Origin of the sequence: Lacinutrix venerupis, from assembly GCF_001971745.1 — a bacterium.
Taxonomy (GTDB): Bacteria; Bacteroidota; Bacteroidia; order Flavobacteriales; family Flavobacteriaceae; genus Lacinutrix; species Lacinutrix venerupis.
In genome coordinates this window covers 3,120,415-3,178,085 of the sequence record NZ_CP019352.1, presented here as the reverse complement: position 1 = coordinate 3,178,085, position 57,671 = coordinate 3,120,415, and the positions used below count along the sequence as shown (strand labels likewise).

Annotated in this window: 49 protein-coding genes and 1 tRNA gene (2 of these 50 only partly in view); 12 read left to right on the top strand and 38 right to left on the bottom strand. The window is 30.6% G+C overall.

All coding sequences use genetic code 11. The features are described from left to right. A protein-coding gene (locus BWR22_RS14230; protein WP_076734313.1) for a leucine--tRNA ligase crosses the window boundary here: on the bottom strand, nucleotides 1-2,271 show its 5' portion. 807 nt of this gene lie to the left of the window's left edge; only the first 2,271 of its 3,078 coding nucleotides appear in the window; the start codon lies at nucleotides 2,269-2,271; its stop codon lies beyond the left edge, outside the window. 127 nt (nucleotides 2,272-2,398) lie between these two features. Here BWR22_RS14230 and BWR22_RS14225 point away from each other — a divergent pair, with 127 nt between their 5' ends. The 7 genes from BWR22_RS14225 (at nucleotide 2,399) to BWR22_RS14200 (ending at nucleotide 6,575) form a co-directional block, all read left to right on the top strand. Continuing rightward, the gene (locus BWR22_RS14225; protein WP_076734312.1) at nucleotides 2,399-3,277 is read left to right on the top strand and encodes a cell division protein FtsX; all 879 of its coding nucleotides are present in this window, start codon (nucleotides 2,399-2,401) and stop codon (nucleotides 3,275-3,277) included. A 161-nt stretch (nucleotides 3,278-3,438) separates the two neighbouring features. Beyond that, nucleotides 3,439-3,582 (top strand): hypothetical protein, encoded by a 144-nt coding sequence (locus tag BWR22_RS14385; RefSeq protein ID WP_156875603.1) that lies wholly within the window; start codon nucleotides 3,439-3,441, stop codon nucleotides 3,580-3,582. A gap of 4 nt (nucleotides 3,583-3,586) precedes the next feature. Next, nucleotides 3,587-3,940 (top strand): hypothetical protein, encoded by a 354-nt coding sequence (locus BWR22_RS14220; protein WP_076734311.1) that lies wholly within the window; start codon nucleotides 3,587-3,589, stop codon nucleotides 3,938-3,940. An 11-nt stretch (nucleotides 3,941-3,951) separates the two neighbouring features. Further along, nucleotides 3,952-4,224, top strand: coding sequence for a DUF3098 domain-containing protein (locus tag BWR22_RS14215; RefSeq protein WP_076734310.1), 273 nt, complete (start codon nucleotides 3,952-3,954; stop codon nucleotides 4,222-4,224). Nucleotides 4,225-4,271: 47 nt separating this feature from the next. Then, the gene (locus BWR22_RS14210) at nucleotides 4,272-5,066 is read left to right on the top strand and encodes an undecaprenyl-diphosphate phosphatase (protein ID WP_076734309.1); all 795 of its coding nucleotides are present in this window, start codon (nucleotides 4,272-4,274) and stop codon (nucleotides 5,064-5,066) included. A gap of 4 nt (nucleotides 5,067-5,070) precedes the next feature. After that, a complete protein-coding gene (gene truB / locus BWR22_RS14205; RefSeq protein WP_076734308.1) occupies nucleotides 5,071-5,769 on the top strand; it encodes a tRNA pseudouridine(55) synthase TruB in 699 nt (232 codons plus the stop codon). Nucleotides 5,770-5,849: 80 nt separating this feature from the next. Next, complete coding sequence (locus tag BWR22_RS14200) at nucleotides 5,850-6,575, top strand: hypothetical protein (protein ID WP_241828212.1); 726 nt, start codon at nucleotides 5,850-5,852, stop codon at nucleotides 6,573-6,575. Here the strand turns inward: BWR22_RS14200 and rpoN are convergent, their stop codons facing one another. From rpoN to BWR22_RS14075, 24 genes are all read right to left on the bottom strand, one after another. Further along, nucleotides 6,576-8,030, bottom strand: coding sequence for an RNA polymerase factor sigma-54 (gene rpoN, locus BWR22_RS14195; protein ID WP_076734306.1), 1,455 nt, complete (start codon nucleotides 8,028-8,030; stop codon nucleotides 6,576-6,578). Nucleotides 8,031-8,126: 96 nt separating this feature from the next. Continuing rightward, nucleotides 8,127-9,557, bottom strand: a complete 1,431-nt coding sequence (asnS, locus tag BWR22_RS14190; protein ID WP_076734305.1) for an asparagine--tRNA ligase — start codon at nucleotides 9,555-9,557, stop codon at nucleotides 8,127-8,129. A 46-nt stretch (nucleotides 9,558-9,603) separates the two neighbouring features. After that, nucleotides 9,604-12,024, bottom strand: a complete 2,421-nt coding sequence (locus BWR22_RS14185) for an efflux RND transporter permease subunit (protein WP_076734304.1) — start codon at nucleotides 12,022-12,024, stop codon at nucleotides 9,604-9,606. Nucleotides 12,025-12,076: 52 nt separating this feature from the next. Next, nucleotides 12,077-13,345, bottom strand: a complete 1,269-nt coding sequence (locus BWR22_RS14180; protein WP_076734303.1) for a DUF5686 family protein — start codon at nucleotides 13,343-13,345, stop codon at nucleotides 12,077-12,079. 3 nt (nucleotides 13,346-13,348) lie between these two features. Beyond that, nucleotides 13,349-14,092 (bottom strand): TlpA family protein disulfide reductase, encoded by a 744-nt coding sequence (locus BWR22_RS14175; RefSeq protein ID WP_076734302.1) that lies wholly within the window; start codon nucleotides 14,090-14,092, stop codon nucleotides 13,349-13,351. 80 nt (nucleotides 14,093-14,172) lie between these two features. After that, nucleotides 14,173-14,730, bottom strand: coding sequence for a ribosome recycling factor (frr, locus tag BWR22_RS14170; RefSeq protein WP_076734301.1), 558 nt, complete (start codon nucleotides 14,728-14,730; stop codon nucleotides 14,173-14,175). 58 nt (nucleotides 14,731-14,788) lie between these two features. Next, nucleotides 14,789-15,496, bottom strand: coding sequence for a UMP kinase (pyrH, locus tag BWR22_RS14165; protein WP_076734300.1), 708 nt, complete (start codon nucleotides 15,494-15,496; stop codon nucleotides 14,789-14,791). Nucleotides 15,497-15,684: 188 nt separating this feature from the next. Continuing rightward, complete coding sequence (locus BWR22_RS14160) at nucleotides 15,685-16,275, bottom strand: DUF6705 family protein (RefSeq protein ID WP_076734299.1); 591 nt, start codon at nucleotides 16,273-16,275, stop codon at nucleotides 15,685-15,687. A gap of 53 nt (nucleotides 16,276-16,328) precedes the next feature. Then, on the bottom strand, nucleotides 16,329-16,955 hold the full coding sequence (locus BWR22_RS14155; RefSeq protein ID WP_076734298.1) for a DUF6705 family protein: 627 nt from the start codon (nucleotides 16,953-16,955) through the stop codon (nucleotides 16,329-16,331). 100 nt (nucleotides 16,956-17,055) lie between these two features. Next, nucleotides 17,056-17,646: a DUF6705 family protein gene (locus BWR22_RS14150; protein ID WP_076734297.1), complete on the bottom strand. Its 591-nt coding sequence runs from the start codon at nucleotides 17,644-17,646 to the stop codon at nucleotides 17,056-17,058. 53 nt (nucleotides 17,647-17,699) lie between these two features. Next, complete coding sequence (locus tag BWR22_RS14145) at nucleotides 17,700-18,323, bottom strand: DUF6705 family protein (RefSeq protein WP_076734296.1); 624 nt, start codon at nucleotides 18,321-18,323, stop codon at nucleotides 17,700-17,702. 13 nt (nucleotides 18,324-18,336) lie between these two features. Then, nucleotides 18,337-19,068: a hypothetical protein gene (locus BWR22_RS14140; RefSeq protein ID WP_076734295.1), complete on the bottom strand. Its 732-nt coding sequence runs from the start codon at nucleotides 19,066-19,068 to the stop codon at nucleotides 18,337-18,339. A 1,284-nt stretch (nucleotides 19,069-20,352) separates the two neighbouring features. After that, nucleotides 20,353-21,312, bottom strand: coding sequence for a translation elongation factor Ts (tsf, locus tag BWR22_RS14130; RefSeq protein ID WP_076734293.1), 960 nt, complete (start codon nucleotides 21,310-21,312; stop codon nucleotides 20,353-20,355). A gap of 84 nt (nucleotides 21,313-21,396) precedes the next feature. Further along, nucleotides 21,397-22,164 carry a 30S ribosomal protein S2 gene (gene rpsB / locus BWR22_RS14125; RefSeq protein ID WP_076734292.1) on the bottom strand — a complete coding sequence of 256 codons (768 nt, stop codon included), beginning with the start codon at nucleotides 22,162-22,164 and terminating at the stop codon, nucleotides 21,397-21,399. A gap of 175 nt (nucleotides 22,165-22,339) precedes the next feature. Then, complete coding sequence (rpsI, locus tag BWR22_RS14120; protein ID WP_076734291.1) at nucleotides 22,340-22,726, bottom strand: 30S ribosomal protein S9; 387 nt, start codon at nucleotides 22,724-22,726, stop codon at nucleotides 22,340-22,342. Then, entirely contained in the window at nucleotides 22,726-23,181 is a 456-nt protein-coding gene (gene rplM, locus BWR22_RS14115; protein ID WP_076734290.1) for a 50S ribosomal protein L13, read from the bottom strand. The genes rpsI and rplM overlap by 1 nt, the downstream gene beginning before the upstream one ends. A gap of 256 nt (nucleotides 23,182-23,437) precedes the next feature. Further along, nucleotides 23,438-24,406: a glycosyltransferase family protein gene (locus BWR22_RS14110; protein WP_076734289.1), complete on the bottom strand. Its 969-nt coding sequence runs from the start codon at nucleotides 24,404-24,406 to the stop codon at nucleotides 23,438-23,440. Nucleotides 24,407-24,410: 4 nt separating this feature from the next. Beyond that, the gene (locus BWR22_RS14105; RefSeq protein WP_076734288.1) at nucleotides 24,411-25,349 is read right to left on the bottom strand and encodes an acyltransferase family protein; all 939 of its coding nucleotides are present in this window, start codon (nucleotides 25,347-25,349) and stop codon (nucleotides 24,411-24,413) included. A 1-nt stretch (nucleotide 25,350) separates the two neighbouring features. Continuing rightward, nucleotides 25,351-26,148, bottom strand: coding sequence for a glycosyltransferase family 2 protein (locus tag BWR22_RS14100; RefSeq protein ID WP_076734287.1), 798 nt, complete (start codon nucleotides 26,146-26,148; stop codon nucleotides 25,351-25,353). Further along, the gene (locus tag BWR22_RS14095) at nucleotides 26,145-27,107 is read right to left on the bottom strand and encodes a hypothetical protein (RefSeq protein ID WP_076734286.1); all 963 of its coding nucleotides are present in this window, start codon (nucleotides 27,105-27,107) and stop codon (nucleotides 26,145-26,147) included. The genes BWR22_RS14100 and BWR22_RS14095 overlap by 4 nt, the downstream gene beginning before the upstream one ends. 2 nt (nucleotides 27,108-27,109) lie before the next feature. After that, the gene (locus BWR22_RS14090) at nucleotides 27,110-28,003 is read right to left on the bottom strand and encodes a glycosyltransferase family 2 protein (RefSeq protein ID WP_076734285.1); all 894 of its coding nucleotides are present in this window, start codon (nucleotides 28,001-28,003) and stop codon (nucleotides 27,110-27,112) included. Beyond that, nucleotides 28,004-29,032 (bottom strand): glycosyltransferase family 2 protein, encoded by a 1,029-nt coding sequence (locus tag BWR22_RS14085; protein WP_076734284.1) that lies wholly within the window; start codon nucleotides 29,030-29,032, stop codon nucleotides 28,004-28,006. It abuts the gene before it with no gap. A gap of 7 nt (nucleotides 29,033-29,039) precedes the next feature. Next, on the bottom strand, nucleotides 29,040-30,113 hold the full coding sequence (locus BWR22_RS14080; RefSeq protein WP_076734283.1) for an alginate O-acetyltransferase AlgX-related protein: 1,074 nt from the start codon (nucleotides 30,111-30,113) through the stop codon (nucleotides 29,040-29,042). A 3-nt stretch (nucleotides 30,114-30,116) separates the two neighbouring features. Beyond that, on the bottom strand, nucleotides 30,117-31,532 hold the full coding sequence (locus BWR22_RS14075) for an MBOAT family O-acyltransferase (RefSeq protein WP_076734282.1): 1,416 nt from the start codon (nucleotides 31,530-31,532) through the stop codon (nucleotides 30,117-30,119). Nucleotides 31,533-31,621: 89 nt separating this feature from the next. Here BWR22_RS14075 and BWR22_RS14070 point away from each other — a divergent pair, with 89 nt between their 5' ends. Together BWR22_RS14070 and BWR22_RS14065 are read left to right on the top strand one after the other, a co-directional pair. Beyond that, on the top strand, nucleotides 31,622-33,577 hold the full coding sequence (locus tag BWR22_RS14070) for a YgiQ family radical SAM protein (RefSeq protein WP_076734281.1): 1,956 nt from the start codon (nucleotides 31,622-31,624) through the stop codon (nucleotides 33,575-33,577). A 60-nt stretch (nucleotides 33,578-33,637) separates the two neighbouring features. Beyond that, entirely contained in the window at nucleotides 33,638-34,444 is an 807-nt protein-coding gene (locus tag BWR22_RS14065) for a hypothetical protein (protein WP_076734280.1), read from the top strand. A gap of 2 nt (nucleotides 34,445-34,446) precedes the next feature. Here the strand turns inward: BWR22_RS14065 and BWR22_RS14380 are convergent, their stop codons facing one another. The 4 genes from BWR22_RS14380 to polA form a co-directional block, all read right to left on the bottom strand. Continuing rightward, the gene (locus BWR22_RS14380; protein WP_156875602.1) at nucleotides 34,447-34,599 is read right to left on the bottom strand and encodes a hypothetical protein; all 153 of its coding nucleotides are present in this window, start codon (nucleotides 34,597-34,599) and stop codon (nucleotides 34,447-34,449) included. Between the two features lie 120 nt (nucleotides 34,600-34,719). Further along, entirely contained in the window at nucleotides 34,720-37,038 is a 2,319-nt protein-coding gene (locus BWR22_RS14060; RefSeq protein ID WP_076734279.1) for a DUF2357 domain-containing protein, read from the bottom strand. A 3-nt stretch (nucleotides 37,039-37,041) separates the two neighbouring features. Beyond that, the gene (locus BWR22_RS14055; protein ID WP_076734278.1) at nucleotides 37,042-38,922 is read right to left on the bottom strand and encodes an MrcB family domain-containing protein; all 1,881 of its coding nucleotides are present in this window, start codon (nucleotides 38,920-38,922) and stop codon (nucleotides 37,042-37,044) included. 112 nt (nucleotides 38,923-39,034) lie between these two features. Next, nucleotides 39,035-41,881, bottom strand: coding sequence for a DNA polymerase I (gene polA, locus BWR22_RS14050; protein WP_076734277.1), 2,847 nt, complete (start codon nucleotides 41,879-41,881; stop codon nucleotides 39,035-39,037). 248 nt (nucleotides 41,882-42,129) lie between these two features. Here polA and BWR22_RS14045 point away from each other — a divergent pair, with 248 nt between their 5' ends. Further along, nucleotides 42,130-42,708, top strand: coding sequence for a PhnA domain-containing protein (locus BWR22_RS14045; protein ID WP_076734276.1), 579 nt, complete (start codon nucleotides 42,130-42,132; stop codon nucleotides 42,706-42,708). A gap of 52 nt (nucleotides 42,709-42,760) precedes the next feature. On the opposite strand, the gene BWR22_RS14040 is transcribed toward BWR22_RS14045, so the two are convergent. The 4 genes from BWR22_RS14040 to BWR22_RS14025 all read right to left on the bottom strand — a co-directional run bounded on the left by BWR22_RS14040 (nucleotide 42,761) and on the right by BWR22_RS14025 (nucleotide 48,424). Further along, nucleotides 42,761-43,861 carry a DUF4407 domain-containing protein gene (locus BWR22_RS14040; RefSeq protein WP_076734275.1) on the bottom strand — a complete coding sequence of 367 codons (1,101 nt, stop codon included), beginning with the start codon at nucleotides 43,859-43,861 and terminating at the stop codon, nucleotides 42,761-42,763. Between the two features lie 139 nt (nucleotides 43,862-44,000). Then, nucleotides 44,001-46,427 (bottom strand): M56 family metallopeptidase, encoded by a 2,427-nt coding sequence (locus BWR22_RS14035; RefSeq protein WP_076734274.1) that lies wholly within the window; start codon nucleotides 46,425-46,427, stop codon nucleotides 44,001-44,003. Between the two features lie 2 nt (nucleotides 46,428-46,429). Beyond that, entirely contained in the window at nucleotides 46,430-46,795 is a 366-nt protein-coding gene (locus BWR22_RS14030; RefSeq protein ID WP_076734273.1) for a BlaI/MecI/CopY family transcriptional regulator, read from the bottom strand. A gap of 240 nt (nucleotides 46,796-47,035) precedes the next feature. After that, on the bottom strand, nucleotides 47,036-48,424 hold the full coding sequence (locus BWR22_RS14025) for a dipeptidase (protein ID WP_076734272.1): 1,389 nt from the start codon (nucleotides 48,422-48,424) through the stop codon (nucleotides 47,036-47,038). 102 nt (nucleotides 48,425-48,526) lie between these two features. Here BWR22_RS14025 and BWR22_RS14020 point away from each other — a divergent pair. Continuing rightward, nucleotides 48,527-48,608: transfer RNA gene (locus BWR22_RS14020), tRNA-Leu, on the top strand. Nucleotides 48,609-48,857: 249 nt separating this feature from the next. Beyond that, on the top strand, nucleotides 48,858-49,064 hold the full coding sequence (locus BWR22_RS14015; RefSeq protein ID WP_076734271.1) for a hypothetical protein: 207 nt from the start codon (nucleotides 48,858-48,860) through the stop codon (nucleotides 49,062-49,064). Between the two features lie 72 nt (nucleotides 49,065-49,136). On the opposite strand, the gene BWR22_RS14010 is transcribed toward BWR22_RS14015, so the two are convergent. From BWR22_RS14010 to BWR22_RS13990, 5 genes are all read right to left on the bottom strand, one after another. Further along, entirely contained in the window at nucleotides 49,137-50,057 is a 921-nt protein-coding gene (locus BWR22_RS14010; protein ID WP_076734270.1) for a T9SS type A sorting domain-containing protein, read from the bottom strand. An 11-nt stretch (nucleotides 50,058-50,068) separates the two neighbouring features. Beyond that, nucleotides 50,069-52,924, bottom strand: coding sequence for an alpha-amylase family glycosyl hydrolase (locus BWR22_RS14005; RefSeq protein WP_076734269.1), 2,856 nt, complete (start codon nucleotides 52,922-52,924; stop codon nucleotides 50,069-50,071). Between the two features lie 116 nt (nucleotides 52,925-53,040). Then, nucleotides 53,041-54,072, bottom strand: coding sequence for a SusE domain-containing protein (locus BWR22_RS14000; protein ID WP_076734268.1), 1,032 nt, complete (start codon nucleotides 54,070-54,072; stop codon nucleotides 53,041-53,043). 11 nt (nucleotides 54,073-54,083) lie between these two features. Then, complete coding sequence (locus tag BWR22_RS13995; RefSeq protein WP_076734454.1) at nucleotides 54,084-55,982, bottom strand: RagB/SusD family nutrient uptake outer membrane protein; 1,899 nt, start codon at nucleotides 55,980-55,982, stop codon at nucleotides 54,084-54,086. A gap of 11 nt (nucleotides 55,983-55,993) precedes the next feature. Continuing rightward, a protein-coding gene (locus BWR22_RS13990) for a SusC/RagA family TonB-linked outer membrane protein (RefSeq protein WP_076734267.1) crosses the window boundary here: on the bottom strand, nucleotides 55,994-57,671 show its 3' portion. It continues 1,232 nt past the right edge of the window; 1,678 of the gene's 2,910 nt are visible here — the last part of the coding sequence; its start codon lies off the right edge, out of view; the stop codon is at nucleotides 55,994-55,996.

The following is a 57,671-nucleotide window of genomic DNA, read 5'->3' as shown; positions in this document are numbered from 1 at the left end:
TTGAACTTTCACGTGAATTGGTACAATTCTCCACAAAACATCAACAATTTCTATATCTGCAATTGAATTATTTTTCAAACAAACTTCTTCTAAGTGATTGTGTTTTAGTTTGTCTAGTAATTTATCAACAATATCTTCGCTTGGTAAAGCATCTTTTTCTATAATATTATTGTATTCATCAACAATATCAATTAAATCATTCTTAGATATAAAATTATCATAATTTTGAAAAATTTTACCATTTTCAAATTTACCAGAATACTTTAGTTCTTTAAGATTATCTGTTTGAATTTCTGATAATAAATCAATAGAATATTCTAATTTCAATCTATAAACAAAAGCACTTGTACCAAGAATCATTCCTTGGTTTATTAACTTTTTAAAAGGCTCTTCAACATTTACAAAGCCTCTATCTTTTAATAATTTTACCCAAAAACGAGAATATAATAAATGTCCTGTTGCGTGTTCTGCACCACCAATATATAAATCTACATTTTCCCAATATTTTAGTGCGTCTTCACTTGCAAAAACATCGCCTCTATTTGCGGCTTCTTCCATATAACGGAAAAAATACCAAGAGCTTCCTGCCCAACCTGGCATGGTGTTTAATTCTAACGGAAAAACGGTTTCATTATCAATATTATCGTTTGCAACTACTTGATTTGTATTTGTATCCCAAGCCCAAACATTGGCACGACCTAAAGGTGGCTCGCCTTCTTCTGTTGGTAAATATTTTTCTACTTCTGGCAGTGTAATTGGTAAATGTGCTTTATCAATCATTTGCGGCATGCCATTAACATAATATACTGGAAACGGTTCTCCCCAATAACGTTGTCTTGAGAAAACGGCATCGCGCAATCTATAATTGGTTTTACCTTCGCCTTGCCCTAATTGTTCTAACTCGTAAATGGCACGTTTACTTGCTTTTTTATAGTTCATGCCGTTTAAAAAGTCGCTATTTGCAATTTTAACGCCATCTTTTCCTGTAAAAGCTTCTTCGCTAATATCTACATTATCAAAAATATTAGGAATCTCTATATTAAAATGTTTAGCAAAGTCGTAATCACGTTGGTCTCCACAAGGAACTGCCATTACAGCACCTGTACCGTAACTTGCTAACACATAATCACCAATCCAAATTGGAATTGGCTCTTTAGAAAATGGATGCTCTGCATAAGCTCCTGTAAATACTCCAGAAATGGTTTTTACATCTGCCATACGATCACGTTCGCTTCGTTTTGCAGTTTTTTCTATATAAGCTTCTACTTCTGCTTTTTGTTCTGGTGTTGTAATCTGTGAAACTAGTTCGTGTTCTGGTGCCAACGTCATGAAACTAACTCCAAAAATAGTATCTGGTCTTGTGGTAAAAACCTCGATTGTTTCTTGGTGATTATTTACATTAAATGTAACACTTGCTCCTACAGATTTTCCTATCCAGTTACGTTGTGTTTCTTTTAAAGAATCTGTCCAGTCTATATCTTCTAAGCCTTGTAATAAACGCTCTGCGTATGCAGAAATACGCATACTCCATTGCGTCATTTTTTTACGTACAACAGGATGCCCACCACGTTCTGAAACGCCGTTTACAATTTCGTCGTTTGCTAAAACGGTTCCTAAAACTGGACACCAGTTTACTTCGGTTTCAGCTAAGTATGTTAATCTATATTTTAATAGTATTTCTTGTTGTTTTATTTCTGAAAAACTATTCCATTCTTCAGCTGTAAATTCTTCTACATCATCATCGCAAGCAACATTAGCATCTTTATTTCCGTTAACTTTAAAAACATAAATTAATTCGTTTATATGCTTTGCTTTATTGTCATTATTGCAATAATACGATTCAAATAATTGAATAAATATCCATTGTGTCCATTTATAATATTCTGGATTAGATGTTCTTACTTCTCTAGACCAATCAAAAGAAAAACCAATTTGATCTAGCTGACGACGATATGTTTTTATATTAGTTTTTGTAGTTACTGCAGGATGTTGCCCAGTTTGTATAGCGTATTGTTCTGCAGGTAAACCAAAACTATCATAACCTTGCGGATGCAATACATTAAAACCTCTATGGCGTTTGTAACGTGCATAAATATCGCTGGCAATATAACCTAACGGATGCCCAACGTGTAAGCCTGCGCCAGATGGGTAAGGAAACATATCGAGTACGTAGTATTTAGGTTTATCGCTAGTATTAGAGGCTTTAAATGTTTGATTTTCTGACCAATATTTTTGCCACTTTTTCTCAATTTTATTAAAATCGTATTGCATTGTCTTATTTTTCCACTATTTAATGCACAAATTTAAACTTTCTATAATACTGTTGAAAGTTTAAGCGTTCTAAAGTTTAGGTAATGAATAACTTTATTATTTTTACATCGTAAACTAAAGTCTTTTTATGAGCTCATCTTTTGATAAATACCAAAAACGTCGTTTAATATCTTCATACTTTTCAGTTGTTTTAAGTATCGGGTTAGTTTTATTTTTACTAGGTTTATTGGGTCTTTTAGTACTTAATGCTAAAAAAGTGGCCGATCATTTTAAAGAACAAGTTACAGTTACCATCTTTTTAAAAGATACTGCTAAAGAAGTTGAAATTAAGCAGCTTGAAAAAAGTTTGGCTATGGCCGACTATGTTAAGTCTACCAATTTTGTGTCTAAAGAACAAGCGGCAGAATTTATGAAAGCCGAAAGTGGTGAAGATTTTATGGATTTTTTAGGTAGTAATCCTTTAAAAAATTCTATTGATGTAAATTTAAAAGCAGACTTTGTAACCTCTGAGAAATTAGAAGCAATATCTGAAGAAGCTTTAATTAAGAATTTTGTAGAAGAAGTAAGTTACGATAATGATTTAGTAAACTTAATGAATGACAATGTAAAGAAAATTAGTTTTTGGATATTGTTACTAAGTGCTTTATTTACTTTAATTGCTGTACTTTTAATTAATAGTTCTATTAGACTGGCTGTTTATTCTAAGCGATTTACTATAAAAACCATGCAAATGGTTGGTGCCACCAAACGTTTTATTAGAAAACCATTTATTTGGCGAAGTGTAAAGCTTGGGATTATAGGTGCCATTTTAGCTTTAATAGGTATGGCTACTGTTTTATATTATATAGATAAAACGTTCCCTGAATTAGCTTTATTAAACAAGCCTATTTTACTTATTGGCTTATTTGGTTTTATATTTTTACTTGGTATTTTTATTACTTGGATTTCTACATTTTTTGCCACGCAGCGTTTTTTAAATTTAAATACAGATAAGCTATATTATTAAAGTATAGTTTTCTTAGCTCTCAATTTATATAATTTTAAGTTTAACATTCTTTAACTTAATCCTTAACAATATTTAATAAAGTTCAAGGTTATATTTACATAATCAAAAAACCAAGATACTGACTATACCAATACTTTTTATTCATCATTAAAACTTAAATTATGAAACGAATAACATTTGTATTTATAGGTATTGTTGCGATAACTGCATTAACTGTGCTGTCGCAAAAAAAAATAGAAAACAAGTCTATTAAAATTGTAAAAGTAGACACGAATAAGCACTATATTAAAGGTATATACGACTAGAATTTTGAATTTAAATGAAAATACAAAAAAGAGAATAGTTGTAATTAGTGCAATTATAATTATTTTTTGGGTTGCTTTTTTGTGTTACCAGCTCTTTTTATCATTTAAATTAAATACTCCAGTTGTAAAAAAAGGTAAACCTAAAACAGGAAAAACTATTAAAGTATTTAATGGTACGGCTTCAAATATTTTTATTAAAAATAGTAATTTTGAGTTTAGCCATAATAATTATGCTCTTAAGCAGAGCTTAAATTTAAGCGCATTAAAGGCTGTAGTTTTAAATAAATCCTTTACTTTGCAAATACCAAATTTATTCGGTAGTGAAATTACTAGCGATTATATTACAGAGTTTAATTAAATCTACATAGAGTGGGAGAGCAAAAACGTAAAGAAGTGGGTTCTGAAAATAAAGGCGAATTTATTTTTGGTAAACGTAATTATAAATTTATGTTTATTGGTTTAGCAATTATAGTATTAGGCTTTATTTTAATGTCTGGCGGTGGTAGCGATGACCCAAATGTTTTTAGTGAAGCAATTTTTAGTTGGAGACGTATTCGTTTGGCTCCAGCTCTTGTTTTAATAGGATTTGGATTCCAAATTTATGCTATTTTAACGCGTAAGGAAGATTCTGACCCTAAATAATATCTTCAAAATACGTATTGGTCATTCAATTTTGATATTTTTGCCGAATGGACATTATAGACTCAATCATTTTAGGCATAATTCAAGGACTTACAGAATTTCTTCCTGTATCTTCTAGTGGGCATTTAGAACTTGGAAAAGCTATTCTTGGTGATAATTCTGTGCCAGAAGAAAGTTTATTATTTACTGTAGTTCTACACTTTGCAACCGCATTAAGTACCATTGTAATTTTTAGAAAAGATATAATTGAAATAATTAAAGGTTTGTTTAAACCGGCAGTTAATAACGACCATCGTTTTGCTATAAAAATTATTATTTCTATGATTCCTGCTGTTATAGTAGGTCTTTTTTTTGAAGAACAACTAGAGCAACTTTTTGGTGGTAATATTATGTTGGTTGGTTTTATGCTTTTGGTTACCGCAGCATTATTATTTTTAGCCGATAAAGCAAAAGACACTAATAAAAAAGTTGGCTTTAAAGATGCTTTTATTATTGGGATTTCTCAAGCTATTGCTATGTTACCAGGAATTTCTAGAAGTGGTGCAACAATATCAACATCGGTTTTATTAGGAAACGATAAAACTAAAGCTGCACGTTTTTCTTTTTTAATGGTTGTGCCATTAATTTTTGGAAAAATTGCTAAAGATATTGTGGGTGGCGAGTTGTCTTTTGAAAGTCATAATATTACAGCATTAGGAGCAGGCTTTTTAGCTGCATTTATTTCAGGTTTATTTGCTTGTACTTGGATGATTGCTTTAGTTAAAAAAAGTAAACTATCTTATTTTGCAATTTACTGCGTTATTGTAGGTTTAATAGCTATTGGTTTTTCACTTTTAAATTAAAAAAATGACGCTTGAAGATTATAAATCCGGACAAGTTTTATTAATAGATAAACCGTTAAACTGGACTTCATTTCAAGTTGTTAATAAACTACGTTGGGAAATACGTCAAGCTTATAATATTAAAAAAATTAAAGTTGGTCATGCAGGAACTTTAGATCCTTTAGCTACAGGATTATTGGTGATTTGTACGGGTAAAATGACCAAACAAATTAATACCTTTCAAGGACAAATTAAAGAATATACCGGTACAATTGTTTTAGGTAGTACAACTCCTTCTTTTGACTTAGAAACCGAAATAAACGAAACATTTTCTACTAAGCATATAACTGAAGATTTAATACACGAAACAACTAAACAGTTTATTGGTGAAATAGACCAATTTCCTCCTGTTTTTTCTGCACTTAAAAAAGATGGAAAGCGGTTGTATGAATATGCTAGAGCAGGAGAGGATGTAGAAGTAAAATCACGTAAAATATTTATAAAAGAATTCGAAATAACTAAAATTGAAGATAATCTGGTTAATTTTAGAGTAGTTTGTAGTAAAGGTACTTATATTCGATCTTTAGCAAACGACTTTGGTAAAGCCCTAAACTCTGGCGGACACCTTTCGGTTTTAAGACGTACAAAAATTGGTGACTTTAATGTAGATAAGGCACTTTCTATAGAAGCTTTTATAAAAGCTTTACCGCCAAAAGCGGAATAATTATTGAGGTTACATCTATAGTTTGTGGTTTAAACGTATATAAATTACAACTACATTAACTTTAATTATTTCGATTTTTTTTGAAATTTAAAAACTCACATAAGGCATTAGCCATAACTCTATTAATAACAGTAAGTCTTGTACTTTCTCTATTTAACTATACTGTTTTTATGGAGCATAAAACTGTGGCCGAAACATTAATAGATATTACTCCTCCAGATTTGTTTGAAGAAAAAAATGAGGATAATATTGAGCAAAAAAATAAGTCTACAAAAACAAATAAGGCTTATAACGAGACAAAAAGATATAAGCATTTTGCACAAGCTTTTAAACCAATTGCGCCACCAAAAGACTATAATAATTCTAAACTTAGAAATTTTTCTAAGCAAGAAATTGAAACTAACGAAGTATCTAATAGTGATGTTGGTTCTTCTTTTAATAACAAAGAGCTAACTTCTTTTGATAATGTTAATAGCATTTTAAATAAACGCTTAAAAGCAACACAACAATCTAATTCTAAAGAATTAGCCAATAAAAATAGCTCCGTATTTTATTCTTTATTAGGTAGAACAGACACTTTTTTACCTATTCCTGTTTATTTGTGTGAGGCTAATGGTAAAATTGTTGTTAATATTACTGTAAACGCTTTAGGAAAAGTAATTAAATCGTCTATTAACGCTTCATCAACTTCTAATAACGCTTGTTTACAAAAACATGCATTAGAGTATGCTGCAGATGCCAGATTTAGTACATCTAATAAAAGTGCTCAAATAGGTACAATTACCTTTGTGTTTCAAGGAAAATAATTATAATTCTTTTCGAAGTCTTGCTACAGAAATATCTAATTGTTCTCGATATTTAGCAACAGTTCTTCTTGCAATAGGATAGCCTTTTTCTTTTAAAATTTTAGCAAGAGCTTCGTCTGTTAAAGGTTTCTTTTTATCTTCTTCCTCAACAACTGTTTCAAGTATTTTTTTAATTTCTCTAGTAGAAACCTCTTCTCCTTGGTCGTTTGTCATGGATTCAGAAAAGAATTCTTTAATTAATTTTGTGCCATATGGTGTGTCTACATATTTACTATTTGCTACACGTGAAACAGTAGAAACATCCATTTCAATTTCATCTGCGATATCTTTTAAAATCATAGGTTTTAAATTACGCTCATCGCCAGTTAAAAAGTATTCTTTTTGATAATGCATAATTGCACTCATGGTAACAAATAACGTTTGTTGGCGTTGTTTAATAGCTTCTATAAACCATTTAGCCGCATCTAGTTTTTGTTTTATAAAAAGTACAGCATCTTTTTGTGCTTTAGACTTGTCTTTAGATTCTTTATAGCCTTTAAGCATGTTATTATACTCTCTCGAAACGTGTAACTCTGGTGCATTTCTACCATTTAAAGTTAATTCTAATTGTCCGTCAACAATTTTTATAGCAAAATCTGGTACGACATGTTCAATCATTCTAGTGTTTCCAGAATAGCTTCCACCAGGTTTTGGATTTAAACGTTCAATTTCATGAATAGCATCTTTTAATTGAATTTCGCTAATGTCGAATTTCGCCATCAATTTTTTGTAATGCTTTTTTGTAAATTGTTCAAAAGCATCGTTTATAATTTTTGAAGCTAGCTCTACATCTGGAGATTGCTCTTTTCTAGCTAATTGAATGCTTAAACACTCTTGTAAGTTTCGTGCACCAACGCCAGCAGGATCTAATTGATGTACTATTTTAAGTACATGTTCAATTTTTTCTTCGGTAGTATATACATTTTGAGTAAATGCCAAATCGTCCATTATATCACTTAATTCACGACGTATATAGCCGCTTTCGTCTACACTACCAACTAAAAATTCTGCAATATCACGCTCTTCGTCACTTAAACGATAGGTGTTTAACTGTGTTTTTAAATGTTGAGTAAATGAGGTTCCAGATGCGTAAGGGATGCTTTTTTCATCATCATCTGCGCTATAATTGTTAGCGCTAGTTCTATAGTCTGGAATTTCATCATCGCTTAAATAATCATCAACATTTATTTCAGTTTCAATTACTTCATTATCATCATATTCATCTGCAGAATTATCCATGTCTTCATACTCATCTACTTTTTCTTCTTTTCCAGTATCTAATGCAGGATTTTCTTCTAATTCTTGCTTTAAACGCTGCTCAAAAGCTTGCGTAGGCAACTGTATCAATTTCATTAATTGAATTTGTTGCGGAGACAATTTTTGAGATAATTTGAACTGTAAATATTGTTTAAGCATGATTTAATTTTGATTATTTATAAATATAAAAAAAAACAATCTACATATTTAGTTTTAGCAGATTGTTTTAATAATTATTTATGTTTTTGCATTTGTTTAAAACTCTGCATTTTGTGGTGTTCTTGGATAAGGTATAACATCGCGAATGTTACTCATTCCTGTAGCAAACATTACTAAACGCTCGAAGCCTAAACCAAAACCAGAGTGTACTGCGGTACCATACTTACGTAAGTCTAGGTACCACCATAATTCTTCTTCTGGGATATCTAGAACAGCCATTTTTTCTTTTAAAACGTCTAAACGTTCTTCACGTTGGCTTCCTCCAACCATTTCTCCAATGCCTGGGAATAGTATATCCATAGCACGTACAGTTTTTCCGTCTTCGTTTAAACGCATGTAAAATGCTTTTATATTTGCTGGGTAATCAAATAAAATTACTGGACATTTAAAGTGTTTTTCTACTAAGAAACGTTCGTGTTCAGACTGCAAGTCGGCTCCCCATTCTTCAATTATATAATTGAATTTTTTCTTTTTGTTAGGCTTAGAGTTTTTAAGTATATCTATTGCTTCGGTATAGCTAACACGTTTAAAGTTGTTTTCGGTTACGAACTTTAATTTTTCAATTAAAGAAAGCTCGCTACGTTCTGCTTGAGGCTTTGTTTTTTCTTCATCGGCTAGACGCTTGTCTAAAAACTCTAAATCTTCTGCATTATTTTCTAAAATATAAGTGATAACAGATTTCATAAAATCTTCAGCTAAATCCATATTTCCGGCAAGGTCCATGAATGCAACTTCTGGCTCAATCATCCAGAATTCTGATAAATGACGAGATGTGTTAGAGTTTTCTGCTCTAAAGGTTGGGCCAAAAGTATATACTTTACCTAAAGACATAGCATAAGTTTCTGCTTCTAATTGGCCAGAAACGGTAAGGTTTGTGTCTTTTCCAAAAAAGTTTTTTGTGTGGTCTATTTCACCATCTTCTGTAAGTGGCGGATTTTTTTGATCTAAAGTACTTACTTTAAACATTTCTCCTGCTCCTTCTGCATCACTTCCTGTAATAATAGGAGTGTGCATGTAATAGAAACCATTATCATTAAAATATTTATGTATAGCAAAAGATAAAGCCGAACGTAAACGCATGACAGCACTAAATGTACTGGTTCTTGTACGTAAATGTGCATTTTCTCTTAAAAACTCGAAAGAGTGTTTTTTAGGTTGAATTGGGTATGTTTCTGGATCGCTATCTCCAAGAATTTCTATTGAAGATACTACTACTTCAACACTTTGTCCTTTACCTTGGCTCTCTACTAATTCACCTTTTATGGCAACAGCAGCTCCTGTAGTAATACGTTTTAAAGTATCTTCTGGTGTGTTTTCGAAATCAACTACACATTGTATATTATTAAGTGTAGAACCATCGTTTAAAGCAATAAATCTTTTGGCTCTAAAGGTGCGTACCCAACCTTTAACTTCTACTTCTTGTAGTTTTGTTTCTTTTAATAATTGTGCAATAGTTAATTTTGTCATTTTAATTTTATTTTAATAGCAAATATAAAATTTTACTTTTTTTAAATTATTTTTTTTCTTCTGATTCCTCTAAAACATCTTCATCATCACTATCTATAGGAATAATATTTATTGTAGGTTTTTTTAGTATTTGTTTGTTTGCAATACTACGTTCTAAAGATAATAGAAGTGAAGGTAATAGTAGTAAATTTGATAACATAGCGAATAGTAATGTTACCGATACCAAAGCACCAAGTGCTACAGTACCACCAAAACTAGAAATGGTAAATACCGAAAAGCCAAAGAATAATACAATAGAAGTATAAAACATACTTACTCCAGTTTCGCGTAATGCGGCGTAAACAGACTTTTTAATTTTCCAGTTATTGGCTTGTAATTCTTGACGATATTTTGCTAAAAAGTGAATAGTATCGTCTACTGAAATTCCAAACGCAATACTAAATACTAATATTGTAGATGGTTTAATAGGTACACCTATGTAGCCCATTAATCCAGCAGTTACAACTAATGGTAATAGATTTGGAATTAAGGATACAATTATCATTCTAAAAGAACGAAACATGTATGCCATAAATAATGAAATTAAGAAAATGGCTAAGGATAACGAAAGTGCTAAATTATTTACTAAATATTTTGTTCCTTTTTGAAAAACTAGTGCTTTACCTGTAATGGAAACATTATATCTTTCTTCTGGAAAAACGTTGTTTATTTTGTTTAGTAAATTCTCCTCTATACGCTCCATTTTATCTGTTCCAATATCTTTCATAAACGTAGTTATTCTAGCGTATTGACCAGTAGAATCTACAAAGTTGTTTAATAGATTGGTTTCTCCAGAAGTCGAGTTTTTGGCATATGGTAAAATAAAAGCTTCTTCTTGTTTTGTTGGCAGTTGGTAGTATTTGGGATTGCCATTATAATAAGCTTGTTTAGAGTATTTAACTAGGCTAACTACAGAGATTGGTCTCGATAATTCTGGTGTTTCTATTATTAAATCTTCAAGCTCATTCATGCGTTTTAAAGTGGTCGATTTCATAACGCCTTTTTTGCGTTTTGTATCAATCATCACTTCCATTGGCATAATCCCATTAAACTCTTCTTCAAAGAAACGAATATCGCTAAAAAATTCGGCCTTTTTAGGCATATCTTCAATAAGGCTTCCAGATACTTTAATTTTATAGATACCTATAATACAAACAATAATTAATCCTAAGGTTGTACTATAAATAGCAATACGTTTTTCTTTAACCATACGTACTGTCCAGTCTACAAAACCGCCAATCCAACGTTTGTTTAAATGCTCTAAATGGCGATCTTTAGGATATGGTAAAAAGGTGTAAATAATAGGAATAATAAGTAGGCATAATATAAAAATAGCCAAAATACTAAGTGAAGCAACAACACCAAACTCTTTTAAAAGTTTACTTTCTGTAATTATAAAAGTGGCAAAACCAGAGGCTGTTGTAACATTCGTCATTAATGTGGCATTACCAACTTTTGTAATAACACGTTGTAAAGATTTTACTTTATTACCATGTAATTTTACCTCGTGTTGATATTTATTAATTAAGAAAATACAATTAGGAATACCAATTACAATAATAAGTGGTGGTATTAAGGCAGTTAATACGGTTATTTCGTATTTTAAAAGACCAAGAATTCCCAAAGTCCACATAACACCAATACAAACCACAATTAACGAAATAAAAGTAGCTCTAAACGATCTAAAAAATAAAAAGAAAATAAGAGATGTTATTGCTAATGCTGCAAGAACAAACATACCAATTTCGTCTACAATATTTTGGGCATTTAACGTTCTAATGTAAGGCATACCAGAAACACGAACGTCTAAATTATAAGTGTCTTCAAACACTTTAACCTTTTTCATTAAAGTTTCTATTACAAAATCTTTTCTGGCAGCAGTATTTACTAGTTCCTTTTTTAGATATATAGCAGTTCTTACTGTTTTTGTTTCTGTGTTAAATAAGAAATTATCGTAAAAAGGATATTGATTAAAAAGTTCGTTTTGGAGTATTGCAATGTCTTTAGAGGTTTTAACAGAATCTTTAATAAATGGCTCTAAATCAAATTTTTGAGCTTCAGTATTTTTTACAAGTTTTTGTAAATCTTTTATAGATACAACACTTTCAACTTCTTTTGATGCTCTAAAACTATCAGAAAGTGAATTCCAGGCATTTAATTTTTCAACAGTAAATAGAGTAGAGTCTTTAACACCTAAAACAATAAGGTTACCTTCTTCACCAAAAATTTTTAAAAAGTTATTATATTCTATATTTACTTCGTGATCATCTGGTAATAAATTTGCTTCAGTATAAGTAAAGCGCATATATTTCCACTGTGTACTTAGTAAAATAGTGATGGTAATTATACCTAAAAGAATACCAATTTTATTACGTAAAATTAGTCTAGCTACAATATCCCAAAATTTAGATTTTTTTTGTTTCGCCATGATGCTTTAAAAGTAGGCGCAAAGGTATGGAAAAGCTAAAGATTTTACGAAATTATAATGTAATATTAAACGTGAACTTTAATGCTAAATTATCTTCTTCTTTTGGTAGATGATAGGCACCATAACGGTAAGTGAAACTTAAACCAAAGCCTAATAAAAGTTTATTAATTTCGAAACCAGATTCTGTATAACCATTTTTTAGAGTTCCAAAATTAACATTTTGGTGTCTGTTTATGTTATTCATGTTTCCTACTGCATAACGAGTTATTAGTACTAGTTGTGGTTTAAAATAACTTGTTATACGAAAAGGTTTTATGTAATGTTTTACTACTAATGTTGCAAACCTGTCTGAAAAAAACTCATCAAAAAACATAGTTTCAAAACTATTTATTCCTGCTACAGAAAAGCGATTTAGTATTGTTTCTTTATTAATATTGTTTGGATATGCGTGATACATATGTGTTAAAGGTGTATCGCCATGTGCCAAACCTGCAGACAATGTTGCAATAGTGTGAGAGTCTTTATTATGATTTATTTTATGGATGGCTCTAAAATCTAACTTCGAAAAATTAAAATCGGCATCAAAAACGTCCTTAAAACTCTTACTGTATTGCAATGTAAATTTTGGATAGCCATCTTTTACAATCTTGTTTTTACCATCAATAGATTCGAATTCTACAAATGGATTCCACTGTAAAGCAACTTTTGCTGTACTGGTACCAAAAGATTGATAAGGTGTATTATCTAGAACATAAGTATAATTGTAAGTTGGGTCTATATTACTAACAGCAACTTCGGTTTCTGTAATTAGTTTTGGGTTAACTTCATGCTCATAAGATATGGCTGAGGTAATATGCTTGTGAAATAAACTAATATTTAATAAACGTGGTTCGAAAAATGAAAATGTACGCCCATCTGTTAAAAAATTAGAACTTCCTGTTTCCATTAAATCGTCTGTGTACGATATGTTTAACCAGCTTTTTGTGTCTTTGTTTAATAACACACCACCTCCAATTTTATATTTAAACCGATGGTCTCTAAAACCGTAAACAACATAAGAGTCTATTCTAAAATCTTCTGAAAAACCTTCGTTTGTTACTCCTCCAAGACCTGTTCTAAAACCTTCATATTGATTGAATTTTATAAGATATCTTAAATCGAAATTCCAAATATTTGTTGGAAAAAAACCGTTTCCAATTTGCTTTAGCAAAGCATCGGAGTTTATAGAATCGGTAGACTTTTTAGTCTCTTTTTCTGGTGTTTGAGCTGCAGCTATAAAGGTGAAGCAAAAGAAAAGTGTATATAGCAAAAGCTTGCGCATAATTTATTTTAATTGGTTTTTAATAGCTTTAGAAAGCACACTTTTTATATTTGTTCTATATCCAATTTCTTTTAATACAGTTTCTCCTTTTTTATTTATAACTATACTAGTTGGAAAACTTTGTACGGCATACATTGTAATTACGTGGTTTGCATTTGCAGCTATTGTGTAATTAAAATCAGTGTCAAATAAAAAATCTTCTACAATATCTTTTTTATTAAAAGTAATGGCTAAAAATACAACATCCTTATTATTATATTCCTTAACAAGCTCATTTAGTTTGGGCATTTCTTGAACACAAGGACCACATTTTGTAAACCAAAAATTTAATACTACAACCTTGCCTTTTAATTCTGAAAGTTTAATTTTATTTCCATTTAGGTCTGTAACAATAAAATCTAAAGCTTTTTCTCCTTTTGTAAATTGGGCTTCTGGATTTTTTTCTACAAAAGCAGGATTATTATTTTTTTTCTGAAAAACAACAGATTTAATTTTGCCTTCGCTATTGGCATAAAACAATGGTTTATAGCCAGGATTAGTCATTAATTCTAATTGAGATGAAGGTAAAACTTTACCTTGTTCGTTAAAAAGAAGAATGTCTGGAGTAATCATGATTTGCATGGTTTTAACCTGCTTATCACTTAAAAGTTTTTGATTTTTTGGAATAAATTTATAGTCTTTCTGCGCGTAAATAAACACAGAAAAAAAAAGCATAAAGCCTACCGCTATAAATTTTACGTAATGCATAGTTTTATAAAAAAAATCAATGTAGTTTTTATTCTATAAAAAAAGCGACAATTAAGTCGCTTTTAACTTTTTTTAAACTTTTAGACGGTCATTATTTCTGCCTCTTTGTTACTAAGAAGCTCGTCTATACGTTTAACAGATTTATCGGTTAAATTTTGAATATCTGCTTCTGCATTTCCTTTTAAATCTTCCGAAATATCATCTACTTTTTTAATATCGTTATTAGCATCTTTTCTAGCATTACGTACACCTACTTTAGCGTCTTCTGCTTCTGCTTTTGCTTGTTTTGCAAGATCGCGTCTACGCTCTTCGGTTAAAGGTGGTACGTTAATAATTAACTGCTCGCCATTATTCATTGGGTTAAAACCTAAGTTTGCAATTTGTATAGCTTTTTCTATGGGTTGAACCATTGCTTTTTCCCAAGGCTGTACTGTTATTGTTCTACCATCTGGTGTGTTTACGTTTGCTACTTGTGCTAATGGTGTTTGTGAACCATAATAATCTACCATAACGCTGCCTAACATAGCAGGACTTGCTTTTCCAGCACGTATATTAGTAAATTGTTTTTTTAAATGCTCGATAGCGTTGTCCATAGACTCTTTTGCGCCATCTATTATAAATTGAATGTCTTCGTTCATTATTGAAAAATTTTATTACTAATTTAGGTAATTCAAGAATTAAGCCAAAATTAATTTTTTATAAACTTACTTGAGTTCCTATATTTTCTCCAGAAACTACTTTCATTAAATTTCCTCTTGTGTTCATATCGAAAACAATTATTGGTAAATCGTTTTCTTGACTTAATGTAAAAGCTGTGGTATCCATTACTTTTAAACCTTTGCGTAAAACATCATCAAAAGTTATATGGTCGAATTTAATAGCTTCTTTATCTTTTTCTGGATCTGCATTATAAATCCCATCTACACGTGTACCTTTTAAAATAACATCGGCTTCAATTTCTATGGCTCTTAAAACGGCCGCAGAATCTGTAGTAAAATATGGGTTTCCTGTTCCTCCACCAAAAATAACAACACGCCCTTTACGTAAGTGACTCATTGCTTTACGTCTAATAAAAGGTTCTGCTACTTCATTAATTTTTATAGCTGTTTGTAGCCTTGTTTTAACTTCTGCATCTTCTAAAGCTTGTTGTAATGCTAAACCGTTAATAACGGTTGCAAGCATTCCCATGTGGTCGCCTTGTACACGATCCATACCATTCATGGCACCTGCAACACCTCTAAAAATGTTTCCGCCGCCAATAACTATGGCAACTTCAATTCCTTTTTCTGTTACGGCTTTAATGTCTTGTGCGTATTCTGCAAGTCGTTCTGGATCAATACCATATTGGCGATTTCCCATTAAGGCTTCACCAGATAATTTTAGGAGGATTCTTTTGTATTTCATGAGTAGTTTCTAAACTTTAAAAGATTCCCACTTTCGTGAGAATAAAGGTTTAGCAAAGCTACATAATTTTTTTATTTCTGAAATTGCTAATATTACTGAAATTCTACTTTTTTTATGCTTTAGTTTTTAAACACAACAAAACCACTAACTCTAAAAATAGAGTAGTGGTTTTGTTGTGTTGTTAACTCTTATTGTTTTATTAAGAAGTAAAATCCTCCTGGTATAATAGGTTCTGGTGACGCTGCCTCTCCTGGTTCTATAGTTACAATGCCACCACGCTTAAATATTTCTATAGCTTCTTGTCCATTTACTGTAGTGACTCTTACATCTAAATCACTTACGCAGCCATTAGGCTCTACCATAACAAGACTCATTCTAAAATTATCTGAGGTATTGTCGAAAGGTGTCTGGTTTGTTTTAAAATAATTTCCATCAATACTGTAATCATATGCATTAGTTATTGATGTGTCTGTAAGGTTAGGCAATGTGTTTGCAAGTTCTACGCTTTTTTCTTTATATTGAAATTCTCCTATTAAAAGGTCTTCATAAAAATTACCTGTATTTACCATAACTTTTTTCTCGAATACAATTTTTAAATATTTTGTACCATCGTTTAATACCCATGTACCAACAAATGGATTAAGAATGTTATTAGTGTCTTTATAATAAGCATTTTCTATTTCGTCAGGTACAGGTTCCTCTAAGCTAATTATAGGAGATTGTGCTTTGCAAGAAAGTAATGTAAAGATTGTTATTATGGAAAAAAGTGTATTTGTCATTTTAAAAAAAATAAAAAACAAGAAGTAAAGTTTTGCTTTACTTCTTGTTAAATTTACTGTTTAATTAGTCTAAAATTGTTAGTAGGTATTCTAGTGGTAGTAGGTTGCCCTTCTGGAACATCAGACCAGCCACCACCAGTAAACACTAATTTAACGTCGTTTATATTTGGGTTTGTAGCATTTGGGACTGTTCTTAAAACAATTCTTATGCTTAGATAGTCTCTTAAAGGATCAATTATTACTAATTTCACTCTTTTTTCGTCCTCTGTGCAATCATTACATACAGGTGCATAATATTTATTAAGGATTGTATTTCCAAATATTTTATAATCTGATAAGCTAGTAAATGCACTATCAATATTACTTAATGTGTTCACCAATTCAACACCATTAGCATCTACATATTTATATTCTCCATAAATTACATCCTCATAGAATGTTTTATTATTATAGGTAAACATAATTTGTGTTTTCTTTTTTAATATAATTGTGAATTCTTCATTACCGTTTGTATGCTTCCAAGTGCCAATAAACTTATTGAAATCGTTATTCGTGTCTTTATAATAAGCATTTTCGGTTTTCCCATATTCGTTGCCTTCGTATAAACCAATTATAGTACTTTGCGCTTTACACGATAAAAATGTAAAAGTTAGTACCATTGTGTATAATATGTTTTTCATAATAATTCTTTTTTTAGATAATCTAAAGTTAAAAATTTAAACACAAAAAAATCACTACTCTATTTTTAGAGTAGTGGTTTTAAATTATTATTACTAACTCTTATTGTTTTATTAAGAAGTAAAATCCTCCTGGTATAATAGGTTCTGGTGACGCTGCCTCTCCTGGTTCTATAGTTACAATTCCACCACGCTTAAATATTTCTATAGCTTCTTGTCCATTTACTGTAGTGACTCTTACATCTAAATCACTTACGCAGCCATTAGGCTCTACCATAACAAGACTCATTCTAAAATTATCTGAGGTATTGTCGAAAGGTGTCTGGTTTGTTTTAAAATAATTTCCATCAATACTGTAATCATATGCATTAGTTATTGATGTGTCTGTAAGCTTAGGTAATGTGTTTGCAAGTTCTATGTTATTTTCTTTATATTGAAATTCTCCTATTAATAAATCTTCATAATAGTTTCCAGTATTTACCATAACTTTTTTCTCGAATACAATTTTTAAATATTTTGTACCATCGTTTAATACCCATGTGCCCACAAATGGGTCAAGAATATTATTAGTGTCTTTATAATAAGCATTTTCTATTTCATCTGGTACAGGTTCCTCTAAGCTAATTATAGGAGATTGTGCTTTGCATGAAAGTAATGTAAAGATTGTTATTATAGTAAAAAGTGTATTTGTCATTTTAAAAAAAATAAAAAACAAGAAGTAAAGTTTTGCTTTACTTCTTGTTGAATTTACTGTTTAATTAGCCTAAAATCGTTAGCAGGAATTCTACTATCTGCGGGTTGTCCAGTAGGAACTATAGAATATCCTTCAGATACAACTAGTGTTATATCATTAATATTACTATTTGATGCATTAGGTACAGTTCTTAAAGTTATTTTTATATCTATATAACTCCTTACTGGATCTGTTAAATTTAATTTTACTCTTCTTTCGTCCTCTGTGCAGTCATCACATACAGGAGCATAATATTTATTAAGGATTCTATTTCCAAATATTTTATAATCTGATAAGCTAGTAAATGCACTACTAATATTACTTAATGTGTTCACCAATTCAACACCATTAGCATCTACATATTTATATTCTCCATATAGGTAATCTGTATAGTATGTAATGTTATTAAGAGTACGAGAGACTAAAGTTTTCTTTTTTAATATAATTGTGAATTCCTCATTACCATTTGTATGCTTCCAAGTGCCAATAAACTTATTGAAATCGTTATTTGTGTCTTTATAATATGCATTTTCCGTACTTGCATATCCTCCACCAAAATATAATGGTACAATTGGTTGTTGTGCTTTGCATGATAAAAATGCAAAAGTTAGTGCTATTGTATATAATATGTTTTTCATAATCTTTGTTTTTTTAGTTACAGTTTTGTTTTAATAATTTACCATCTTCGTCTAAAGTTAATTTTTTCCAGTTATTATTACCATTAGATTGTGCAGCATCGTTTGTAGATGTATATAAAGAAATACCAAAATCGTGTGTTTCGCTTACAAATTTTATAAAAGCTTCTGCTAATTTATTTTGATCCGCATCTCCAGGATTTTGTCTTTTAACTCCATTACTATCAACATTTACATCTTTATAAGCATCTTCTAAAAGAGCAGCAAATTCATTCATTCTTGTTTTATTAATAAAATGTTGCTGAATAGTAGCTAATTTAGTAATATCATCTATTTTAATAGCGTAAGTATTGTCTGTTACTACCACAAATACAGTAATATTAGAGATATCGAAAGTCACCGGGTCTCCAATACCAGTTCCATTTTCGTCTATAGTGTTTGCTAAATTATAATTGAATGTTTGAGATAGACTATATAAAGCGTGTATGTCTCCATGACCAAACATTTCGAAAGTCCCATTGTAGTGATTATGTGTTATAGCAAAATATACTGGTGCTTGTGGATTGCTTAGTCCATTTATACTTGTATTTACTAAAGGATTACTATCTAAAAAAGGAAAACTATTTGTAATTTTTATACCAAATCCAGATTCTGCATTATCATTAAGATTATTTTCTAAAGCTATAGACTCGCTTGCTAAATAAGGAGAATTACCAACACGTTTTAAGTCTTTACATTTTTTATCCACAGTAGGCTCCTCAAAATTAGGGTTAGTTAAAACGGGATTATTACCATGGATATCTTGATCTGTTGGGTCGTAATCGTTTTCTGGGTCTTCTGTTTGGCTTCCTCCACCAGTTGCCTCGCCTGTGCCATTAGAGTTTGTAGTTGTCCCTGAGTCTCCTGTAGATGTGCCTGCATCTCCTCCTCCGTTGTCGTTATTATCTTGATTATAATAATCATCAATATAATCGCAAATTTCTTTTTCTCCAGTTGTATAACCAGGACATTTATTTCCGGCTGGATTTCTACCAGAAGGATGGTTAGGATTATTGTACGAACAATATTCAAAAGTGATATCAATACAATCTATAGATTTTTTACTTAAAAAATTATCTGGTAAACTAATACCATCAATACTAGAGATAGAAATTTTATTTTCAATATCGACAAAGTTATTGTTTACAAAGTCTATTTACTCTTGGGCTGTTAGATTGTAAGTTATTAAAAAACTATCGTAATTTCCTTCTTCATTTAAACTAAAAAGTAGATTTTCTTTTAACCCATTATTTATAGTTCTTATAACTCTAAATGTATAAGAATGATATGTTCCATCTTCTGTTTCTAAGTAGTTTACAGCATCTGTTGAAATTGTAAAATCATATTCCTCTAGATATACATCACGATTTGCATAGTTTGAATCTGATTTTCTATTTAATGTATTTAGTTTTTTTTTAATTTGTTTATTAGAAATAACTTCGGTTTCATTTATAGTTTTAAAAATTAAACCATTATTATCTTCTTTGTTAACAATAATTTGTTTAAAATCGTCATCCTTTTGGAAGGAGATACTAAAAATAGAGACTCCAAATAGAAGGATGCCTAGCCTAACATAATGTCTTAACTTGTTTGTTTGTTTGTTTGTTTGTTTGTTTGTTTGTTTTTCATTTACGAAACGTTTTAAATTAGTTTAGTGGTTTAATATTAAACCTTTTTGGTTGCTATTAAAACTAGTTTTGAGGGAAAGCGTACTTACAGTGAGCGAACGTTACTTTTCAATGTGTGTACTAATAATTTTTGCTATTTGTTAAAAATAATGAATTAGGGTTTTTGTATACCGACTATATGTTAATTTATAGTTAAATTACTGGTTTTTTAAAGATTTGATTACGGTAAAAACCGTAATTGAGTTTTTTCTATAAAGAAGTGATATTGTTTTTAAACACAAAAAAACCACTACTCTAAAAATAGAGTAATGGTTTTATATGTTTTTAAATAAATTGGATGAAATTCCAGCTTTCGCAGGAATTTGTTATCCTAAAGAAACGCGTTTAAAGGCAGTTACTTCAACATTTTTAGATGCCACGTAATCTGCAACGGTTTGCTTTTCGTCCTTAATAAACTTTTGGTCAAGTAAACATTGTTCTTGATCTAAAGTTGTGTTGTCTGATACGAAACGCTCCATTTTACCTGGTAAAATTTTATCCCAGATTTGTTCTGGTTTACCTTCAGCCTTTAACTGCTCTTTTGCATCAGCTTCAGCTTGTGCCATAACTTCTGGAGTTAATTGTGCCATAGAAATGTATTGAGGTACATTTTTAAGTGTTTTACCTAAACGTGCTAACTCTTCGTTATCTTTTTCTATTACTGCAATTCTTGCTTCAGTTTCGTTTGCTACATATTCTGCATCAAAACCTTTGTAAGATAATGAAGTTGCTCCCATAGAAGCTACTTGCATTGCTACATCTTTAGCTACTTCTTCGTTAGCTTCAGATAAACCAACTAAAGCACCAATTTTATTAATGTGAACGTAAGAACCAACGTAAGGAGCTTCTAACTTTTCGAATGCATTGATTTCTAATTTCTCACCAATAACACCTGTTTGTTCAACTAATTTTTCAGACACAGTCATACCACCAAAATCTGATGCTAAGAAATCTTCTTTGCTATCAAAGTTGATTGCTTTTTCTGCTAATTCGTTAGCAAGTGCTAAGAAGTTTTCGTTTTTACCAACGAAATCTGTTTCACATCCTAATACAATAGCAACACCAACAGTATTGTTATCGTTTATTTTAATAGCGGCAGCACCTTCAGAAGATTCTCTGTCGGCTCTTTTTTCTGCTACTTTTTGTCCTTTTTTACGTAATACATCAATGGCTGCATCAAAATCTCCTTTAGCTTCTACTAAGGCTTTTTTACAATCCATCATACCTGCACCAGTTGCTTTTCTTAATTTGTTTACTTCTGCTGCTGAAATTTTTACTTCACTCATAATGTGTGTAATTTAAAAAAGTCGTTCAATTTATTTCGGTAAAGAAAAGAATTAAACGACTTATAAATGTTTCGAAATTGTTATTTATTCTTCCTCTTCTTTAGCTGCTTTAGCTTTTTTTGCTGGTGCAGGCTTTGCTTTACCTTCAGCTTTTTCAGCTTTTTCAGCTTTACGCTCGTTTAATCCACCTGTAATAGCTTCAGTAACGTGCGTTAATATTTTATCGATTGATTTAGAAGCATCATCATTTGCTGGTATAACGTAATCTACTTGACGTGGATCTGAGTTAGTATCTACCATTGCAAAAATAGGAATGTTTAATTTCTGTGCTTCTTTAATCGCGATATGCTCACGTTTAATATCTACAACAAACAAAGCTCCTGGAAGACGCGTCATGTCTACAATAGAACCTAAGTTTTTTTCTAACTTAGCTCTTAAACGGTCTACTTGTAGACGTTCTTTTTTAGATAAAGTTAAAAAGGTTCCATCTTTCTTCATTCTATCAATAGTAGCCATTTTTTTAATAGCTTTTCTAATAGTAACAAAGTTAGTTAACATTCCACCTGGCCATCTTTCTGTGATGTAAGGCATGTTAATGCTACCTGCTTTTTCAGCAACGATGTCTTTTGCTTGTTTTTTTGTAGCAACAAATAAGATTTTACGACCAGAGGCTGCAATTTTTGCTAAAGCTTCTCCAGCTTCGTCAATCTTAGCTGCTGTTTTGTATAAGTTTATAATATGGATACCGTTACGCTCCATATATACGTAAGGCGCCATGTTTGGATCCCACTTACGTGTAAGGTGACCGAAGTGTACACCTGCTTCAAGTAATTCTTTTACTTCTACTGCCATTTTGTAATAGTTTACGTTCTGTTGAATTAGCAATGTTCCATTGGGCTTTATAGCTTATGGCTTCATTTAGATGCTAAACTAAATCCTGCTTTTAGGCTAGGACAACAATAACTGTTTTATTTTTTTGTTTTGTCTCAACAGTATTGATAATATACAATACTGTTGAAGGATAATATTAACGTTTCGAGAATTGGAATTTTTTACGCGCTTTCTTCTGTCCGAATTTTTTACGCTCTACCATTCTTGGGTCTCTAGTTAATAAACCTTCTGGTTTAAGAATACCTCTGTTTTCGTCGTTTAACTCACACATTGCGCGAGAAATTGCTAAACGGATAGCTTCTGCTTGACCAGTAATACCACCTCCAAATACATTTACAGAAATATCAAAGTTACCTTCGTTGTTAGTTAATGCTAACGGTTGGTTTACTTTGTACTGTAACGTTGCTGTATCGAAGTAGTCTTTTAAATCTTTTTTGTTAATCGTGATGTTTCCTTTACCTTCTTTAAGGTAAACACGAGCAACAGCCGTTTTACGACGACCAATTTTGTGTAATACTTCCATTACTTGAATTCGTTTAAGTTAATTGTTTTAGGTTTTTGAGCTTCGTGAGCATGCTCTGTTCCTGTAACAACAGTTAAGTTTCTAAAAAGAGCTGCTCCTAATTTGTTTTTAGGTAACATTCCTTTTACAGATTTCTCTACTAATCTTGCTGGATCTTTTCCAAACAATTCAGTAGCAGTTAAACTTCTTTGACCACCTGGGTAACCTGTGTGACGGATATAAGATTTATCTGTCCACTTGTTTCCTGTTAAGTTGATTTTTTCTGCATTGATAACAATTACGTTATCTCCACAATCAACATGTGGTGTGAAGCTTGGCTTGTGCTTTCCTCTTAATAATCTTGCGATTTGAGTGCACATACGCCCTAAGGTTTGACCATCAGCATCAACTAAAACCCACTGCTTATCTGCAGTTGCTTTGTTTGCCGAAACGGTTTTGTAGCTTAATGTATCCACGTTATTAATTAAATTTTTGACCCGATTTTATACGAGTCGATTAAACATTCCTCTCTCAAAAAGAGTTTGCAAATTTACGACAATCTTCTTGATTACCAAATAGTATAGGGTATTTTATTTAATAACTTTGTTGATATGTTTTCGCGATTTGTTAATTTCCTTGCTATTTTTTAAAAATCAGCCATTTAATAACCACGAATTCTTGTTAATAAGCTACTTAAAAACTAAAATAAGTGTGTTTTTAATATAAAAATTATTAATTAGCTTGTTTATTCCTTTCTCTAAATTGCTTAAACTTAAAACGTAGTTGCTTAATTTTATTTACTTTGGTGTTATTGGCAACTTCTAAATAAGTATCTAATTGGTGTTCGATGTTTAGGTTTTTTAATGCAAAGTCCCTAAAAAATTGTCCGTCTTTGTAGTCGTATTTTTTTATTTCGTTTACTAAATCGTTTACAGAGAACTTATATTTGTAATATCTACCCGAGCAATTGTTTTTTATGCTGTTGTTTAAAATTTCTTTATTTAAATAACCATCGGCAAAAGAATCTGCATAGGATCGATTATCGTAAATTAAAACTGGTCTTCCGCATGCCATGGCTTCGTAAATAGATCTGCCTAAACCAATAACCAAGTCGTGATTATTAATGGTATTTTCTATATCCCAAATAGGATTTATGTTTTTGTCTAAATATTCGAAATCTAAATTTAATGCATTACAAGCTTGCTGTATTGCTGTGTTGGCTTCTTTAGATTGGCACAAGCTAAGTACAGATTTTAGTTTGGGTTGTGGTGCTTTTGTTGTTTTAAATCTTTTGCAGTCTATACCGTTTAAAATAAGTGTAGAGTTGTAGCCTTTATTGCTTAGGTGTGTTTGTACTTCTTGAGAAATACTTATATAGCCATCGGCATATTTATGTGGTTGCTCTAAAGGAGGAAAAATACCATGACACGTTTGAATAAATTTGCTTTTTATGCTCTTTTTTAAATAGCTAATGGTTGTATTATGGTTGGCAAAAACAATATCGTATTCTTTTTTAGATAGAAAAGGTACTTTTAGTTCATTTTCAATTTTAGTAGAAACTAATCCTTTTTCAAAAGTAAAATATTCTACATTATGTCCTTTCTTTTTTAAACCATCAATTAAAGCGTATGTAAATGTTTCTGAGCCTCCAACGTTTACCAAGTGGTTGTTTGTAACAAGTATGTTTAATGTTTTATTCATTATGTTATAGCAAGTATTTAATTTTCTTGTTTAATTGTATTAAAATGTAAGATAATGCAATAGTTGCTAATACGGTGATAATACTAATTGTTGTATTAGTAAATTGATAATGCATTACAATATATATCCACGGAATTGTATGACTAAAGTAAATTGCGCTTGAGTAAAGCGATATGGTTTTAGTATTAAATTTTGTATTTATTTTAGTTTGTAGTATTAGTATAAATAAACTTGGACACACTATTATTTGAGTGAATAATATATCGAAACCTTTATTTGTAGTTAGTTTATAATTAATATAGCTTTCAATAAATAATAGTATAAAACCTATTATGGTAATTACAGTGGTTTTTTTTGTTAGCTTTTCTTGGTTTCTTCTTATTAAAAGACCTGTAGCCATAAAAGGAAGGCCGAAAAAAATAAAATTTCTTACTACATATGGTTTTTTAATAATATTGTTTAAAAATTCTATATCTACGTTTATATAAACTTTTATGTATTGAATAAAAACACCCAAAAGAAAGAGTGTTAATATTATTGCTGTTAATCGCTTGTTAGATGCTTTTTTTAAAAAGTATAACACCAATCCGGAACATAGTAGTGCTGCTAAATACCATAAGTGATGCCAGCCAAAAGTAAAAAGCTCAAAAAATGTAATGGTGTCTTGTTTGTGCCAGTATTTAAAATAGATAGCCATCCATATTAAATAAAGTATAAGAACTCTTTTTAACCATTTAATGTAGTGTTGCTTAGTGTTAATATTAAAAAAATAGTAACCATTAATCATTAAAAAAATAGGTACAGTTATTCTAAAAAGACCGTTTTTTAATAAATACCATATTAATTTATTTATATCTATAAAAAAATCGGTGTGTGCAGCTACAACCATTATAGCTAAGATAAATTTTGAAATATCTATTAGGTTGTTTCTTTTTGCAATCATTTTAATCTTGTTTTATTATGCCGTTATCTATAAAACAGATTTTGTTTTGTATAATATTTGTTAAAATCTTATCGCCTATTGTAGTGTCTCCTTTTGCTGCTTCTTTATGGTATAAATGGTATTGTAAAGCTACTTGTTTTAATCTTTTTCCGTAAACACCATTATTAACCAGTCTTTGTATAAACTCGTAATCTTCGTATCCCCAACCAACAAATGCTTCGTTATAACCATTAATTGCCATTGCATCTTTTTTCCAATAGGATATGTTGCAGCCTCTTATTTTTTTCGAATTTTTATTTTCTCTTTTTGTAAAGTACTTATAAAAAGGAAGCCTTAGTAATCGATTTCTTTTTTTTAATCCTTTTGTAAAATAGTGTATGGTTTGATTGCCTTGATTTAGTATGCTTTGTGTTTTGCTTTTACTTAAGGAAATTCTACTTCCAAATAAAAATGTGTTTGCCTGCCTGCTATTAATATGGTCTTTTATAAAGTGTTTATGTAATATAATATCTCCATCTATTTGAATAATATAGTCTGCAGAAACAGCTAAAATGGCTTTGTTTAGAATAATACTTTTTCTAAAACCTAAATCTTCATGCCATATATGTTTTATTGGAATTTTAGATTGTTGTTTAAAAGAGGCTATAACTTCTTTTGTACTCTCTAAAGAGCCATCGTCTGCAATAACAATTTCGTGAGGTAATTTACTTTGTTTAAAAACACTTTCTAAAACTAAATTTAGCGCTTTAGGCCAATTGTAGGTTGAAATAAGTAACGCTATTTTAATTTCGTTTTTCATTTATCTAAATTAAAAACTTGTTTAGTCCAGTTAGAAATATGGTATTTTTCTAAAATCTTTTTGTCTAACGGTTTATAATCGGTTTTTAAAAAAGAATCTGGAATAGAAATGTGTTTTATGTTTTTTACTACTAAAATATTTTCAGGATCATAAAAATCGTACTTAACAATATCTTTATTAAGGGTAATTAGTTTTTTTTGAAATGCTAAAGACTCGAATACTCTAAACGATAAACCTTGTTGTTTAGGACGCTGTAAATCTAAAACTACTTTACATTTTTTTAAATAGTCTAGCATTTGTGATATTGAGTATGGCTTTTTTATTATTACAATACCTTTGCTTTTAAGTTCTTCGGCTGGTTTTAAACTAAAAACAATAATTTTAAAAGAGATATTGTGTGTATTAAAGTAGTCTGCAAAAAAAGAGGTGCTTTTTTTTCTTTTGTCTATAGAACTTATATTAAATGCTTGATATTCTATTGGGTGGTTTTCTTTAGTATCTAAACAGGTATAAATAAAATTATTAATTTTAGTAAAACCATGTTTTTTACAATCTTTATTTTCAAAAGAAAATACTTTATCAAAAAGATTTATATTCTTTTTAATTTTAGGGTATCTGGAGATACTGTCGTTTATAAAGGTTATAAGCTCGTTAGTTTTACTTTTTAATTGAAGTAAAGTTTCTAGGTTAAGAAAATCTGACTTAATAACTAGAATTTTATCTTGTTTTGGTAGCGACTCTATGCGGTCATTTATTTGTTTTTTTAAATGAATCTCTTTTAAGTTCTTTTTTGTTAGATTCTTTAAAAAGAAATTAAATATTCTATGAAAAACAGTAGGATATTTATAGGTAAAATCGTTAAAGTTTATTGAAGTTGTTTCAATACCTTTAGCAATAAGATTTTTTTCTATATAGCTGTTAAATCCCCAATTATCTAAACTAATAATTGTAATTTTCATGGTTATTTAATTTTATTGTATAGCTTTAATATATAGAATATTAATGCCAAAGATTTTTTCTTCTTAATTATAAATAGTTCTTCTTTATGTTTTAAAAAGAGAGCTATCTTTTTAAAATTATTTTTTGCGGTTGGTTTTTTATAAAGAAGTTCCAAATTTAAGAGTATTTTTTTAGCATAGTGATGTTCTGGACATTTTTTATAAAATTCTAAAACTCTGGCTTGTCTCTTATATATTTTATTTTCTTTAGACTTTCTGTTTTTATTTAGTACTAAGGTGTTATTATCGTGAATTCTATAGTCTACCAATGCTTCGTTAAAATAAGTAATGCCTCCATTTAATGTTGCATTAAAAGCAATCCACCAGTCATGCGGAATAAGTTTTGGGAATGGAAATATAGTATTGCACAATTGTTTTTTAAAAAGTAGAGCATGACCAGAAACACAATTGTCTAAAGCAAAATGTAATGGATTATTGGAAGAAATCATGTTTTTAGAGCTCGACATTTTTTTATTTAAACTCTTTAAGTTTTTATCTACAAATAACGAATCGCAATAAATTAAATCGTAATCTTTTATATTGTTGTATAGTTTTTCAATTTTATCTAATGCCCAAACATCGTCTTGGTCTGATAGCGCAATGTATTCTCCAGTTGCAAGGGCTATTCCTTTTTCAAAATTTTTAATGTAACCAAGATTGTTTAAATTAGAGTTTACTTTTATTCTAGAGTCTTTTTGAGCATAAGCATTTAAAATAGAAATAGTATTGTCTGTAGATTTATCGTCGCATACTATTAACTCTATAGATTTATAAGTTTGATTTAATATAGAATCTATTTGAGCTTTTAAATAAGCTTCTCCATTAAAAGTGCATAATATAATTGAAATTAAAGGCATTTAGACTTTGTATATGTGACGTAAAGATTTGGTTTTAAATTTAAATAGCTTGTATTTAAGGCGATTATAGTTTTTTGTGTTTTTATTTATTATAAAGTCTTTTATAGATTGTTTAGTGTAAAAGTCTTTTGCTTTTTTGTAATCTAATCTTTTAAAAGATTTTAATGTGGTCCAATCTCTTATTTGTTCAATATCTTTTAAAGGTGTGTTTTCTTTAAAAAGTTTAAACGTAGGATTGTGTATTAAATCGTAACACAATAATAAACGCTCAAAATATTTTACATAAATAAGTTTATCAAAAGCATCTTTATTAACAGTAGTAGTCATAGACTCTGAAGATAAATGTACTCTAAATTTAACTAGACTATCTTTTATAAAAACGAAGCTGTTTTTCGATATAATATTTAAAACAAAAACGTAATCTATTATCTGTTTATATTTTAAAGGAAAATCGCTTTCATTTATTATAGATTTATTAAATAAATAGCATGGTGGTTCTCCTATACAATTGTTAAATAATTTTTTCCCAATAATTTTTGGTGCTTGTTCCGGAGTTATTAGGGTATTGTGAGGAAATATAGAGTCTGTTTTTTCTATTTTAGTATAAAAACTTTGTAGCTTTTGGTTTATATTTTCATCAAAGAAATATTCTCTGTTACAAAACACAAAATTCACGTTGTGTTTTAAAGCAGCATTCATCATTATTTCAACACAATTATTTTCGAAAATATCATCTTGAAATAAAAATTTAATCCAGTTAGAGGATGCTTTTTCTATAACATTTATCCAATTTTTTACTAACCCTAAGTTTTCTGGATTTTTAAAAACTTTTATGTTGGGATGTTTTTTTGCGTAAGCTTCGCAAATGGCAATAGTATTATCGCTAGACTTATCATCACAAATTATAATCTCTATGTTTTTATAAGTTTGATTTAAGGCACTATTTAAAGATTCTTCAATGTAATTAGCTCCATTGTAAGTTGGTATACAAATGGAAACTAATGGGAGTTCTTTATTAGTATTTATCATTCTTTTGCTATGTTTTATTCGATAATAATATATCTAAATCTCTTTCTAAAACCTCTATAATTACAATATCGGGTTTTTCGTTAAGAATTACGTCTTTATTGAAATTATGGTCCCAAAACAATACTGTTTCTTCAAAATTTTCAATGAAAAAGGGATTGCAATATCCAAAAAACGAATCTCTATATGCTAAAAGTTTAAGGTTTCCTTTGCTGTTTTTAAAGCGTAATTCAAAATTAGAAGGTTCTTTATTATAGCCTTCCGGTATTGGGTATTTTTTTTCTTTAATTACTTCAGCAAAAGTAGTGTCTAATTTTAAGTGTAAATACTCTTCTTTATTGTCAATTTGAGTAATTTTTGCTAAATCTCCATGAAGCGTATTAGTTGTAAATTTCTCAAGTTTATTAAAATCGAAATGTTTAAATTTTTGATTTGGAAAATCTTTTTCAAACCTTTTTATAGCTGTAGAATAACCATAAAATCCTCCGTAATCATTCCAATGCGTATCGGTTTTATGATACAATCTTTTGTCTGGATGGTTTTTAAAATCTTCGCCTAAATTAATAAATGGAACACCTATAGCTTGACATAAAGAGTCTATTTGTTCCATTTTAGTATTTCTATCTCTTTTTCTAATAGGTATTAAACTATCGTAAACTGTTAACTTGTTAGGAGGAACAGTTAGGTAAAATTTAATATTGTTTTTCTCTAACCAAGAGTTTCTCTCTATTAAAATATTTTTAAGCTGGTTTATTTCTTCTTTAGAAAATACAATTAAGCCTTTAGATTCTGATAAAGCATCACTAAAAAAATCGCCAATTACAAACCATCCGTTTTTAAGTTTTACTGCACGTTCTGGAATGAGTTGTGTGCCAAATAATGTTTCTTTTATATTTCTATTTAAACTTAATAATTGGTCTTTTGGTATGTAGTTGTTTTTAAAACTTAATTTAACTTTTTTGCCTGGATTTATAATTTTTTGAACACCTAAATTTATTATAGATAATACCATTGGACTAAAAATTAGAACAAAAATTAATGTTCTAAAATCGAATGAAATTTTTATTTTTCTTTTAGTAAACATAATTTAAAATCTAAAATAAATAAATGGATTATAAGACCCAGAAGAGATATAACTTAAGCTTATAATAAAAATAGCAACTAAAAAGCTATGCTTAATAAATAAGGTGTTTTTGTTTAAAGGTAGCTTTTTAAAATAGTTGTAAACTGGTAACGAAAATATTAAAGCTAATATTAACGAAAATCCTATTTCTCTATTTAAAACAAAATAGTTTAAAAATTCTACTCTACTAAAATCTCCAGAAGAATAAACAAATAGTTTTTTAAAATATATGCCAATATCTTTCATGTTGTTTCCTCTAAATAATACCCATCCTAAGGTTACAACCATTAACGTATAAAAATGCTGAATTGGAGCCCATGATTTTTTTAATAAATCGCTTAAAAATAGACGTTCTAGTAATAAAAATACACCATGAAAAAGTCCCCAAATAACAAAGTTCCATGCGGCTCCATGCCAAAGACCAGTAACAAAAAATACAATAATTAAATTTAAATAAGTTCTGCCTTCTCCTTTTCTATTACCTCCTAAAGGAATATATAAATAATCTCTAAACCATGAGGATAGAGAGATGTGCCATCTTTTCCAAAATTCTTGAATAGACTTAGATATAAATGGGTAATTAAAGTTTTCTAATATTCTAAAACCAAAAATTCTTCCTAAACCAATAGCCATATCAGAATAGCCAGAAAAATCATAGTAAATTTGAAAACCGTAAGTTATTATTCCAAGCCAAGCATAAGGTGTAGAAAGGTCTAATACATTACTACCGTCGAAAATAGAGTCTGCTAATTTTCCACATTGATTTGCAATAATTATTTTTTTAGACAAACCAATTATAAACCGTTCAAAACCAATAGTAATATCGTTTTTTGTAATGGTTCTTTTAACTAAATATTGTTCAATATCTTGATATCTAACTATAGGTCCAGCAACTAGTTGCGGAAAAAAAGTAACATAGGTTGCAAAATTTATAAACTTTCTACTTGCTTTAACTTTGCCATAATACACATCAATACTATAAGACATAGTTTGAAAAACATAAAAACTAATACCCATAGGAAGGATAACTTTTGGAATAGAGTTGGTAAAACTAGAGTCAAAACCAAAAGAGTTTAATGTTGCGGTTAAATTTTCAATTCCAAAATTAAAGTATTTAAAAAAGAATAATGTACCAAGATTACTAAATAAAGATAAGTATAAACCTAATTTTTTCTTTCCACTTTCTATTAAATGCCCACATTTATAATCAATAACTGTAGAAGCAATCATTATTAGCACAAGTGCTTTTTCTCCAGCGGTGTAAAATATTAAACTAGCAACTAAAAGTACTGCATTTCTGTACTTGTTTTTCGAATAAAAATAAATTAAAAATACTAATGGTAAAAAAAGAAATAAAAATGTAGATGTGCTAAAATGCATTTTAAAATTAAAATTAAGCCTACAAATATATGCTAAAGCTTTATTAATAAGAGTAAAAGCAATGTTTTTTTATCTATTTTTGCAGCAATATGCAAGAATTAAAACTTTCAAGTTGGTTACCTACCACAAATAAAGAGGTGAAAATCCGCGGATGGCAAGAGCTAGACGTGATTCTTTTTAGTGGAGATGCTTATGTAGATCATCCAACATTTGGGCCTGCAGTAATTGGTCGTTTGTTAGAAAGTATGGGTTTACGTGTTGCAATTGTGCCACAACCTAATGTTAATGATAACTTGCAGGATTTTGTAAAACTAGGCAAGCCAAAATTGTTTTTTGGTGTTACTGGTGGTTGTATGGATCCTATGATTAGCAACTATAATGCTAATAAAAAGAAACGAGATAAAGATGCTTATACACCAAATGGTGATATTGGTTTTAGACCAGATTATGCATCGTCTGTATATTCTAAAATTTTAAAAGAAAAATGGCCAGATACTCCAGTTTTAATTGGTGGTATTGAAGGTTCTTTGCGTCGTGTTACACATTACGATTATTGGAGCGATAAATTAATGCCAACAATTTTAGAAACCTCTAAAGCAGATATGTTGGTTTACGGAATGGGAGAACAACCATTGCGTGAAATAGTACGTTTATTAGAAAAAGGCGTACCATTTAACAGTATAAATACGGTTTTACAAACAGCTGTACTTTTAGATAAAAATGAGAGTATTCCTAAAAATAGCAATTGGATAGATGTTGAAATTGCTTCGCATGAATTGTGTTTGAAGGATAAGAAGAAATATGCATCTAACTTTAAAATTATAGAGCAGGAGTCTAACAAATTAGCTGCAAGGCGTATTTTTCAAAAAGTAGGCGATAAGACGTTGATGATAAATCCGCCGTATCCAACCATGACAGAGGCAGAAATTGATGCGTCTTTCGATTTACCTTACACGCGATTACCACACCCAAAATATAATAAGCGCGGACCAATTCCAGCTTATGAGATGATTAAAACGTCTATAAATATTCACAGAGGATGTTTTGGTGGTTGTAGTTTTTGTACAATTTCGGCACATCAAGGAAAATTTATTGCATCGCGTAGTCAAGAATCGATTTTGAAAGAAGTTGATAAAGTTGCTAATATGCCAGATTTTAAAGGCTATTTAAGTGACATTGGTGGACCAAGTGCTAATATGTACCAAATGAAAGGTAAAGTACAATCTATTTGCGACAAATGTGTAGCACCAAGTTGTATTTCGCCTGTAATATGTAGTAATTTAGATACGTCTCACAAACCATTAACAGATTTATATAAAGCTGTAGATAAACATCCAAAGGTTAAAAAATCGTTTATAGGTTCAGGTATAAGGCATGATATGTTAGTGCCAGAATTTAATAAAAATGCAGACCCTAAAGAATTAGACGATTATACAGAAGAGGTTATGACGAAGCATGTTTCTGGTCGACTTAAAGTAGCGCCAGAACATACTAGTGATCCTGTTTTAAAATTAATGCGTAAACCATCGTTTACATACTTCCATAAGTTTAAAGAACGTTTTGATAAAATTAATATTAAAAAGAATTTAAAGCTTCAGTTAATACCATATTTTATATCAAATCATCCAGCTTGCGAAGTTGAAGATATGGCAAATCTTGCAGCCGAAACTAAGGATATGGGTTTTCAGCTTGAGCAAGTACAAGGCTTTACACCAACACCAATGACGGTTGCTACCGTTATTTATTATTCTGGTTACCATCCATACACGCTTAAAAAAGTAAATACGCCTAAAACAAGAAAAGAAAAAGATGAGCAACACCGTTTTTTCTTTTGGTATAAAGACGAAAATAAAGCGTGGATAAAAAAGACGTTGAATAAAGTTGGCCGTCAAGACTTATTAAAAGTTTTACTCCCGGAGAAAACCGAAAAATGGCGAAAAAATAAACCTAAAGGTGAAGCTAAAAACACCTTTAACGATGCGGTACCATTTAACCAACGAAAAAATAAGGTTAAATATAAAGGAAAGAAAAAGAAACGTCGTTAATATTAAATATAATTTTTATACTTCATATTTTGGTAGTTATATTTTAATTATATTACTACTATGAAAAAAAGCCTTCAAATACTTAATGCTATTACATTTATTTGTGTAATAGTCATGAATTTTTTAGCCAGTACAGGTTTGTTAAATAATAGAACTATTGGTGAAGTATCTGCACAATACAATACCTTATTTACACCAGCAGGTTATGCCTTTTCTATTTGGGGAATTATTTATCTACTAATATTTGGTTTTATTTTCTATCAAAGTCGTAGCCTTTTTGTAAGCGTTCGCGACGATGGTTTTGTGCTTACCACAGGTTGGTGGTTTATATTATCGTGTGTAGCAAACTGCTTATGGATTGTGACTTGGATTTATAATTATACACTACTTTCAAGCCTATTTATATTTCTACTATTATTCTCATTAATAAAAATAGTATTAAACAATAAAATGGAATTGTTTGATGCGCCAATTACAGTAATAGCTTTTGTGTGGTGGCCATTTGTATTTTACAGTGGTTGGGTTACAGTAGCTAGTATTGCAAATGTTTCTGCTGTGTTAGTTAAATACAATTGGGATGGTTTTGGTATTTCACCAACTGTTTGGGCTGTATTAATGCTAGTTATAGCAACACTAATAAATCTTATTGTAACTTGGAAACGTAACATGCGCGAATTTGCTCTTGTTGGTGCTTGGGCGTTAATTGCTATTTATGTAGCAAATAATACAGTAAATAGTGTAGTGGCTTATACCGGAATTAGTGCGGCAGTAATACTAATAATTAGCAGTTCTGTTCATGCTTTTAAAAACCGAAAAACAAATCCTGCTATAAAATGTATGGAGTTTTTTGAGGGTAAAAAAAGCTGAATCTATTTATTTAATCTTTTGTTTTTAGATTGCTCTTCGTTACTTGTTGCAAGAGCATAAGCTAAAACACCAACTTCTATAAGTAAAATGGCAATTTTGGCTTTTTTACTTTTTGTTAATGCACTTGTTAATCCTAATAGTTTTGTAATTATCATAGTATGTGTATTTATACATACAAATTAATAATTTACTGTTTTATGGTTTAGCTTGAATGGAAAATGTTTTGACTTGATTGGTTAAATAATAAATTGAAGTTCTTTTTAAAATTGTAACAACTAAATTTTATAATTTAAAAGTTCTGTTAAAGTTGTTGTAAAAGGTTTTGCAGAAGCATTTCCTATATTGTAATTTTTTAATTTTCTGAAATCCCATTTATTATTTCCAAATTCAGTTAAATCTATTTTTTCTAATTCGATAATTAAATAACTCTTTTCGTAATCAGATGGTTTATTTGCTTTTGGATATCCCTTTTTTTCTAAATTTAATCTTGTATATACTTTTGGTCCTTTACTAACAATTTTCCATAAGTCTCCAGATGATTTATCTTTATGAGTATGGAGAAGTAAATATTTAGCTGAAACAGTTTCTTTATTTAAAATTAATGAACCATTACCAGAACCCATTCTGAAATTATATAATCCTTTTTTGGTAATCCATTCATATTGAGTTTTATTATTGTAAAAACCAACAATAACATTAGTATCGTCCGGAATTATTTTATGGTTATTTTCCTTATCTAAATACTCAGGAATTGGTTCTAAAATTTTGTTAGGTTTATCGTTACTATATATTTTATAACTTTTATGGGCTATATTTTCACGTTGTGAAGCTGAATTTAGAAAATGATTTAAAACTTCTTTTATAAAGCTTTCTAAATAAATGGTTTCATTCTCATTTTCTGAAGGCTTTATAGGAAAAGCACCTAAACCAGGTAATACTTCATGAAAACCTCGAATTGGCTTATTCGTTTCTCCAGGATATAAAACGTAAGCGCCACTTGTTCTTCTAATAGCATCTTTATATGCATGCATTTTTAATAAATCTGCGTTTTTATAAATACCTTTTAGGTTGTCTTTTTTCTCTATAGATAAGGCTTCTTCATTTTTATCATCTCCTAATATTTGATTAATGTTAGCAACCTTATATTTAGCATCAAAATGAATATGAACAATTTGGTCTTTGGCTTCAGCTTCAGCTTCTTTTAGTTTTGTTGGCCAAATAGATAATGTGTAATCGGGTCTTAAAGTTGTAGTCCAACTTCCTGTTTTCGAAATGTCTTCTGTTCCGCCTGCAAAACTTCTGTTGTAATTAAATCGAATATTTAAATGTCTATTAGCTTTCGTATACGTCCCTTTTAAAGCAGTTACTTTTCCTTGTTTAAGCTGTAAGCTCAAGTTGTCTTTTGATGGAACAATTAACTTTTCTAATTCTTTTGGTTCAATATTAAAAACATGTTTTAAAACATCAAGTAATTTAAAAAACAACCAATATTCATATAACGTCGCAATATCTTTTTTTCCGCCACTATAGACTTCGTCTCCTCCATTCCAAATAAGTTGAGCAGCTAAATCGTATTTTAGCCAAACTTTTAAAAGCTCACGATAACCTTCTTTTTTCTGTAATGTTGGACTATTTAATTTTAAAGTAGTTGGTCGCGAAACAGACTTAAATAAATCGTGTTGTAAATGAGTTTCTAATTTTTCGGAAACAGTATCAGCTTCTTCTTTTAATCTTTTACCTGCGTTTTGATGATTTGAAATGTCCATGCAGAATTTTAAAAACGTTTCTAAAGCATGTTTAATAAATCTGTTTTCTGAAGTGTCGACACTTTCAAATTTTCTGTATGACTCTATTTTTGTGGCAACAGATTGTAGTCCTTTTTGATGTAAAGGATGCGTTGAGGTTAGCTTTAGTCTATTATCTGAATTTATTAATCGTTTAATTTCGCTATTTCTAAAGCGTTTAATTTTTCTAACATCTGTTAGCTCAGATTCTTCTGTCCAAGTTGTTGTTGGGCTTGTTACAATACGTTGAATAGCGTCTTCAAACTCCTCTGAGTTTATTATAGAACTAATAAAAGCAAAACGTTGGTATAAGGTTTTGTTTTTGGTTTCTGGATCTATCTCAAATGTATGACTTACTGGTGAATTTGCTTGAATTATTAAATCTGTACATTTCGATGTAATATCATTAAGCATATACTGATAATCCTGTCTATACGATGTTTTTTTAGACTGAACTTCTAATTGTAAATCCCATTTTTTATTAGGATTTTCAGTATTTAAAATTTGAAAGGTTAACGTGCCGACAAATATGTTTGGCGCAATTATTCCAATATATTCTTTTCGCTTTCTATTTTTTACAATATTACTTTGGTCGCTACAAAAAAGACGATAATTTTTAGCTTGGGTTTCATTTTTATGCGAAAATTCAAAATCATAGAAACAGCCTTCTTTAATTTGGTATTTAGGCTCGTTAGTATAAAAATTGGTTGTGTCTACTTCTATATCGCCTTTTTTTTGTGCATCGATACATAAGTATAAACCATCTTCTATGTAAGATAAATCTATTTCTATGAATTGTTTTTTCTCCATTTGTTAAGCTTCAGCATAACTTGCGAAACCGTTATCTACTGCGCCTTTGTACATTCTAGTAATTTTTTCTAGAGATAACGGATATAAAACACTTGTGTTTGTTTTATAATCTATATTTTCTTTGTTGTTTAAAAAGGCTTTTAAAACATCCGTATCTTTAACAACACAAAAAGAAGCTAAAGTTTCCAGAATAGGACAGAGTTTGCGTCTAGAACCATGGAGTTTTGGTAATAGTTTTTGCATGATTGTAATATCTATTTTATCATTTTCAAGCATATCAGTATCTAAAGTAGTTAACTGATTATACAGTCTGTGTATTTCTGTGGCTGTACGATAGCCAAATTCGGCTCCTGTTTTTTTCAATTCCTCAAAAAACAAGATTAGTTTTGTATTTAATTCTTTGGTGTCAACAGTATTAAAATCTTTATTAGATGCAATCTGTATAAAGTTTTCTCCCATTCCAGCGCCTTTGCCGTTTAGGTTTGTAAAATCAATTTCGGTTGGTGTGTCTAAAAATTTAGAGATGTCATCTGTGTTTACTCTAAACTCAATAACATTTGCTCTGTCTAAAACTTTTGGGCTAAACATATACGTCGTTTCATCTATGTTTACCGTACCAATTATAAATAAGTTTTTTGGCCAATTTAAATGAGACGTTACAATGCCTTTTGCTTCAGTGTCGCTATGCAGTTTTAAAAGGTCTTTAGATTCCATAATACTTAAAAAATCTGCAAAATAACGCTCTACATGACTTAAGTTCATTTCGTCTAAAATTAAAAAATAAGGTTTAGTTTTATTTTTCTCTTTATTGGCTTCAATTAATAGTTTTAAAGCACCATTTTCTGGTAAAATATATTCTTCGTTATCTAGCGCATTTACGTAGCCTAAAAGTGGCTCTCTATTAGTCCAATCTGCACCAACAGGTACAATACAAAATTGGTTTTCATCTTCTGCAATCCATTGCGCAAAAGCTTGCGCTAGTTTAGTTTTCCCAGAACCTGATAAACCACTTAATATAGCAAAAGGTTTTGTAGCTAATGAGGCAATGTATCTTGTGATTAGTTCTGTTTTGTAATTTAGGCCAGATATTTTACAAGATTGTTGAAAGCTATTTATATTAAATTTCATAGCTGATATGTTTTTCACTTGTTTTGTTTTGCTTACTACAACCTGAGAATACTTTTCAATTATTTTATCTAAATCTTCATTTAGTTTTTTCTTAGAAGGTAATTGATTTACATCATATTTTTTAAATACATATGAATCACCATACCTGTCTGGTTTTTCAAATCCATTTTCTTTAAAATACTGATATATAGTAACAGGATTATTAATACTCCATTCTTTTGAAGGTGTATTAGTTTCGCTTTTACCATATGCAAGAATTAAAATGTTTATATTTTTGTAATATAAATAAACTGGATAAATCCCATCACTCGTTGTAAAAGGTTCTTTTAGGAATGAAATCCATGGTATTTTAGCAGAGTTTCCTTGACCAAAACTTACTTTTATTTTAGTGCCTCTGTAGGTTTTTTGAAAATGTTTAGTTTTTAGATTATTAGTTTTAGCTTGTTTCAAAAACTCATGTACTAATTCAAAATTTTCAGATTTATCCATATTTTCAGTTTTATTAACTATTTCAACACCAAGTCTTTCATAAGCTTTAAAACAAGGTGTGTTTTCTCCTCCAGAAAAGTAATTACTTATGGCTTTTCCAGTAGCATAAAAATTTGCAATTGCCATTATTGGTTTAGGAGGATATAATTTTCCGTTAATTTTCACATCATAATACTTTGATGTGCTAAAGCCTTCAGGAGTACCTTTAGTGTTATAGTCTTTTATTGCTGATTTTAAATTTTCAAGTGTTACTTTATCGAATAACATATTTTCTAAATTAATAATTCTGATTATTTATAAATTCATCAAATTAATATTTGATTCAATATAAAAAGTTTTAGAATTTATTTTAATCAAATAAGTTATATAAAAGATATTTTTAATGCGCCTCCAGCCAATTCAAACCGGTATCAACCTCAACATCTAATGGCACCTCCATTTTAAAGGCGTTTTCCATTTCGGTTTTAATTAAAGTTGTCATCTCTTCGAGTTCTGGTTTGTAAACATCAAACACCAATTCATCATGCACTTGCAGTAGCATTTTGGTTTTATAATTACCAGCTTCTAGTTTGTTATAAATGTTAATCATGGCAATTTTAATAATATCGGCAGCACTACCTTGTATAGGAGCATTAACCGCATTACGTTCTGCTGCACCGCGAACAACTGCATTTCGGCTATTAATATCTTTTAGGTAACGACGTCTGTCTAAAATAGTTTTTACATAACCGTTATCACGCGCAAAATCTACTTGCTCGCTCATGTATTTTTTAAGCTTTGGGTAGGTTTCATAATAGGTATCAATCAATTCTTTGGCTTCACCACGCGATAAATCGGTTTGGTTACTTAAGCCAAAAGCAGATACACCATACACAATACCAAAGTTTACGGTTTTGGCGTTGCTACGTTGTGCTCTCGTCACTTCTTCAATTGGTACGCCAAAGACTTTAGAGGCTGTAGATGCGTGAATATCTTCACCATTTTTAAAGGCTTCAATCATGGTTTCCTCTTTACTTAAAGCAGCAATAATACGTAGTTCTATTTGGCTATAATCGGCAGCTAATAGTGTGTAATCTTCATTTCGAGGAATAAATGCTTTACGCACTTGGCGGCCACGTTCTGTACGAATAGGAATATTTTGCAGGTTAGGATTGTTACTACTTAAACGTCCTGTGGCAGCAACGGTTTGCATATAATCTGTATGTACGCGTCCTGTGGCTTCTTCTACTTGAAGTGGTAAGGCATCTACATACGTGCTTTTTAGTTTTGCTAAACCACGATATTCTAAAATATCACGGATAATTTCGTGCTCTTTGGCTAATACAGACAGGATATCTTCGCCTGTTTTGTATTGTCCAGTTTTGGTTTTTTTAGGCTTATCGACTAGCTTTAGTTTTTCGAATAAAATAATACCTAATTGTTTTGGTGAAGCAATGTTAAATTCCTCACCGGCAACCTCGTAAATTTTACTTTCTAAGGCTTTTATTTCGTTATCTAAATCGCCAGATAAACTATTTAAAAAGTCTTTATCTAGGTTAATACCTTCTAATTCCATTGCTGCTAAAACGCGTAATAATGGGACTTCGATATCATCAAATAATTTTTGTGTATTGGCTTCGCCTAATTCTTTTTCAAAATGCTCCTTTAATTGTAATGTAATATCGGCATCTTCAACGGCATATTCAGTCTGTTTGTCTAACGGAACATCACGCATTGATAGTTGATTCTTGCCTTTTTTACCAATAAGTTCTGTAATAGAAATTGGCGTATAATTTAAATAGGTTTCTGCCAGTACATCCATATTGTGGCGCATATCTGGATTTATTAAATAATGCGCTAACATGGTATCAAACAATGGACCTTTGACTTGTACATTATATTTTGCTAAAACCTTGATGTCGTATTTTAAATTTTGTCCAATCTTCTGAATGCTTTCATCTTCAAAAAAACATCGTAATTCTTCGATAATAGCTTGTGCTTCTTGTTTTTCTTCTGGAAATGGTAAGTAGAATCCTTTTCCTGTTTCCCAAGAAAAAGCAATACCAACTAACTCTGCTGTTAACGGATTTAAACCTGTAGTTTCTGTATCAAAACACACACTGGTTTGATTTATTAAATTTTTAATGAATAGTTTAGTTGCCATTCCTGGTGCTACGCTTTGGTAAAAATGTGAGGTGTTTGAAAGCGTTTTTCGCTCAAAAGCGTTTTCTGAAGTTGTTTCAGTAGTATTTGGATCGCCTCCAAATAAATTAAATTGACCTGCGCCAGCATTAGATGTTGGTGTTGTACTTGTAACAGATTTTTCTGCTGTATTTGAATTTGTATTTGCAGTTGCAGGCGCATCTTCAGCAAACGTTTTTATAAAATTATCTGTAAGACGCCTAAACTCTAATTCTTGAAAAATTTCTTTTACCTTTTCTATATCTGGTGCATCTAGTTCAAAATCTTTAGCATGAAATTCTACAGGTACATCTAGCATGATTGTAGCTAGTTTTTTAGAAAGTAAACCAAGCTCTTGGTTGGCTTCAATTTTTTCTTTCATTTTACCTTTAAGCTCATGTGTATTTGCAAATAAGTTTTCCATACTACCGTAAGCGGCCAAAAACTTTTTTGCGGTTTTATCGCCAACACCTGGTAAACCTGGAATATTATCGCTGGCATCACCCATCATGCCTAGATAGTCGATAACTTGTAAAGGATCTGTTACTTCGAATTTTTTCTGAACTTCTGGGATTCCCCAAGTTTCATAACCACCACCAAAAACGGGTCTGTACATAAAAATGTTTTCGCTTACTAATTGCGCAAAATCTTTATCTGGCGTTACCATAAAGGTTTGGTAGCCTTCTTTTTCGGCTTGTTTTGCTAAAGTTCCAATAACATCGTCTGCTTCAAAACCTTCTTTAACCATGATAGGAATATGCATGGCTTCTAAAATTTGGCAAATGTATGGAATGGCTGTTTTTATACCTTCGGGCGTTTCGTCTCTATTGGCTTTGTATTCTTCAAACATTTCTACACGATCTGTGCTACCGCCTTTGTCGAAACAAACTGCTAAAAGGTTTGGTCTTTCGCGTTTAATAACGTCTAAAAGTGAGTTCATAAAACCCATAATAGCTGAGGTGTCTTGACCTTTGCTGTTAATTCTTGGGTTTTTTATAAAGGCGTAATAGCCACGAAATATTAAGGCGTATGCGTCTACTAAAAAAACGCGTTTATTGTCTGACATTTGTCTTGTTTTATTTTAATGAGCTTCGAAAAAAAGCATTGTTTTTGTTTAAGTATAAACCTAAACAAAAAATAATATTATAAGTTTTTTTGAAGAGTATAAAATTACAAAAAGTTAAGCTAACTGAGTTTTGATTTATAATTTTAAACCATAAAATATTTATAAATAAAAGCAGATGCATTTTCGTAATTCTATTAACCAATAATTTTGTGAAGATATTCCTTACTTTTGCCACACAAATAACAATTATGAGTTTAGAAAGAGAATTAAACAAACGTGCCGATGGACAGTGCGAATTGTGTAAAAACGAAGAGCATTTACAATTATATACATTAGAGCCTAAAAAAGATCAAAGTATTAAAGATACTTTAACGGCATGTAAAACTTGTGTTGAACAAATAGAAAATCCGGAAATTACAGATGCTAACCATTGGCGTTGCCTTAACGATAGTATGTGGAGTGAACACCAAGCGGTACAAGTTGCTGCGTGGAGAATGTTATCGCGTTTAAGAAAAGAAGGTTGGCCGCAAGACTTGCTAGATATGATGTATCTAGAAGAAGATGTACTTGAGTTTGCAAAATCTACAGGAGAAGGAGAGGATGAAGACGATAAATTAATACATAGAGATGTAAATGGTGTTGTTTTAGAGAATGGAGACTCTGTTGTTTTAATTAAAGATTTAAAAGTGAAAGGTTCTAGTATGGTTGCAAAACAAGGAACTGCAGTAAGAAACATTCGTTTAGATAGGGAAAATGAAACTTATATTGAAGGTAAAGTAGGTGCAACACAAATTGTGATAATTACTGAATACGTAAAGAAAATATAACAAATTATATATAAGTAAAAAGGCTTACCAAATTAAAGGTAAGCCTTTTTTGTTACAACAGTTTTTTCTGTCCATTGTAAAAAGCATCTGCTTGTAATTGCATAAGTTCTCTTGCTTTTTTACGCTTATACTCATACAATTCCTCTTCCTCTGTAATGTCTTTATAGACTTTGTTGTTTATTTCAAAATCTGCCTTTATTGCTAATTTACGTTCTTGAACTTTTTGTTCTACTATAGATTTAATAGCAGTTTCTTGGTCTTCTAACTTAAAATCGTATTCACCTTTTTGAGCTAATAATTTAGCGAATATTGGAGACGTTTCTATAGCTAAGAATAATAAGAAAATAAAAAATGACGGTAGCCATGGTAATGTATTTAAGGCTGTAACACGAGCCATTAAACCATCAAAACCATCAATAATTGGTTGTGTGGTTTCTATTTGCGTATTATAATCTGTTTCAAGTTTAGCTATTGCAGTTTCTATAGCTGTTATTTTTTTATTATTTGTTTCCTTTAATTGTTGTAATTGGGTAAGCGCAGCATCATGTTTTTCTCGTTTTTCTTTATAAACAGGACCTTTGCCTAAAAGGTTTGTTCCGGCAGTGCCTTCAGCTTCATTTATATAAATATCATAAAGTGCATTTACTTGGGCTTCTTTTGTGTCAATTTCAGTTTGTAATGCTAAAATGTCTTGTTTTAAAGCTTCGGTTTTTGGATTAAATTGAAGTGCTATTTGATCTTGATTAGCAAGTGTTAAATCGTTTTTTTGTTCTAGTAAAACTTGATTAATTTCTTTTTCAAAAATCTTTAATTCTAATGGCTTAGAGATTACAATAGCAATAATTACTGCTAAAAGCAGTCTTGGAGAAGCTTGTATAATTTCGTCCATAATATTGTCTCTTTTTTTTATTGTTGAGACAATAAAACGGTCGAGATTAAAAATTAATAAGCCCCAAATAAGCCCAAAACCTATAGCAGCATATAAGTTATCGAATACTGTATAAAGTGCATAACTAGAGGCTATAAAAGCCATTAATGCTGTAAAAAATACTGTAGCGCCAATACCAGCATATTTATTTTGTTCGCCTATAGCACTATTTTTTAGAATATCTGTGTCTGCTCCAGAGCAAATAATGAAGAATTGTTTTAACATGATTGAGTGATTTGTTTTTTGATTTGATTGATGATTAGATTATTAGAACGTTAAAAGTTGTGTTTTGTTACAAAATTTAACAATAAAAAAAACCTCTTAAAGAAGAGGCTTTTTTTATAAAATGGTTATTTCTATTTTTTTAATTTTCTGTTTTAACCAATTTTCCATTTACTGTTTTTATGCCTTTTTTAGACAGGTGTACAGTAGATTTTCCATTATTGTTATGCATTGAGACATTTAACTTTGGGTTGGCTTCTATAAGCTCTATAGCTTTAGCTTCGGTTATTTTTTCGCCTTCATAAAAGAATTCACCACCATTGGCTTCCATGCCTTGAAATTGTTGAGATAATGGTCGTGATTGTCTAGCTTCTCTTGCAGCTAATAATTGTTGTCTTCTTGCAATAGTTTTTTGCCTTATAGCCTCACTTTTTTCACGCATAGCATTTTTTCTTTCTTCGGTTAATGCTCTTCTTTTTGCAATTGCTTTATCTCTGTTTTTTTGGCTATCGCTTATTCTTTTGCCATTTACTATTGTTATTGGTTTAGTAGATAGATGCACTGTAGATTCACCATTTTTTGTTTGGGTTGATATATTAATTTTATTATTGTTTTCAACAAGTTCTAAAGCTTGTTCTTTTGTAACTGCGTCTCCATTATAGAAAAAACTAGCTTCTTTTGAATCCATATTTTTAATATGTTCTTTTGGAGAAATTGGTTTTGGAGGTTCTGGAATATTGAATTTATCATCGTCTTTCCATGTTTTTTTAAACTCAGCAACAATTTTTCCTTTTTGGTAAACCTTAGTTATTTTTTGTCCAGGTATTACTTTGCTACCATCGACTTGAGATTTAGACAATACTTTACCATTACTATCTACTATATAGCCATTGCGATTATAATATTTAACATCTCCATTAATATCTACTTTAAATAAAGTTGTTCCATTAACATTTATAAAAGCAGTATTTCTTTCAAGTTCCCTACCAATTGGTGGCGCTGGTGGTGCTGGTGGCGGTAATGTTGAAGGTTCACCTTTTTTTACTTTTGGTGGTGCTGGTGGAGCAGGTGGAGGAGGAAAGTTTGGAAAAGGTTCTGCATTCTTTTTTTGAGCATCACTCATTAAATTATATAATTCTGTAATACGATTAAAGTCTTTTAATTTAACTATGGTATTTACTTTTAATTTAGCGTTATAATATTTAGCTAACTTGTTGTATTCTGCAACTTGTTCTGGAGTTGCTTCTTTTTGAGATTTTTTTGCAGAATAATTTGCATTATTATTAGAAACATTATCTAATGCAAATGGCGTGTTATTTTTTGAGCGTATAATCTCTTGGTTGTAAGCTACAATACGATGGTAACCATAATCTTGAACGGCATTAAAAATAAACCAAACTTCTTTATCTGAAATATCTTTTGGACTATTTATGTGAATGTTTATAACCTTATCTCTTATTTCTTTTGTAATGTCTTGGTGTAATTGATTAATTACATTTTTAAAAGTATTTTTGGTCGCTTTAATACCGTCAATTTCATAATTGCCTTGGCTTAATACTTTTACTGTAATACTTCTGGCAGTATAATTAATTTTATAATCGCCTAGTTTTTGAAGCTCTTCCTTTACATCTGTAAGTGGGTTATTTTGTTGATCTTTTTTTTCTTCAGGAAAAACCATAGCAGGAACAACTTCTTTTTCTACCTGTTCTCTTCCGCTAAAGCTAAACAGCAATCCAGCTAAAACAGGAAATAATAATAAACTTCTAAGCCATACAGCTTTTTTTGAGGTTTGTGTTTTCATAATTGTAAATCGTTTTTTGATTAATGAATAATTGATGGCGTGTGCCAATGGAATTTCGTTTGCAGTGGATGTGAATTGAAGCAATGTTTCTTGGTAAGTTGATGAGTCTATACCTTGCTTTAAAACGGCTTCGTCTGCTAGAAATTCGTGATTAAGTTTTATGTCTTTTTTTAAAAAATAGAGTAGAGGATTAAACCAAAATACAACTTGTAGTAACTCTATAAATAAAATGTCTAAAGTATGTTTTTGTTTAGCGTGTGTTTGTTCGTGTAATAATACTTCCTGCGGAATTGCTTTTGCTTCAAACTTTGTTTTGTTTAAAAAAATGTAGCTAAAAAAGGTGTGTGGTACTATAAAATCGTGTAATAAAACTGAAATATAATTATCAGATTTTTGTTTTTCGTTTTTATTTATTTTTGAAATAATACCAATTAAATTTATACAGAATTTTGCTAAAAATAACAATGTGCCCAAACCGTAAATACTCCATAATATAATTGGTAAATAGTTAGTTGATTCTATTGGTAAATGTTCTTGTTCTACTACTAAATTAATTGGTGCGGAATGGTCTACTTCAAAATAAGGAACATTAAATTGTGGTTCTACATATTCTATAAAGGTTATAAAAGGTATTACTGTAGAGATAATTACAGCGCCTAATAAATAGAAGCGTTTAAAGGTGTGAATGGTTAAACGTTCTAAAAAAAGTTTATAGAATGCTAATAAAATTGCCAAACAAGCTGCCGATTTTAAAATTAGTATTTCCATGGTTACTTATTTTTAATTTCTGTATCGATTATTGCGCGTAATTCTTGTAATTCTTCTTTAGATAAATTGGTTTCTTTTGTAAAAAAGGAAGCAAATTGAGAGCTACTATCATTAAAAAAGTTTTTAATAAGTCCGTTTACATGTTTAGAGAAATAATCTTTTTTCTTTACTAATGGATAATATTCTCTTGATTTACCATATAAATTATAGGCTATAAAACCTTTATCTGTCATGCGTTTTAAAAGTGTAGCTACTGTTGTGTTTGCTGGCTTAGGTTCTGGATAGGCTTCAAGTAAGTCTTTCATAAAAGCTTTTTCAAGTTTCCAGAGGTAATTCATTAAATCTTCTTCGGTTTTTGTAAGCTGCATGTTCTACATTTTTAGATTGTTCTCTACAAACGTAGAACAAATATTTTAATTCTACAAATGTAGAGTAAAATTTATTTTGTAAAGTGTTGATTTTGTGCGTTAAGGATGGAGGCTTTGTTGGAGCTCCTCGCAGAGAGCGACTGCCGAGAGCCTGACCAAGACGAGTTTTTTTACTCGTTTTGGTAACGCCATAAAAAAAATCCGCTCTAAATTGTTTAAAGCGGATTTTGTTGTTTTTTTTTATTTAGATAATTCTACAAAATGTTTGTAAAAGCCTGGTATTGTTTCTATACCTTTTAGGTAGTTCCATACGCCAAAATGTTCGTTTGGTGAGTGTATGGCGTCACTGTCTAAGCCAAAGCCCATAAGTATGGTTTTACTTTTTAGTTCTTGCTCAAAAAGAGAAACAATAGGAATGCTTCCGCCACTGCGTTGTGGTATTGGCGTTTTTCCAAAGGTATCTTGGTAGGCTTTACTAGCGGCTTGGTAACCAATACTGTCTATTGGTGTTACGTAGCCTTGTCCGCCATGATGTGGATTTACTTTTACTTTTACTCCTTTTGGCGCAATACTTTCAAAGTGTTTTTTAAATAAATTGGTTATGTTTTCCCAATCTTGATTTGGTACTAAACGCATAGATATTTTGGCGTATGCTTTACTTGCTATTACTGTTTTTGCGCCTTCACCGGTGTAACCGCCCCAAATACCATTTACATCTAACGTTGGTCTAATACTGTTACGCTCGTTTGTTGTGTAACCTTCTTCTCCATAAACAGCGTCGATATCTAAAGCTTTTTTGTAATTTTCTAATGAAAATGGTGCTTTTGCCATTTGTTCGCGCTCGTCTTTAGAGAGTTCTTCTACATTATCGTAAAAACCAGGAATTGTGATATGGTTGTTTTCGTCGTGCAATGAAGCAATCATTTTGGTTAAAACATTAATTGGGTTTGCAACTGCACCACCGTATAATCCAGAATGTAAATCGCGATTTGGTCCTGTAACTTCTACTTCGACATAGCTTAAACCACGAAGTCCTGTTGTTATTGATGGTGTATCTTTAGCAATCATGCCTGTGTCGCTAATTAATATAACGTCGTTACTTAGTTTTTGCTGGTTTTCTTTTACAAATTTTGCAAGATTTACACTACCAACTTCTTCTTCGCCTTCTATCATAAACTTCACATTACAAGGGAGTTGATTTTGCGTGGTCATAAACTCCATGGCTTTTACATGCATGTACATTTGTCCTTTATCGTCACAAGCGCCACGTGCAAAAATGGCACCTTCTGGATGTAATTGAGTTTCTTTTATTACAGGCTCGAAAGGTGGAGAATCCCATAAATTTATAGGGTCTGGTGGTTGTACATCGTAATGGCCGTATACTAATACTGTTGGTAAGTTTTTATCTATTATTTTATGTGCATAAATAATAGGATAGCCATCTGTCTCGCAAATTTCTACTACATCGCATCCAGCATCTTCTAAACTTTTTGCTACAGCGTCTGCAGTTTTTATAGTATCTTTTTTATATGCAGAGTCTGCGCTAATAGATGGAATTTTAAGTAATTCTATTAATTCTGATAGGAATCTGTCTTTGTTATTTTCAATGTAAGATTGAATATTTTGCATAGTATTTTATTGAATTTTAGTAAAAGTACAAAAAGAGACAAACTTTTTATGTAAAAGTTTTGTTTGAATATTGAAACTATTTGTATATTTGCACTCACTTTTGCGGGCGTGGTGGAATTGGTAGACACGCTAGACTTAGGATCTAGTGCCGCGAGGTGTGAGAGTTCGAGTCTCTCCGCCCGTACAAATTATAGAAAGCTTCTCTTAATTAGAGAGGCTTTTTTTTGTGCTTTAATTTAGAGTTATGCTTTTTTAATTTTAGAATAATTATTTGTTTTTTTAACATAAAAGTATTCTATTTTATCAATTTGAAGATGTAGTTGTTTTTGTTGAGTTAAAATAGATTATATATATGATAAGTATGTAGTAGTACAGTTCCTTTTTTCTATTGAAATTTGTAGCAAAGTTATTTAGGATATTTTAAATAAATTTTATGAAAAAGCCAATTGAAAATATTCCTGGTCATCCTACAGTTTGGGAACCTATTTCATTTTTTAATTATGAAGTGGATAAAAATGATAAAAAATGTAATAAAAAGAAAAGGATGAAAATGAAAAAAAATAAATTATCTGCTATTTTTAAAAGAATAAGAAACTTCTTTACTGAAACTGCAACTTTTGCAAATACATTTTATGTGTAGTGTTATGGATCATTAAATGTCTAGTTTTAAATATTTAAATTTAAAACTAGACTTAATGAGTAATTATAATAATTAAAGTTTTATAATTTTGGTAGAAGAAATAGCTCCAAACTCGTTTTCTAATTGAGCTATATAAACTCCTTTAGAGAAATTTTCAATATTAAATATAGTACCTTCTACTAAACCTCCATCAAAGCTTTTAATTAATTTACCAGTAATAGAATAAATATCTAATTTTTTAATTTTTTTGTTTACTGTAAAAGTATTTGAAATTGGATTAGGAAATAATTTTACTTCGTTAAAAGTAAAATTATTAGTTCCTAATGTTTGAGCATAAGTATATTGTGTTGTAGGTTTCCAAAAAATATCTGCATTATTACTACCATTCCAATCGTCTGCAAGATATACAGAGTAACCAGTAATATTTTGATTATTGAGTGTTACGTTAAAAATTTCGGCTCCATCGTTAATATCTACAGACATTGTTGTAGGTGAATTTAAAATGAATTTAAATTTAAAATCGTTATAAGTTGTTGATCCATTTATGCTTGATGCGTTTACAGCACCTCCATTAGAAACAACTTCCCACGGATCGTTAGCACCACTATTTCCGTTTAAATTAACTTGAACAGCATAATTATTTATTCTGTCTTCCCAACTTGTTGTTGCAGTTGGGTTAGATAGTAATGCTAAGCCAATAACGCCATACGAGGCTTGTGTTGCTGAGACGGTAATTGTAAACGAATCTCCAACCTGCATAGTTGTTGTAGTTCCTGATGTTGTTCCATCGGTAGTAAAATTTCTCCAAGCTACAGATTGCTTAGCATTAAAATTAGCCCACATTCCTAATTGGTCTGTAGCATTATCATATTTTCCTCCTCCATCATCAAAAAATGCATTATAGTTAGCTACTCTTTGAGGATAGTTAATTGTAGTTTGAGCATTTAAATTAAAGGCACAAATAAACAGTAATAGTGAATAATATTTTTTCATTGGTTAAAATTTTAATTAATAATTAATCTTTTAGAGGTTGTATTTGTACCATTATCTATTTTTAGAATGTATAATCCTTTAGAGATATTTGAAACGTTAAAAGAATGCCCAATTTTAAAATTGCCATTAAATGTTTTAATAAGTTTTCCAGATATATCGTAAACCTTTAATGAAGAAATTTCTTTATTAATTGAGAATGTATCTTTAGTAGGATTTGGATAAAGTGTTAATTTATTGTCTAATTCATTATCTATTGTAGATAGTGTTTGAGAGTTTTTATTTCCGTACATTTTAAACTGTCCAGCGTCTACAGGTATAGGTGTGTTAACATTAGTTACATTAATTGTAGTATTACCAGTAGGATCCATTAAATCGTACCAAGTACCGGTATAAGGAAAGTTAGGAACAATATTTTGATTATTGACATCGAAATTAGCTAATACAACAACGTTTTTTAGTCCAGTAGAAGGTAGAGTATCGTCCCAAATATAAATTTTTGGTGTTAAACTGTTATCTGTTTGATTTATGGAATAGTTTCCTTCAAAAACGTCTTCTTGTATTTTTAAAATATTTAATAGAGCCCAGTCGTTGTATATTTTATTTCTATTAACATCGGCCAACCAGTTATTGGTCCATTGTGGTTGAGGTTTTGTATCTAATTTACAATCGCCAATACCGTCTGCGTCACCTGGCTCGTTTACCGTGCCATTGTTGCAAGTAAAAATAGAATTTTCCATACCTAATGCTCCAAAATGCCAAATCATTTTTGGTCCTGGAATAGTTAAAGTTACTGCTCCTAAAGCAGACATTCTTGATAATGCAGTGTTTAAATCTCTTACATCATGAGAGCTATTACTTTGGTTTCCAAATTGAAGGTTTTTATACATTAATCGTTCTTCATCATGACTTTCTGCATATCCAACTAATCTTGGTGCGTTAAAGTTTCTACTGTTATGGCCAACACCGTTAATATCATTATTAGAATTATAACCCATAGTTAATTGATTAAAATTCTCAGTCATTTTTCCCCAAAGCATAATGCCTTTATCTTCATTAACTCTATAGTCTGCCCATTCTTTTTCTTCTTGATTACCTCCTAAATGTTCAAAAATAACATAGTGTGTTTCATCTTGAAGCCAAGAATGGTCTGCATAGTCTTTTAAGATAGCTACTCTATCTGATCTATAACCATTTGTGCAAGTTTCGTCACTAGCGGTACATTGTTGAGTAAAACCTTTTGTTAAATCCCAACGAAAACCATCAATTTTAAAATTGTTAATCCAATGTTCTATTACGCGCTTTACATATTCTTGGGTTCTTATATTTGAGTGATCAAAATCCGAACCTACGCTGTAGCTGTGTTTTGCTTCTTCATTAAAATATGGGTTTTCACTGCTTGGTTCTCCCCAACCATCGTTATCTGGATCGTTCATCCACATACGTACCATTGGATTTCTACCAAAAGCATGGTTTAAGGCAACATCTAAAATAACTGCAATACCATTTTGGTGGAAAGTGTCTACAAGTTCCTTAAATTTTTCTTCTGTTCCATAAAATTTATCTAATGCCATATGAAAAGAAGTATTGTATCCCCAACTTTCATTGCCTTCAAATTCCATTACAGGCATAAGTTGAATGGCGTTAATATTTAGATTTTTAAAATAATCAATCTTATCTATTAAATCTTGAAAGTTTCTATCGGTATCAAAATCTCTTATTAATACTTCGTAAATTATTAAGTCTTCTTTTTTTGGTTTTTGAAAATCTGTTACTTGCCATGCATACGGAGTTTGCCCAGTTTGTAAAACAGTAACTTCTCTTTCTTGTCCAGTTGGGTAAGATGGTAAGTTAGGATAAGTATTATTTGATATGTATGGGTCATCATATGGAGATAGAACCAACGTAGAGTAAGGATCTGCCGTTTTAACCATGGACGGAGAATTAGTAATTGGCGATTGGTCTACAACCCAATATTGATAAGTTTCAATTTGATTAGCTGTTAATCCAGTAAGTTCTAACCAAAACTTATCTGAAGTGGTGTCTTTTTTCATTGCATAAGTTGCATCTGGATTCCAGTTGTTAAAACTTCCTGCCACGTAAACAAAATCTTTATTTGGAGCTTCTAAAACAAGTGTTGCGGTTGTATTACTTGTATAATTTATTCCGTTTTGTAAACCACTTGGGATGGCTTGGTTTTGAGTGTTGTTTACTAAAATATCAAATTCTCTAGTAATTGTAGTGCCTCCTTGAGTTATAATTAATTCACAATTTTGATTTTCTGTTATATTTGAATAATAAAAACTATAAAACGAGGTTGTAGACGTATTTATAGTTGTGCCGTTTGCCTTAAATTCGTAATTGGCAGTACCATTTGTGTTTTGAGCCAATATTTGTGTTCCGCTTCCAGAATTAACTACAATTGTACCATTATTATCGGTTGGATTTATCATTGTTACTTGAAAAGAACCAACTGCAATTTGTAAGTCTGTGGTTTGTTGTGAAGCATCTGCACTTCTAAGAACAATATTAATAGCTGTAATAGTCCCAGAGTTAGTATAGTTATAATAATTTTTAATAGTTGGTGTTAAATCTAATTTATAGATATTTCCAGATACTAATGTTAGTGTAGGTTGAGTGGTATTGTTTCCCCAATCTCCAATTACGTTTTCCCAATTTGAAGTATCGTCTATAGTTACACCTGTATGTGCATAAATTGTTCCTGAATAAGTTTCTAAACCAGTTCCAGTTTTATCGAACAATAGTGTTGCGGAATCTGTTTCGTCTGGAGATGTGCCACCTTGCCAAGATAGCTGTGCGTATGAAATAAATACGCAAAGGAATAGCAGTAAAGATAATATTTTCTTCATTTTTATAGGTTTTAAAACGTGAAATAAATGTTAGTTGAGATAAAAAAAGCCTATTTAGTTTTTACAAGTAAATAGGCTTTAAAGGTTTTATTTAATACAATATTTAATAGATAAGATTACTCTACTTCTTCTAGCGTATAAGTTTGATTAAACAGATCCATAGTAACTTTGTAATTTCCTGCTGTGACAATAATATTATCTCCGCCAGAGTCTAAAGTACCATCTACACCAGTGTCTCCAAAGTTATTTCCCCAATCATTATTTAATCTAAACTTTAACTCTCCATCTACTAAAGTTACATAGGTTATATAAATGTCGTTTCCAGCTGGATACATTGGCCAGTCTGTGCCGTCCCATCCATTAGGAGTAGAGTCTCCTACTAATCCCCAGATATCTTCACTAGAAGCATCTTCTAATGTATAAGTAAGGGCATTTAAATTAAAGGTAACATAATATGTTCCAGCAGTTACAGCTATATTATCTCCGCCACCTTCTAAAGTACCATCTGCACCAGTATCTCCATAATTTACTGTCCAATCATTATTTTCTCTAAATTTAATTTCTCCATCAATTAAATATATATATGTTGCAAATACACCTTCCGTATCTGTTTTGTAGAAAGGAACATCTGGTCCATCCCAAGAGTTTGGTGTTGCACTACCAACTATTCCCCAATTAGTACTAAGATCTGAAAGTGCAGGATAAGGTGTCACAGTTAAATTAACAGCTTCAGAATAAACACTAGTTACTGTACTTAATTGAACTTCAAGTTTAAGTTGTACTTGAGATTCTTCATTAGGAGGTAATTCTAATGCTATTAGTAAGGAATTTAATTCTTGAGCAGTGAATGTTTTTTCTAAAGGCATAGTAGCTGTAGAACTTTGCGCAGATGAAAAATCACCGTTATTAGTATCTACTAAAACTTTATATGCAATTGGCGCAGCATTAAAACCAAAATCTGGAGCTGTCCAAGTTACTGTTAAAGCTTCTTGGTCTGCGTTAGCTTCTGTTAAAACTACTTCGTTTTCAGATAGCGTTACTAACGGTATTCCGTTGTTGTTTAATTCTGTAATTTCCGTATCATCGCAACTCACAAAAAGAGTTGCAATGCATAACGAAAGGACTAATTTATAAAATATGTTTTTCATTTTAATAGTTATTAATACCCTTCATTTTGAGAAAGGTTTGGGTTAACTGTTATAATACTGTTTGGTAAAGGAAATAGGTTTCTATAATTTGCAACAGAAGTTCCTTGAGGGCTATTACCTTTAAATGGCCATAGGTATGCGTCTGTTGTAAAATAATTGTAACGTATTAAATCTGTACGTCTTTGTCCTTCCCAATATAATTCTCTTGATCTTTCGTCAAGTATAAAGTCTAAAGTAATGTCTCCGCTTGATACGTTAGCGCCTGGACCTCCATTTGCTCTTTCAATTAATTCGTTAATTTTTGTTGTAGCTAAATTTAAATCACCGCCACCGCCACCTCGAAGAGTTGCTTCGGCATAGTTTAAATAGATTTCTGCTAATCTAATTAAAGGAAGATCTGTGTCTACAAAATCTCCACCAGAATCAACACCTTGGTCACCATTACTGTCAATGTTTTTAAATTTAGTAACTGCATATCCATCTGTAAACTCTGAAATATCTTCGATTTCTAAATTTTGGCCATCTGCATAAAACATTGCACGTTGATCGCTAGTAGGAGTAAATGAAGTAATTGAATATGTAAGCGCATCTAAATCTAAAGTAATATAATATGTTCCTGCAGTAACTGCAATATTCTCTCCTCCTGATTCTAGTGAACCATCTGCGCCATTATCACCATAATTGTTTCCCCAATCTTCGTTAAATCTGAATTTTAAGAAACCATCTGTTAATTCTGTATATAGCGCATATTGATTTGTACCAGTTTGGTACATTTCTGTATCTGGACCTGTCCATCCGTTTGGTGTTCCGTCTCCTACAATTCCCCAATCTGACTGTGTACCTAATGCATTATTTAAATCTGCGATACTTAATTGCGGGAATTTTTCTACTAGGCTTTTAGTTGTTCTAAGGCCTGCCCAACCACCATTTACACCAAATTCTGTTGCATCCATTGCTCCTCCAATTGCAGCGTGTACTAAAAAAGTAGAGCCACCATAGGTTTGAGATCTAAGACCATCGAAATTTAAAGTAAATATAAATTCGTTTTGAGCACCATTAGTATCGTTGTCTGCTAAGAATAATTCATCATAAGCAGTTCCGTTACCATTAGCATCATTTGTATTAATACTATAAGTAGAATTTATAACATTGTTAGAATATGTTACACAGTCTGTGTAACGAGATGTTCCTGTCCACACTTCAGCATTTAGGTATAATTTAGATAATAATGCCCAGGCAGCAACTTCGTCTACTCTTCCATATTCGTTTGATCCACTTTGACTTAAGATGTTTTGAATTTCTAATAATTCAGATTCTACAAAGTTAAATAGTTCTATTCTTGATGCTTGTTGTGGTAAATCTGTTGATACTTCTGTAACAAGTGGTACATTACCATATAAATCTATTAAATTGTAATAAGCAAAGGCTCTTAAAAATCTTGCTTCGGCAATGAAAGTTTGTACTTCAATTTCTGATAATGCACTAGCATTTTCTATAAACGAGTTACAAAAAGAAACTTCTTGTGCAAGTCTATAGTACATAGCTTCTGTAAAATCATTACCTCCAGACCAGTATTGCCCGTGTAAATCTGGTAAACCTGCGTCTCCCCAACCTACTACAGCGTGGTCTGTGGTTAATTCATTTAAATTAAAAAGCATTCTAGAATATTGAGAGAATCCTTCATCAATATCTGCAATATCTGCTTGCCCAGATGGACCTTGTTGTCCTGTAAGTGCTAAACTAGCATACAATTTTGCTAAAGCTCCTTTTGCTTCAATAGCATTTGCAAAAACGTCTTCTTCTGTAAAACTATCTGGATCGATAGGTGATTGATCTAAATCGTCATGGCAAGATACTAGACCTAAGGCTAATACCATAAGTGCCATTAAATGTTTAAGTTCTTTTTTCATTTTCATTTTTTTTAAAAGTCAATATTTACACCCATAACAAATGATCTAGGTCTTGGATAAAAGTTATTATCGATACCTAGGTTAATTTCTGGATCTAAGCCATCGTAATCTGTAACTGTTAATACATTTTGTAAAGATCCATAAAATCTAAATGTTGTATTTTTTAATTTATCTAAAGTATAACCAATAGTAATGTTATCTATTTTAAAGAAAGATGCTTCTTGTACAAAGTGATCACTTACGGCAGTATTACCATCAATTACAGTAAAACCTGTATTGTAGTAATCTGTATGTATGTTAGATAAAATGCTGTTATTAGTTGCATTTGCTAAAACACCTCTATTTGCTTGAACATCGTTATACATATAGTTTCCTAAACTTGCTCTTGATTGTAAAGAGAAGTCCCAGTTTTTATAACTTACATTTGTGTTAAAGCCCATTAATACGTCTCCAAATGGGTCTTCTTTAATGTATTTATCTTCATCATTAATAATGTTATCTCCATTTCTATCTACAAATACGCCTTCTAAAGGTGCTCCAGATGCATCGTATACTTGTTCGAAAACATAAAAACTATTTGCAGATTCTCCTTCTCTATGTACTTGAACGGTATTACCAACACCTGTAGAAATTCCACCTTGTGGTTGGTCTGCAGATAATTTTGTAATTTCATTATCATTAAATGCAATATTGTAATTAACAGACCATTCAAAATCATCTGTTCTTACAGGAACTAAGTTTAAATTTAATTCTAAACCTTTATTTTCCATATTACCAATGTTTGCATTAATTCTGTTTCCAAAATTTGTAAAAGGATCTACAAGTGAGCTTGCAATAAGATCGGTAGTTTCTTTTCTATACGCATTTATAGAACCAGAAATACGTCTGTTTAAAAAGGCATAGTCTAAACCAATATTTAAAGTTCTACCAATTTCCCAACGCAAATCGCTATTTATAGGTTCTGGTCTATAAGTTTGGTAAAATTGACTTCCAAATTGGTAATTGGCAGTATCTGTACTTCCTTGGTATCTAGTTAAAAATTGATAGTCACCAAGTCCGTTAATATTTCCAACTTCTCCATAACCAACACGTAATTTTAATTCATTGAAGAATGAATCTTGCATAAAATCTTCGTTATGAATACTCCAAGCTGCAGCTACAGATGGAAAAATTCCCCAACGATCATCTGGATTTAACTTAGACGAAGCATCTGCTCTTACAGAAGCTGTTAAGTAATATTTACCATTGTAATCGTAATTTGCTCTACTAAAGTAAGATAGTAATACATTTTTAGATTTATCAATAAATTCAAATTGATTACCATCTTCTTGTGCCTCACTATCATAACTAAAGTTGTCGTACTCAAAAGATTGGTAAGCATAACCAGCTGCAACTGTTAAGTTATGAATGTCTTTAAAAGAGTTTTTGTAAGTTAGGTAAGCATCAAAAATCTTATTGTCCGAGTTATTAATATAACTTGACCTTGCTCCATTAAAAGTATCATCGGCAGTTGGAATAAATTGTGAAGTAATTGTTCTACCATGACTATTTGAAGTGTCATATCCTACGTTAATTGTAGCTGTAAAATTCTCAAAACCATGAATTTTATAATTGAATTTAGCATTTCCAACAAGTCTTCTTACTTCAGAAGTATCGTCTTTCAAATCCAATAAAGCTAATGGGTTTGTT

Coding starts and splice junctions, on each gene's coding strand:
- rpsI (WP_076734291.1), bottom strand. CDS start 22,726: ATGGAAGTATTACACAAAATTGGTCGTCGTAAAACGGCTGTTGCTCGT.
- BWR22_RS14385 (WP_156875603.1), top strand. CDS start 3,439: ATGAAACGAATAACATTTGTATTTATAGGTATTGTTGCGATAACTGCA.
- BWR22_RS14090 (WP_076734285.1), bottom strand. CDS start 28,003: ATGCCTTTAATTTCAATTATATTATGCACTTTTAATGGAGAAGCTTAT.
- BWR22_RS14055 (WP_076734278.1), bottom strand. CDS start 38,922: ATGTTATTCGATAAAGTAACACTTGAAAATTTAAAATCAGCAATAAAA.
- frr (WP_076734301.1), bottom strand. CDS start 14,730: ATGAACGAAGACATTCAATTTATAATAGATGGCGCAAAAGAGTCTATG.
- rpsB (WP_076734292.1), bottom strand. CDS start 22,164: ATGGCAGTAGAAGTAAAAGAATTACTTGAAGCAGGTGTACACTTCGGT.
- BWR22_RS14000 (WP_076734268.1), bottom strand. CDS start 54,072: ATGAAAAACATATTTTATAAATTAGTCCTTTCGTTATGCATTGCAACT.
- BWR22_RS14175 (WP_076734302.1), bottom strand. CDS start 14,092: ATGCATTACGTAAAATTTATAGCGGTAGGCTTTATGCTTTTTTTTTCT.
- pyrH (WP_076734300.1), bottom strand. CDS start 15,496: ATGAAATACAAAAGAATCCTCCTAAAATTATCTGGTGAAGCCTTAATG.
- BWR22_RS14155 (WP_076734298.1), bottom strand. CDS start 16,955: ATGAAAAACATATTATACACAATGGTACTAACTTTTACATTTTTATCG.
- BWR22_RS14225 (WP_076734312.1), top strand. CDS start 2,399: ATGAGCTCATCTTTTGATAAATACCAAAAACGTCGTTTAATATCTTCA.
- BWR22_RS14065 (WP_076734280.1), top strand. CDS start 33,638: ATGAAAAAAAGCCTTCAAATACTTAATGCTATTACATTTATTTGTGTA.
- BWR22_RS14210 (WP_076734309.1), top strand. CDS start 4,272: ATGGACATTATAGACTCAATCATTTTAGGCATAATTCAAGGACTTACA.
- BWR22_RS13995 (WP_076734454.1), bottom strand. CDS start 55,982: ATGAAAAAAGAACTTAAACATTTAATGGCACTTATGGTATTAGCCTTA.
- BWR22_RS14160 (WP_076734299.1), bottom strand. CDS start 16,275: ATGACAAATACACTTTTTTCCATAATAACAATCTTTACATTACTTTCT.
- rpoN (WP_076734306.1), bottom strand. CDS start 8,030: ATGCTTAAACAATATTTACAGTTCAAATTATCTCAAAAATTGTCTCCG.
- BWR22_RS14100 (WP_076734287.1), bottom strand. CDS start 26,148: ATGAAAAACGAAATTAAAATAGCGTTACTTATTTCAACCTACAATTGG.
- BWR22_RS14015 (WP_076734271.1), top strand. CDS start 48,858: ATGAAAAAGCCAATTGAAAATATTCCTGGTCATCCTACAGTTTGGGAA.
- BWR22_RS14095 (WP_076734286.1), bottom strand. CDS start 27,107: ATGAAAATTACAATTATTAGTTTAGATAATTGGGGATTTAACAGCTAT.
- BWR22_RS14075 (WP_076734282.1), bottom strand. CDS start 31,532: ATGCATTTTAGCACATCTACATTTTTATTTCTTTTTTTACCATTAGTA.
- BWR22_RS14010 (WP_076734270.1), bottom strand. CDS start 50,057: ATGAAAAAATATTATTCACTATTACTGTTTATTTGTGCCTTTAATTTA.
- BWR22_RS14005 (WP_076734269.1), bottom strand. CDS start 52,924: ATGAAGAAAATATTATCTTTACTGCTATTCCTTTGCGTATTTATTTCA.
- BWR22_RS14070 (WP_076734281.1), top strand. CDS start 31,622: ATGCAAGAATTAAAACTTTCAAGTTGGTTACCTACCACAAATAAAGAG.
- polA (WP_076734277.1), bottom strand. CDS start 41,881: ATGTCAGACAATAAACGCGTTTTTTTAGTAGACGCATACGCCTTAATA.
- BWR22_RS14110 (WP_076734289.1), bottom strand. CDS start 24,406: ATGAATAAAACATTAAACATACTTGTTACAAACAACCACTTGGTAAAC.
- BWR22_RS14085 (WP_076734284.1), bottom strand. CDS start 29,032: ATGATAAATACTAATAAAGAACTCCCATTAGTTTCCATTTGTATACCA.
- tsf (WP_076734293.1), bottom strand. CDS start 21,312: ATGAGTGAAGTAAAAATTTCAGCAGCAGAAGTAAACAAATTAAGAAAA.
- BWR22_RS14025 (WP_076734272.1), bottom strand. CDS start 48,424: ATGCAAAATATTCAATCTTACATTGAAAATAACAAAGACAGATTCCTA.
- BWR22_RS14150 (WP_076734297.1), bottom strand. CDS start 17,646: ATGACAAATACACTTTTTACTATAATAACAATCTTTACATTACTTTCA.
- BWR22_RS14035 (WP_076734274.1), bottom strand. CDS start 46,427: ATGGAAATACTAATTTTAAAATCGGCAGCTTGTTTGGCAATTTTATTA.
- BWR22_RS14185 (WP_076734304.1), bottom strand. CDS start 12,024: ATGGCGAAACAAAAAAAATCTAAATTTTGGGATATTGTAGCTAGACTA.
- BWR22_RS14145 (WP_076734296.1), bottom strand. CDS start 18,323: ATGAAAAACATATTATATACAATAGCACTAACTTTTGCATTTTTATCA.
- asnS (WP_076734305.1), bottom strand. CDS start 9,557: ATGACAAAATTAACTATTGCACAATTATTAAAAGAAACAAAACTACAA.
- BWR22_RS14080 (WP_076734283.1), bottom strand. CDS start 30,113: ATGTTTACTAAAAGAAAAATAAAAATTTCATTCGATTTTAGAACATTA.
- BWR22_RS14380 (WP_156875602.1), bottom strand. CDS start 34,599: ATGATAATTACAAAACTATTAGGATTAACAAGTGCATTAACAAAAAGT.
- BWR22_RS14180 (WP_076734303.1), bottom strand. CDS start 13,345: ATGCGCAAGCTTTTGCTATATACACTTTTCTTTTGCTTCACCTTTATA.
- BWR22_RS14045 (WP_076734276.1), top strand. CDS start 42,130: ATGAGTTTAGAAAGAGAATTAAACAAACGTGCCGATGGACAGTGCGAA.
- truB (WP_076734308.1), top strand. CDS start 5,071: ATGACGCTTGAAGATTATAAATCCGGACAAGTTTTATTAATAGATAAA.
- BWR22_RS14040 (WP_076734275.1), bottom strand. CDS start 43,861: ATGTTAAAACAATTCTTCATTATTTGCTCTGGAGCAGACACAGATATT.
- BWR22_RS14105 (WP_076734288.1), bottom strand. CDS start 25,349: ATGATTGCAAAAAGAAACAACCTAATAGATATTTCAAAATTTATCTTA.
- BWR22_RS14060 (WP_076734279.1), bottom strand. CDS start 37,038: ATGGAGAAAAAACAATTCATAGAAATAGATTTATCTTACATAGAAGAT.
- BWR22_RS14030 (WP_076734273.1), bottom strand. CDS start 46,795: ATGCAGCTTACAAAAACCGAAGAAGATTTAATGAATTACCTCTGGAAA.